The organism is Endozoicomonas arenosclerae, assembly GCF_001562015.1.
Taxonomy (GTDB): Bacteria; Pseudomonadota; Gammaproteobacteria; order Pseudomonadales; family Endozoicomonadaceae; genus Endozoicomonas_A; species Endozoicomonas_A arenosclerae.
On the sequence record NZ_LASA01000052.1, the window covers coordinates 1 to 57,671 of the forward strand.

The following is a 57,671-nucleotide window of genomic DNA, read 5'->3' on the forward strand; positions in this document are numbered from 1 at the left end:
GCACATAGACTTCGTGGACTCTTTCGAACGCAATAGAGGCCAGTAGCTGGTGGTAACAGCCCGTTGCTTCCATAGCCAGGGCTGTTGACTGGGGCAGAGAGAGAACCCACTCCGTGATCTCTGTGGGTGAATTAGCAATACGTTTGAAAGAACCATCCTGACTACAAATGTCTAACCATTGAGAAGACACATCAATACCAATGAAGTTAAGTATTGTTTCCATAACGGTCACCTAGATCTAATCTTCATACGGGGGGGGGGGTGACCACAAGCTGGCGTTAGCTTGCAAAAATTGTCTACCGTAAGGTAGGAGTGCTCCTAATCGTCGCTCATGCTTGTGGGTGGGGATTTCTCAGTCAGTCTGTCCGAAAGGCAGTAAGCAGTCGATGCCCCTCACCCCCGCCTCTAACTTTATACAAATAATTAGAGACAGGTTAAACATACAAGCCTGTCGAAGTGCATTACCAGCCCCCTTCGACAAGCTCAGGATGAACGGAGTATCTGTGAGCGTCTGCACTAGTGTGGCAAGTCCAGGCTTGCCTCCTTTTCCCAAGTTTTAGCTCCTTCCAGAAATCACTTTTCCAGTCCTTGTTTAAGAGCCTATAAAAAATTTCTGATTTTTTTCAAAAAAAATGGGAATAAAAGCAGAGCTCACTCCGTCTTCTAGGGTGAGTAATCTTTATGGTGTACCCATGTCCAATTCTGGAAAACAGTTTCAACAGCTAACGACACCCTGGCGTGATCGTTTGTTCTCTGTCGCTGTCCGTCAGGCAGATTCTCGACAGAAAGCTGAAGACTGGGTACAGGAAAGCATGCTCAAAGCCTGGAAACATTTTTCTGACCTCAAGGAGTCTGAGACCGTTTATGCCTGGCTGCTGAAAATTCTTCATAGCGTGATCGTTGATGATGTACGACGTGAGTCCAGAAGAGCCAAGCTCGCTCCAGTTGTTTGTGTTGAAGATGAAGAGCTACAAAAACACTCTTCTTCATCCGCTGGTCCCTTTGAAGAAGTCTTGCAGCAACAAAATCATGACCGGATAAGCAACGCTATCTCAGCCCTGCCTTGCGAATTTCGTGAAGTGCTCCTGTTCAGGGATGTGGAAGGCCTGAGCTATCAGGAAATCAGTGAAATTCTCGACATTCCAAAAGGTACGGTTATGAGCCGCCTTTCCCGGGCAAGAAGAATGTTATCCAGCGCCCTGATTAAATCGAGCGATCACAGCTCGACCCACGTTCGCACAGAATCCGCAGGAGGTTTTACATGAACACTTCCTACCACACCGATAGCTCCAAACTAGCTGACGACACCAAGTGGCAAGAACTGCACGCTTCACTGCAGGATATGTTGGCCGGTTACGTCGACAATGAACTGGAAGAAGACGAGGTTCTGATTCTGGAAGCGCATCTGGCAGGTTGCAAGCTCTGCCGGGATGACCTTGCCAGACAGTTTGCACTCAGCCAGCACTTGAGAGCCCTGCCTCTTGAAAGAATGTCTGCCAGTCTCCACGACAAACTGGACAAGATTACCGAGCAACCCCAGGTTGAATCAAAAGTCACCCAGCCTCAAAAGGCATCAGGTGGCTCTGCCACTCGCTGGCTGGAACGGCAATGGCTGAAATTAACCTTCTCCGCAGGTGGGTGGGCTACTGCAATGGCATTGGTCGTAGCCCTTTATATGCAACAGATGCCAAATCCTCCCCATAGTGACATTCCTATGGTGGCAGATGCACTGTCGCAGTATACGACAGCTCAACAAAACACACTGCCTGTTTCTCAAAAGCTTTCGGAAGTACCTGCCAGCTGGCCGGGTGGAACCCTTCTCTCAAGCTGGGAAACCACTATCGGCGGTGCACCGGCGCAGGTCTATGCCATGCGTAGCGGTAAAGACATTGTTTTTCAGTACCGCATTGACGAATCCGTGCTCTTCAGAAACCCGGAAGTTCGTGAGGCCATTGCCCGTCAGGGACGTTTCACCAGCGAAAAAGACGGTACCGAAATTCGTGCCCTGCCCATGAAAGCATCTGGCTTGCTGATGGTAGGCCCCTGCAGGGCCATGCCGGCTTCAAACGAATTAACCATTAACACCATTTGAATCAAATAACGATTAACCTCGAGTGAGACCTTAGGAATGAAGAAATTTAAAACACTGGCTGCATCCGTTGCTCTGGCAACCCTCTCAGCAGCTTCCATGGCTTCAGCTGCAGTAAACACCCCGGACACTCGTGAGGGCGTTTTTTACGATGCTTCCATCCAGCATCAGCCTGCTGACGGTGTCATCAGACTATACGGCCCTGGTGGTCCACACTCTGCACTGATTAAAGTGGCACAGGCTTATGAAAAGAAAACCGGCCAGAAGGTAGAAGTTATTTTCGGACCTGAAAAGAAGTGGAGCCGTGACGCCCAGGCTAAAGCGGACATTATCTTTGGCTCATCCGAGCAGTCCATTACCGCTTACCTGGAGAACTATCACTTTATCTCCGAGAAAGACGTTCAGCCCGTTTATATTCGTCGTGCTGTTATCGCCGTTAAAAAAGGCAACCCGAAGAACATTCAGGGCTTTAACGACCTGCTGAAAGAAGGCACCAAGGTCGTCGTTACCGAAGGCAAAGGGGTCTATAACACTTCCGGTACCGGTGTATGGGAAGACATTGCTGGCCGGGAAGGTTCTCTGGAAGACATCCAGAAGCTGAGACAAAACATCGTCGCCTTTGAAAAAGGCAGTGGTGCTGGCTTTAAGTCTTTTAATGAAAAAGCAGATGCCTGGATCACCTGGATTGACTGGCCAATGACCAACCCGGCAAAAGCTGATTACGTTGATCTGGATAAGAGCCGCACTATCTACCGTGATATGAATATCGCCGTCTCTCCAAAAGCTGACCCGGCTACTGCTGATTTCGTTAAGTACCTCAACAGCGATGAAGGTGAAAAGCTGGTTGCTACTCTGGGCTGGACTCGCTGATCCAACCCTGACCTTAAAGCTTGTGTGTTTTTGCTGGAGGCATAGGCCTTCAGCATTTTTTCACACTATCTCGATACTCTCAGGAACAATCAAAATAATGAAAAATCGACTGATAATGATGGTTATGACCACTGTGCTGGGTAGTGCATCAGCATGGGCTTCGCAGACATCCACTACCACAGCTATGGGTGACGTCTACACCGATTACAGTGGCAAAACCCTGTATACCTTTGCGAAAGACAGTGAAGGCAAATCTGTGTGTGAAGGCGACTGTGCCGTAAAGTGGCCACCTTTCCTGGCATCGGGTGATAGCAGTGATTATTTTGCTAACACTCCAGGATTCAGCAAGATCAAGCGAAATGATGGCTCCCAACAGTGGGCAAAAGATGGAATGCCTCTGTACCGCTGGTTCAAAGATGAGAACAAGGGCGATATTACAGGTGCCGGAGTGAAAGGCGCATGGCCTGTGGCACGAGTGGATGATGTAACACTCAAGCTCTATAACAATGGTCAAAGTCGCTTTCTGGTTGATGCTGACAACATGACGCTTTATACCTTCGACAAGGATCAGCAAAACCAGTCCAACTGCTACGGTGATTGCGCCGTTAAATGGCCTCCCGCCTATGTTGATGCGAACTTAACCAAAGATGGCATCAACAACATCAAGCTGTCTGGCGGCTTTGATATTATCAAGCGTAACGACGGCACCTATCAGTGGAGCTATCAGGGTCAGCCTCTTTACCACTGGTTCAAAGATCAGGCGCCTGGAGAGACCTCTGGAGACGGCGTTAAAAACGTCTGGCATCTTGTTTCCAAATGAAGACATAACGCCTGGAAAAGCTTTCTATTTGGCTGAGATTTCCTCAGCCAAATACTGAATAGCCACCGTCTACGATCAGGGTTTGCCCGGTAATGTAGCTGGCGTGCTGACTAGAAAGAAACAGTGCGGCATTGGCGATATCTTCAGGATTCCCCCAACGTTTCAGCGGCGTTCGCGCCATAATCGGATCATTCATTTGAGGAATATCTTTCATCACAGACGTCATACGGGTATCAATCATGCCTGCGGCAATCGCATTGGCACGAATACCATGCTGAGCCCAACTGATTCCCAGTGTTTTACTGAGTTGCACCAGCCCTGCCTTGGCAGCGCCATAGCCTGGCACCATTTCGTGACCAAAAAAAGAGGTCATGGAAGCAATACCAATAATGGAAGCTCCACCCGGTAATTCACTTTTGGTCAACAGAGGCTTACAGGCACTGGCCAGATCAAACGTCGATGTCAGGTTAATTCTCAGAGCCTGATCAAACACTTCCGGATTCCACTCATCCTGACCCCCTGGCAAACTGGCTCCGGCATTGTTGATCAGAATATCCAGTCCATCGAGTTCTGCTGCAAGAGACTGTATGGCTTCCCGATCTTCTACTTTAAGTGTTTTGTAGGTGAAAGCAGACAGGTCATTGTCATAATCCTGTGCTGTCTCCCTGGTACCCGTAATAGTGACTTGAGCACCCGCAGCAGCAAATGCTGAAGCAATGCCGTGTCCTATACCATTACTGCCCCCGGTAACCAGAACCCTGGCACCGCTGAAGTTATATTCTGCGCTTGCGTTGATCATGTTTTTTCCTTGTTATTCTTCAGATCATTATGATTGACAGTTCACCATCACTTTTATGGCTGATTCAGGGTCCCGAGCCGTATCCAGTGCCTCATCGAAATCCTGCAGGGCAAAGCGATGACTGATCATTGATTGTGGATGCACCTTGCCACTCTCCAGCATTTCAATAACCCTGGGAAATTCATCGGGATAGGCCATGGATGCGGTGATGGTCAGTTCACGAATCAGAACATTCACCAGATCAAGCTGCACAGGTTCTTTATGGACCCCTACAACAACCAGCCGCCCACCTCGTTTCGACAGGCTGACGGCCTGCTGGAATACAGCCCCTGCTCCCGTGGCTTCAAAATAAAGATCTGAATCCGGAACAGGCATTCCCATCAGTTTGGTAACGCCATGCCGTTCTTGTAGAAAGGCAGACAGATCACCACTATCAGCCTGAAATGGAACAGCGCCCAGACTTTCCGCCACTCCCAGGCGATATCTGGAGCGATCAACGACAACCACTTCTTTTAGGCCGTAATAACTCAGCACTTGAAGAATTCCGAGCCCAATAGGTCCTGCGCCAAAAATGACAGCACGATCTTGAGCCTTCGCCTGCCCTTGATGCACGGCATGCATGGCCACAGACAAAGGCTCTATCAAAGCCCCTGTTTCGAAGCTCATACCTTCTGGCAGTGGCATCACTGCCTGCTCATCTTCAGAAGCACCCCGAACCTTCAGCAAGGGTGCAAAACCACCTTCTGGGCCATAGTTGCCAATACCATTTCCATTGGCCTCAGGATTTACCGTTACCCGGTCGCCTACACGAACGTGGCGAACCTTATCACCGGCTTCCAGCACTGTACCTGCCAGTTCGTGGCCCAGAGGCATCGGCGAGTCTGCTCCCAAACCGCCTCTGGCAATGTATCCCAGGTCCGAACCGCAGATACCGCACTGCTCAACCTGAACAATGACATCATCAGGACCAGCAACAGGGCGGTCAATCCAATCCAGTTGAACCTTATTCTGGCCGTGAATCCTGACTTGAGGCATTTGTCTCATCACAGAACCTCTTCCTTCTCAGCCTGAGTCTTCAAAAGAAGCTTCTTCCGCTGGTTCAGTTGATCAACCTGATTCTCCAACCAGGAAGTCAGCCAGAAATTCTCGCTGTAGAGCTTCAGCTTTTGATGAATCTCTACAGCTGTAGACAGAGCTTCCTCGTTGTCGTCTTTTGAGAATGCGATATCCAGCAGATGAAGCGCTTCCTCATACCGCCCTTCCAGCACTTTTTGTTGAGCCCTATCCACCAGCACTTCAATGCCTCCAGCCAGTTCAACCAGATCACCATAAACAGACGACTGGGGAACATCATAAAGCTCTGTGGTGGATTGATGATGGAACCAGCCTGCGTAATGTTCCCAGATTGCTCTTACTCCCCAGGACACCTTGCCATAACCCTGTCCCACTTCTATCTCAGGAGGGATCGATATTTCCTTCATCAGGGTATGAACATCCTTACCTTCATTCATGCCCTTCACGGTTTCATCGTGGACATGGAAAATGGCATCTCGAAGACAGGTCAGTTCTTCCTGAATCACTTTTTTTCCGACAACAGGGGAATGATGGCCATAGACAATCATTTCAGGTTCCAGATCCAGAACCGTCTGAACAGCAGACGCCACGGTCAAAGCATCACGATAGCGATCGCCTCGAATCGTCACCAGATTGGGAAAGTGGCCAAAGGGGCAGCCAAAGAGATTGCCGGTAAAACAGATATCATGCTGTGGGAGCCAGACAATCAGGGAGTCATTGGTTTCCGCTCCGGGCACGGCGATCAGCTCAATATCGAGCCCTCCGAGCGTAAAGCAGTATTTGTCTTCAAACAGGATGTCAGGAGCAGGAGCATCCTGAGCTGGAAAATCACTGAGCCCCTGATCGGCGTAATACTGGAAAACATCAACAAACTTTCTGGTAAAGGCAAATGCTGAGCGATTCCCTCTGAAATCTGAAAGTCGCTGGTCGTATGCCTGATGCTCTGTGTTACCTGTCTGGGCGATGACCTTTAAATCGTCATGCGCTTCTCTGAAGTAGCCGACCCCTCCAACATGATCCACATGTCCCTGAGTGAGGATCAGATACTTTGCTGAGCCCGTTGAAAAACTTTCAAAATTCTTCTTGTGAATGGGCGCTTCGAAACCCATACCCGAATTAATCTGAATGTTTCCGGCTGGGGTTTCTATCAGGTAGCAGTTGGAAAAACCCTCAGACATGATGATGAAGTCATTGATGCGCTCCCCGCCTAATCGTGCAGGTTCCGGCGCCACAGGGCGGGATTTATAGATGGGTTCTCTCATTATTATTTTCCCCAATTGAGTCCGTTTTTTTAGTGATTTAGACAGTACGAAAACTATTTGGACTCCTGCTTTACCGGGAACTGCTCATAATAAAAGCTGAATCTCTGGCTTAACGTTTCCCGGGATACTCCGAAATCGCCTTCAAGATCGTAAATGACCTGACCTTCCTTGCCGCGAGGGTGCGCATCGATGTAATCCTGCAGTTGCTTCCTGGCTTCTGTCGTCATTTCCAGGCCGGCCTTTGCATAAATTTGCTCAACCATAGCCAGATCATCAGCCATAAATTCATGAAAAGGCACATCAATGCTTTGATCTTCCGGTAACTTGCCTCGATCTGCAGCGCAGGCTTTCAAAAGGTGTTCAATGCGATCAGGCCAGTAATCAATCAAACTCCCCGTATTGACTGACTTGCGACTCATTCTATGGCCATAGGCCAGCATCGTTACTGTCGATTGAATAACGGACACAGGATCACGATGAGTAACTGCAATCGTTGCATCAGGAAAGACTTTTAGAAGCACCGGTAACTGCTCAAGATGTTGAGGACACTTTAGAACCCAGCGCGTTGGTCTGTCTGTATCCCTCTGCTGCCAGGTCAGGATTTTCAAGACCGTTTTCATGTATTCATAATGAGGGGCCTGATCGGTTGAGTAATAATGATCTCTCCAACGAGGGGAGTGGCTCAGCCACTCATAGTTGTAAGAAGCAAAATCAGGCCCCATCAGCTCCAGCTCTTCATGAATATGATCTGGGTTCATGGGGTGCATGGCAGCAAGGTAGGGCGTCGTCTGCCTCATCATTTCCCAGGTATCACTGCAACGCTGATAACGAGGATCAGTGCCGTCAGGCAGCAACTCTTCACCTGGAACAGGCACTGGCTCGTAAGACTCCCACAGTGGCAGGGCTCTCAACCTTTCATCCGAGGCCATCAAATTCAACAGATGGGTTGTACCTGAGCGAGGTAAGCCTGCCACAATAATGGGCTTTTCAATTTTGATGTCATGAATTTCAGGATGCTTTTTCAGCAGGTCATGAATCAATAAACGACTCCTGGCGTGCTGAACCAGCTTATTACGCAAACTCATTCGGCCTATCTGTCTTAGACCCGAGTCACTGTTCCACTCATCAACCAGAAGATCCAGACGCTCAAGGAAGCCCTCTTCACCGAAATCATCCAGACCGGTTTTTTCTCGGGCTTCTGCCAGGATGGATTCACGACTCAGCTCCACTTGCAGGGCTTCATCAAACTCCAGAATACTTTTCTGGAGATCAGAATAAACCGGATCAGCCAGATCATTAATGCGAATCTCTTTGCTCATGTCACTCTCATTATTTTTTCATGATGCTTCATCATCTGGATGATGAAAAAGGTCACTTCGAGACTTAATATGCACGTATTAACTTAAAACTTAATACGGAGGTATTAAAAAATCAAGTCAAATGCTTTATCATCTTGTTTATCTGATAACTCAAACTTCACAGCATGAAAGCAGCCCGAAAAGACACGCTAACAACACGACAAAACCTGACAGATGCCGCAGAAAAACTGTTTGCTGAAAAAGGCATAGACAACGTGAGTCTGGTGGATATCAGTCGGGCTGCCGGGCAGAAGAATCGCTGCGCCCTGCAATATCATTTTGGTGACAAGATAGGTCTGATCAACGCCGTGTTGGATAAACACAGTAAAGAGATAGATCATGCCCGGGGAGAAATGCTGGATGAGTTGATTGAGAATGGAGAATGCTCACTCCGGGATGCTGTTTGCATTCTGGTCAAACCCCTGGCGAAAAGAGTCGAACTGAGCGAAGGCGGAAAGGCTTTCCTGAGTATTAACAGTCAGATGATGTCTTCTACCCAGTATGCAGACTTGCGAGTGCAACGGGTTCCTCTTCTGCCAGACACTCAGAGGCTGTCGTCCATCTTCAAAAAGAAAATAAAGGTCAACTCACCCGATGAGTTCCACGCCCGTATGCTGATTGTTGATTGTATGCTGTTCCACAGTTTGTCTGCTTACAGTTCGCGAGCTGTGAATCTGGAGTGGGAAGCTTTTATTGAAACACTGATAGACAGTATTACAGCGGTTGTAGAGAGGTAGGTTTAGCAGGAAAAACGTTTACTCTTGATGCCCATCACTTTGCCGAGTCCTTCCCGGCACAAAGCCAGTTCCAGCGAGCTGCGGATAACCTGAGAGTTATCCAGAGTCATCACGTCTTCAAGGATTTCCCTGGCACGTTCCAGGGTGATTTTTCTTAGCGCCCATTTCACTTTCAGCAAGTTAGTGGCACTCATGGAAAGCATGTCAAAACCCATGGCCAACAGAAGTACTGAAGCCACAGGGTCACCGGCCATTTCGCCACATATGCCCACCGTTCGGCCTTCTTTGTGACAATCTTCAACGATCTTTCTAAGTGCCTGCAATACAGCAGGATGGAAAGAATGATAAAGGTCAGCCACCCGGGGATTGTTTCGGTCTACAGCCAGCAGGTATTGGGTCAAGTCATTGGAGCCAATGGAAAGAAAGTCCACCCGCTGAGCCAGTTCTCGCACCTGATAAACAGCAGCAGGCACCTCAATCATCACACCAACAGGAGGCATCATGACCGGCAATCCTTCAGAAAGCACTTCTCCATGCGCCCTGTGGATAAGGTGCAATGCTTCTTCCACCTCAAAGACACTGGTTACCATCGGTAACATGATGCGAAGGTTATCCAGCCCCACACTGGCTTTGAGCATGGCCCTGATCTGAACCAGGAAAATCTCGGGATGATCCAGAGTTACCCTGATACCCCGCCAACCCAGGAAAGGGTTATCTTCTTCGATAGGGAAATAAGACAACGCCTTATCACCACCCACGTCGAGGGTACGCATAGTAACCGGTCGGGGAGAAAAGGCTTCCAGCTGCTGACGGTAGATTTTTTCCTGCTCTGCTTCACTGGGAAAACGCTCCCGAAGCATAAAGGGCACTTCTGTACGATAAAGGCCAACACCTTCTGCTCCCCGGTCAAGGGAACGAACCGCATCAGTCATCAGACCGGTATTTACCCAGAGGGGCAATCGGTGTTTGTCCAGCGTGATACAAGGTAGATCACTGATCGCCTCCAACCCTTCACTGAACTCCTTTTCCTCTTCGACGACCTCTCGATAATGCTCCAGCAATTCTTTGGACGGAGAGGCATATACCAACCCCAGGTTGCCGTCTACGATCAGCTGCTTGCCAGACACTTTGTGATAGGGAAGATCCACCGCCCCCATCACCGTAGGAATACCCAAAGCTCGAGCCAGAATAGCCGCGTGAGAGTTACTGGACCCCTGAATAGAGATCAGGCCTGTCAGCTTTTCACGAGGCACATCCGCCAACATGCTGGCAGTGAGTTCTTCGCTGATTAAAATGGTTTGATCAGGATAAGTAACACATTCCTGATCGTGCTGCTGAATACTGGCCAGAACTCGGCGTCCCAGATCTTTTACATCGACAGCACGCTCACGCATGTAAGCATCGTCCATCATTTCAAAATTACGAACGTGCTCGTCTATAACCTGCCTGAGTGCTCCCGGAGCCCAGTTACCCTGCTTGACCCGGTTCTTGATTTCCAGGCCCAGGGCATTGTCGTCCAGCATTCTCAGATAAACGTCGAACAATGCCTGCTCTTCTGCCGGAAGGTGACCTGAAAGCTTGTCGGCCGTCGTCTTCATCTCTGTACGGACCGCTTCCAGTGCCAGATCCAGAGACTCTAATTCTTTCTTTACATCATGACAGGGACGATCAGGAACGGCTCCCAGATCGGCTACCGGGGCCACCACCACTGCTTCACCAATGGAGACACCGGTGGCTCCGGGTGTTCCCTGGAAGCGGGCAGTTTTACGGGTATTGACGGTAACGTGCAGGGAACCTGTCGCTTCTGCATGAGCAATAACACCTGCCAGTTGTGCTGACATGGTGACCAGAAAGGCTTCTTCATGCTCGTCAAAACGACGCTGCTCTTTTTGCTGAACCACCAGAACACCAAGAATCATCCGGTGGTGGATAATAGGAACCCCCAGAAAAGCATGAAACTTTTCTTCGCCGGTTTCCTTGATGTAACGATATTTAGGGTGAGAGGAGGCTTCTTTCAGGTTAATGGGTTCTTCTCTCAAACCCACCTGACCGATAAGACCTTCTGACTGGGATAATCTGGCAACACCGACAGCCTTTTTGTTCAGGCCTTCTGTCGCCATCAAAGTGTAACGTGCCTGTTCAGCATCATAAAGATAGACCGAGCATACTTCTGTCTCCATCGCTTCCCGAACCCGCTGCACAATAATATTCAGCGCAGCCTGCAAATCCGAGGCGGCACTGACTTCCTGTACAATCGTACGCAGGGTGTTCAGCATGATGACTTAATCCAGTCTATCTATCTCCTGTGTCTGTTATCATAAAAATAACAGACGCCCAATCCTGTTGTTTACCATGAAATGGTTTTCATTATATGACAGCCAATTCATCGGTTTAGCGTAACAGCAATGAATACTTTTGCCCGAGACTACCCACCACTAACCACTGACTGTCAGCAATAAAAAATAGCCTCAGTTTATGCAAAAGTCATGAGTCTTTATTCGCTTGCAGGCGTCCTATTCGGGGAGCCAGTTCGCGCAAAGCACGACGGTAGACCTCCCTTTTGAATGAAACGACCTGTCCCAGTGGATACCAGTAACTGACCCAGCGCCAGCCATCAAACTCTGGTGATCCTGTATGATCCACGCTAACCCGGTCATCACTGCTCAACAGTTCAAGAAGAAACCATTTTTGTTTCTGTCCAATGCAAAGCGGATGCTGGTCTCTACGAACCAGTCTTCTGGGCAGGCGATAACGCAGCCAGCCACGAGTGCAAGCCAGAACCCTTACGTCTTCCGGCTGAAGCCCAATTTCTTCATACAGCTCGCGATACATGGCTTCTTCGGGAGTTTCATCATCATTAATGCCTCCCTGGGGAAACTGCCATGCTTCCTGTCTGATTCGCCTGGCCCACAGGACCTGTCCGTGATGATTAGCGAGGATTATGCCCACATTGGGCCTGAATCCATCTGTATCAATCACGTAAGCGGCTACCTAAAACTATTTCTTACTTTGCATTGTTTCATAAACCGCTGCAAAACAGCAACGAAGATCTGTGCAATCTGGATGCCACTTTTGATAAGCAGTCTATTGTTTCAACTGACTCTCCATCAAAACTATGACAAACGTCTCAAAACCAGTAAAAAAGAACCATTAAAGAGAAGAGTCGGGATCATTATTTAACAGAAGAGAGTCGTCTTAATAACTTCTCTCAATCGGATAGAAAAGAAGTTGTTTATCAGGATTAAAATGACAGAAGGTCATTGCTGCAGGCATTTTCATAGTACACTCACTCTTCATTTTTCAGCAGTATGGTCTGGCAGGAGGTTCTGTGACGCTGGCAATTTTTGATCTTGATAATACCCTGATCGCAGGTGACAGTGATTACCTGTGGGGGCAGTTCATGGCCAACGAAGGCATGGTGGACGCTGCCAAATTCAACGAAGGCAACGACTATTTCTACCGCCAGTATGAAGCAGGCACGATGGTTCTTAGTGAATATCTGGACTTCTGCCTTGAGCCCCTGACCCATTACACACTGGATGAGCTCAAGGTCTGGCATGACAAATTCATGGCCAACACCATACGTCCCATCATGCTGGAAAAAGCAGCGAGCCTGCTGAAAAAGCATCGTGACCAGGGCGATCACCTGATGATTATTACAGCCACCAGCCGATTCGTGACTGAGCCCATTGCCAGAGAGCTGGGTGTCGACACTCTGCTGGCCATTGACCTGGAGATTAACAATAACCGTTACACAGGCAAAGTTGTTGGCACGCCCACTTATCAGGAAGGCAAGGTGATCCGCCTTAAAGAATGGTTAAAGGAGAACCCGGAATTTTCTCTGGAAGGCAGTTACTTCTACAGCGATTCCAAGAATGACTTGCCTTTGCTGAATCAGGTGGATTATCCCTTTGCTGTAGATTCTGACCCTGAACTGACCGCCGAGGCTAAACAAAAAGGCTGGCCAGTGATCAGCTTGAGATAATGCTTCTAAAAAATGTTTCACCTCGCCCGTGAGGTGAAACAAGCCAAAGGCAAGATTAATTTCACTTTCTCCCCCCCTTTTTCTGTGCTTTATTTTATTATGCTTGAAGAGGCAGCTCACTCTACAAAGTGAATCGTCTCTTAATAAAAAAACAACTAGAAACCTTAAAAAGCATCCTGCTTCGCTCAGGCAAAGCACTATCCCACCGGATGCTTTTCAAAACATTAAAAGCGGAGAAAGTATGGACAGATCCCAGTTCTACGCTCTGATGGAAGGTGAAGGTAAGCTGGACTACGAAGTTTATCTGAACACCCCACAGATTTTGAAAGCCCAAAAAGCCATGGCTGATCTTTGTAATAAAGATGAACTCATGTTTCAGGTTGTTCACCAGGTTGAAGAACTCTGGATGAAACTCATCGGATACACCCTGCTGGACATTGATGACTACCTTCAGGAAACCAACACCCATCGAGTAGTTACCCTGTTCCAGCGTGTTCATCGGACACTGAACCTGATGATCAGTCAGCTTCACCTGCTGGAAACCATGTCTCCCAAGGAGTATCAGGAAATCCGTTTGCAGCTGGGTAATGGCAGTGGACAGGAATCTCCCGGGTTCAGAACATTACTGAAAATGCCCCCCTTCCTCTGGGAGAGTTTCCAAACTCACTACCTTGAGAAGAATGGGCTGACCGTAGAAAAAATCTACAACTCAGAATACAGCCACTGTGATGCCTATGTTGTGGCAGAAGCCCTCACAGAGTTTGATGAACTGTTCCAGTCTTTCCGTATCCACCATCTCAAACTGATCTATCGCACCATTGGCATAGGTTCCAAATCACTGAAAGGTCGCTCGGTAGAGCTACTGCAAAGAGGCATTCAACACCGGTTTTTCCCTGAGCTTTGGGATATTCGCGGGGAAATGACGGATTCCTGGGGAGGCGAATACGGTGTCAAAAGAGACAATCTAAGTAAAAAAGAAGCCGCTCATGACAAGTAAATTCAGAGAGCAGTTTCACATTCCTGATCAAAGTGCTTATCTGTTGAACCACTCAGTGGGCTGCCTGCCTAAAACCGCTAAAGAGCATTTCCAGAATCATTTTCTGGAGCCCTGGAATCAGCATGGCAGCGGTGCATGGGAACACTGGCTCAACAATCTGACTGAGTTCAACGCAGCTCTGGCTAACATACTGAATGGTGAAGTCCAACAATTCTGTCCTCAGGTCAACTTGTCCAGCGCATTAACCAAAGTCATCGGTTCTCTGCCTGCCGCGCCTTCTGGCAGTCATATCCTGCTGTCAGAGCGTGACTTTCCTTCCATGGGTTTTGTGATTCAGAACCTGTGTAAAAGTTTTGGCCTGACCGCTCGCTTTATTCCTGAAGATACTGACCTGACTGACTTGAACCAGTGGGATGAAGTGCTTACGGACAAGACCTGGCTGGCTTTTATCACTCATGTTCAGTCCAATGACAGCCTGCGGCTTCCCGTCGCTGAGATCACTGCTCTGACTCGGCAAAAACAGATCATCTCGGTGGTGGACATTGCCCAGTCAGCGGGCATTGTGCCTATTGATCTCAAAGCCTGGAATGCAGACTTTGTGATTGGGTCCAGTGTTAAATGGCTTTGTGGTGGGCCGGGCAGTGGTTATCTCTGGGCCAGCCCATCAGCGATTGAACAATGTGAGCCCATGGATGTCGGCTGGTTCTCCCATCAGGATCCCATGGAGTTTGATATTCATCACTTTGAATACGCAGAAGGGGTCAGGCGTTTTGCCGGTGGTACACCGTCCATTATGCCTTTCACTTTATCAGCACAGAGTATTCGAACTCTGGACAGAATCAGTTCCGCAGTTATTTTTGAGCATAATCAGAAGCTGATTAATCTTATTACTGATCAGATTAATAGAGAGATGATTCGTTCACCTTTGGAACAGGATCAACGAGGCGGGACTCTGGCCATCTCTTTCAAAGATGACCAGAAAGCCCTGGAGGCCATGCAACGTGCTGGTATTGCTTGTGATCGCAGGTCTGAAGGGCTGCGCTTTTCGCCTCACATTTACAACATGGAGGAAGAAGCAGACCAGCTGATTGAAGTGATCCATTCACTTTAACCACCCCTGGTGTGACTAAGCGCTAAACCCCATACCGTTCGCACTGAGCCTGTCGAAGTGCATTACCAGCATCCTTCGACAAGCTCAGGATGAACGGAGTATGTATGACCTCAACAGCTCCTAGTACCTTTAAACTCAAGCGGTGACTTTTTTGCCTGAGGGTTTGTTCTGGTTGCCGCTTGATGGATCGGGCTTCCTGACCATGGGCCAGAACAGCTCTTCTGTCCAATGATAAGAGCGACCTTTTGGTAGGCCAAAACGTTTCTGCCTGCGGTTAGGGATTTTGGCTGTCCCGAACAGGACATCAAAGATAAACAGGGTAATGGCATAATTGCCGTTCAAGTGTGAACCGGGTCCCCAGGCATGATGTGCGTGATGAGTATCAGGAAGCGTGATGACTTTCTCAAGCACACGCCAGAATGGCTCACTCCAGGGCATTTTTTCACGCAACCAGAGATCCCAGCGAAAGGCTGTGTGTGTGCTTGCATTGACAAAATAGGTCACCATAACAGCCAGCACATAAGGCATTCCCACACCCAGATAGATAGCAAAAGGACCCACCCAGAGCTGGGGCAGCATCATTGTCCAGAAGATATTGTATCGGTACAGAACCCCCATGTTCAGATTTTCAGCGGTATGATGGGTCCGGTGAATTTTCCAGAGCCACTCTTTTTCATGAGTGAGCCTGTGCAGCCAATAATGTGCAAACTCCTGGAATACAAAGATGACGGCAAATGCCGCCCAGAAGTTTACATGACTTAAACCTCCGGCATGATCTGGAAACCAACTGACGGCCAGGTAACCTGCAAACCCTGCGACGATAGGCCCAGCGAGTAAGCCGTGAGAAAGCAGTCCCGCAATGATAAAGCCGCCATCCCGCTTGAGTCTCTTCGCTCCTTTGAGCTTGCCCGACAGAATTTCCAAGGTAAAACCCAGTCCAAATATCAGAACCACTGCAATCAGCATTATTAGCTGTTCACTCATAACATCACCACTTCTTCTTTTTATATTGAGTCTGGTGTTACTGATGGGCTGTACTGCTGGCCTCAACAACTCGGATCAATCCGTTTGAGCTTGGCGAACTCCCTCTATAAAAGCCGGAAGCATCGCTTTTCGCAAAAGAACATATCCTTTATTTTCTTTGCGGATTTTAAAGTGGAATCTAAGTTAGCCAGACAATATAAATCAATCGACTTAAAGATGATTTACAAAGCCCTTATGAACTCTATAAACAGGGATAGATGAACTTTTACAAAACTCATGACCGCAGACCCGAAGGCCTGCGTTTTCGAGGAAAAAACGAATCAGATTGAAGTGATCAGACCCGGGTGACTCGGGCAATGATCGCCTTGATGTATTCTGTTTCTGGAATAGCAGGCAGAACAGGATGATCAGGCCCCTGGTGGCCCTGCTCAATGATTTGCAGATTACGATCAATATGGCGACTGCCCGCTCTCAGGGCATCAAACAGTGAATCCTTTTGCAGGTGCATAGAGCAGGAACAGGACACCAGAATGCCATCCTTTTCCAGCAACCTCATAGCCAGTTCATTAATACGACGATAAGCCTGCTCACCGGCTTTGGTATCTTTACGCTTTTTGATGAAGGCCGGTGGATCGACAATCACTACATCAAATCGCTCACCTTCATCTCTCAGGGCTTTCAAAGCAGTGAAAGCATCACCCTGAATCGATTCCACCCGATCAGCCAAGCCATTCAGTTCAGCATTGTCATGAACCAGATCAACCGCCTGTTCGGAAGCATCAACACAAACCACCTGGCTGGCGCCAAAAGCGGCACACTGAACACCCCAGCCACCGACATAACTGAAAACATCCAGCACTCTTTTACCATTTACATAATGACGTAGACGCTCGCGGTTCAGACGGTGGTCATAGAACCAGCCTGTTTTCTGGCCTTTCATAACCGGTGCCTTGAACTTTACGCCGTTCTCTTCCAGCTCTACCTGTTCAGGCACTTCGCCATAAGCCACTTCGACATATTCAGGCAGCTTTTCCAATTGACGCCCGGTGCCATCGTTTTTCAACAGGATGCCTGAAGGCTTCAAGACTTTGACCAGCGCTTCAACAATCTCATCCTTCACCACTTCCATACCGGCTGTGGACATTTGTGCCACAACAATATCACCAAAGCGATCTACCACCAGACCCGGTAATCCATCACTGTCGCCAAACACCAGACGGTAGAAAGGCTTGTCGAAAACTCTCTCTCTCAGGCTCAAAGCAACCTGAATACGGTGCACCAGCAGCGAACGATCCAGAACATATTTACTGTCACGACTAACCAGACGGGCACAGATCAGACTATTGGGGTTGATATAGCCCGTACCCAGAGGTTTGCCTTCAGCACTTTCAATTTTGATCAGCTCACCCACTTCAAAGTTTTTCAGGGGAGAAGTCTGGGTATCAACTTCGTTGCTGTAGATCCAGAGATGGCCAGCTTTTAATCGACGGTCAGCCCGGTTCTTCAGGCGGAGAGTTTTTAGCGTCATGGGGTTACAACCAGAGCGGCAAGAGGGATAAGCGCTCCATTATAATAACTAGCGCCATATTCTCCAAAGCGACTATTGATGAGAAATTTAAAAGCCATTAAGCTCAGCAGGGTCTTATAGGGAGTAGAAGGTTTCAATGAACTACCCCGCAGCAAGCTGCGGGGTATCCTCAGTGCAACTTGAGTGGTCAGTCCATAAACAGACTGATTTGGTTCGGACTTATTTCCTTCCGGTGTAGCTGCTTGCACTCCGCATTGCCTTGGTTTTTGACATAATTTGCAATTACATCTTCATTACCATGCTGGCCGACAGTATTCATAAAATATCCTGAACTCCAGAATGCTCCACCCCATAACTTTTGCTTAACTTCAGGGTTTTTCTTGAAAACTTCACGTGCCGTGATGCTCTTTACTTTCTGAGCGATCGACTTCGGACTCATGGTCGGTACCGACTGTATAAGAAAATGGACATGATCCTTATCAGCACCAATTTCTAAGAAGTAAATTTCATAACGCTCTGAGATAGCCAAGCATACCTCCTTCAACGTCTTGTCTACTTCATCGCTAAAGACCACTCTTCGATACTTTGCTGGACAGACCAAGTGATACATAAGAACAGTGACATTGTGGGATTTGTGGATGAACCTACTTTTAGCCATCCACAAAATGTAGTCACAAGTTCATGCTGCGGCTAATGCCGCAGAAACGCAGCAAGCTGCGGGGAATATGACCCGTAGAGATTCAAGCCAGCAAGCTGGATGATACTTTAAAGCTTGAACTCACAGCACAAGCCCAAGCCAGTAAAGAGATAGCCAGCCCTGCTGCCTAAAAAACAAGCTGACAATTAAGAGTCACTCCAGGCACTCAGTAGGAAGGGCTCATTATTTTGCAAACTGGCAAACACATAAAAGTAAACAAAATATAAAAAGTACCCATAGTATACTTTTTGGCGTACACTACCTCGTACTTCTAAGACCACTGACTTAAATTCTTTGTCCCCGACAAGGCTGACGTCAGAAAATAATAAAAAGAACAGGAGTATCTCTATGGCCATGCAGGGCAATGTCGTGCTGATCACCGGTGGTGGCAGCGGTATGGGAAGACTGGCAGCGCAGCGTTGGGCTGAGGCTGGCAAGCAAGTTGCCATATTTGATATCAACGAAGCAGGCCTTCAGGAAACCGCTGAAGGTTACGAGACCATCCACCCTTTCGTAGTCGACATCACTGACTATGAAGCGGTAAAGAAAACCGTAGAAGAAGCTGAGGCGAAGCTGGGCGCCATTGACCGACTATACAATTGCGCAGCGATCATGCCTCTGGGCAAACTGCTTGAGTTCAGCCCGGAACGCACCCGCCAGATGATGGATATAAACTACATAGGTCTGGTAAATATTACCCACTCGGTGCTACCCGGAATGATTGCCAGAGGAAAAGGTGACTTCATCAGCTTTGCTTCAATGGCTGGCTGGGTTCCCATGCTGCTCACCGGTGCTTATTCAGCCAGCAAGTTCGCTGTTGCCTGTTACTCCGAAACCCTCTATCACGAGAACATCAATTCCGGCGTTCGATTCGCCTGTGTCTGCCCACCAGCAGTTGCAACGCCCCTGCTTAAACAAGGTAAAGAAACCGCCTGGCCAAAAATGCTTCAGGAAGGTGATGACCCTATTGCCCCAGCAGAAGTCATTGATGCCATTGAAAAGAGCATTGATAAAAATGAATTCTGGGTATTCCCCAACAGTGCGGCCAGATGGGGTAACCGGGTTCGCAGAATGTTCCCTGGAGCACTCTGGAAGCATGTTCATAAAGTGGAAGGCTGGTAACAACAAGCTCTAAAATTTATTCAACTCTCTAAGACTACTCTGCTGTTTTTTATACGAGAGCTGACCTTCGATTTAAGATCAGCTCTTTAAACCCTCTAAACAACACTTCAATGGTGCGAGGGGCACATCTTTTTCATTGTGAATTTATGATTGAACTCTGTTCTCGGTATAGCACCATCGCTACCCGGTTCTAGAAGAAGGGGTTCAGACTTAGCTTCAGTATCTTCAAGATATGCAACGTTACGCATACCTGCAGGAATTCGGAATATCAGAGTGCTATCAGGAAATCGGCTGACAGCGGTCTCTGAATCAGACTTATACTTTTCCAGATCTTTCCCAAGAAGAATAAATACCAGCTGAGTTGGAGTCACCAGTGTCTCTAATCTGTGTACACAACCCGATTCTTCTTGCTCAGAACTGGCATCAGCAATGTACTTTCTACACTCATCATTAACCGCTTCTAGGATGTATTTGCAGGAAGTGTCATACTTCGCATCATAGGCATTTAGAGGCCAAACCACCTGAGTCTCCACGAGACTTTCCGCATAACTATTCATTGCGAATAGCATTACACATAACATTGTGCAAAAAACTGACTCTTTCATCTTCATTTATCACTACCTTATATAAGCCACTCTCCCAACTGAGACAGAAAAGCCCATACATAGTTCAATTAATAAAGGAAGAATCAATAGAGTTTAAGCTATGGCTTGCTATATAAAGTCAAAAAGCCAACTGTGAAATGCAAAAATACCGCTCAATATGGAATATTTATTCACATCTATTTAAAAATACTGCGGTATTTGTAAAGGCAACGGACTTTTGTTGTTGAAAGATAAAACCATGCAAGTTGTATCTTTATAAGGTTGATTAGCACTAACAGATTCAAAACCCTGCCTTCGGTAAAACTCGGGATCAATGTCTGAAAACAGATAGATGCCCTTTGCACCCGATTTGCCAAGATTATCGGATATTTCTTTCACCAGCCTTGATGCATAGCCCTTCCTGAGCTGATCGTCTCTGGTCGCAACCGAACCAACACCAAAACAACCTTCAGGTAAATTAAAGAGATTCTGATAAACAATCAGGGACGAAACTGCAATACCTTCACTTTCATAGACATACCAGACTCCCTGCTGGTACTTTTCACTCTCATGGCACTCTTTCAGATAGAGTTCTTTTGTATCTCCATCTCCCCAGGCTTCATAGCCCATCAGGAAGATTTCATCCCATTCAGATCGCCTGGCTTTACGAATCCCTGTACTCAAAAATGACCTCTACAGAAAATGTGTGCTCACCAGAGTGATCTGGTGAGCTTTTTATAATCAGACAAACACAAACTCTTCTTCAGTCAGAGTCATGGTGCTTTCAGCTCCAGCCATAATGGCCGCCTTGTGCACCTGAGCTCTTGGCAACAAACGCTCAAAGTAGAATTGTGCAGTGGCTACTTTTGACTTGTAGAGTGGGTCGGTTGAACCTTCAGCAATCTCTCTTTGGGCAACATTCGCCATCTGCATCCACAGATAACCCAGTATCACATAGCCGGAATACATCAGGTAATCGACAGAAGCCGCCCCCAGTTCATCCGGGTTAGACATGGTCTTCTCACCCACATGCATGGTGATTTCGCCCCACTCTTTGTTCAGAGCCTGCATGGGTTCAATGAACGACTGAAGACTTTCATTGTCACTGTTAGCCTTGCAGTACTTGTGAATCAGTTTTGTGACACTGGCCAGCAAGGCCCCCTGGCTACCCATAACCTTTCGACCTAAAAGATCCAATGCCTGGATACCAGTGGTCCCTTCATAAATCGTGGATATACGTCCATCTCTTACTATCTGTTCCATACCGTGTTCAGAGATATAACCATGACCACCAAATACCTGCATACCGAGATTGGTGACTTCCTGAGATACCTCAGTACAGAATGCTTTGGCAATCGGAGTCAGCATACCCAGCAGGTCTTCAGCCTGTTTTTTGTCCTCTTCGTTGCCAAACTTCTCATGGTCCACCAGCTGCGCCAACCAGTAAACGAATGCCCTGGAACCTTCCGTGAACGCTTTCTGGGTCATCAGCATTCGGCGCACATCGGGGTGAACAATAATCGGGTCAGCAGCACCATCGGGATTTTTAGGGCCGGTGAGAGAACGCATCTGCAAACGCTCACGGGCATAAGTCACAGCACCCTGAAGCGAGGCTTCTGACATGGAAAGTCCCTGAAGTGCTGTCCCCAGTCTGGCGGAGTTCATCAGCTTGAACATGATATCCAGACCACGGCCTTCTTCACCCAACAGAACAGCCCGGGCACCGTCATAGTTCATAACACAGGTTGCGGAGCCTTTCAGACCCATTTTTTTCTCGATAGAGCCACAGGTAATGTTATTAAACTCTCCCATGGAACCGTCTTCTTCCACCCAGTATTTAGGCGCAATAAACAGAGAAACACCCTTGGTGCCTTCTGGTGCCCCCTCTACACGGGCCAGAATCGCATGAACAATATTGTCGGTCAGATCCTGCTCGCCACCGGAAATAAAGATCTTGGTGCCTGACAGTGTATAGGTTCCGTCGCCATTGGGTTTGGCCTTGGTGCGCAATAAACCTACATCGGATCCACAATGAGCTTCGGTCAGACACATGGCTCCCGCCCACTCACCGGTCAGAATCTTTGGCATGAAGCGCTTCTTCTGCTCTTCTGTACCGCCATTCAACAAGCAGGTTACGGGAGCCAGTGCCAGGCCTGTATACATGTTGAACGCCCAGTTTGCAGAACCAGCCAGTTCAGAAACATAGGCTCCTACCGAATTTGGCAGTCCCTGGCCGCCGTCGCTCTCTGAAACACCCATTGCCTGCCAGCCACCTTCACCCCAGAGCTTGAAAGCTTCTTTAAAACCGCTGGGCGTAGTCACCTTGCCTTCATGAAACTGACAACCTTCCTCATCACCGACTTTCTGAAGTGGGTGCAGGGTGTTTTCTGCGAACCTTGCGCCTTCTTCAACGATGGCATTGAGCAAATCCGGCGAAACCTGCTCGCATCCCTCAAGACCGGCATAGTGCTGCTCAGAGTTCAACAGATCATTCAATACAAACTGGATATCACGTAATGGCGCTTTATATTCAGGCATGTCTCAGTCCTCAGATACTGTCTTCCGTGAACTGTCTTATTGGCACATAGAAACCTTGTTCTATGGCTGTCTGATCCATTCAGAGGCTTGCTTCGGTCAGGGAAAATTGAAGCCTGGAGACTTCATACTCTGTCAGCTTCTGGCACGATCAATTAAGACAATTGTTCGAATCTTTATGGGATGAACTCTAATGGAAAGGAATTTTATGGCAATACTCCATTTGCACTAGGGAGAATGTCTGGAGAGGGCTTTTTGATTTAAATTGAACGGCCAGCAAAGAACCGGCCTTTAACAAAGAGCGCATAGCGCGAATAATTTCTCATTCCCCAAGGTAATGAGAAATTATTACAGACGCTAATTTTGCTATTCGTGGCTTACTCTACGCCTGGCAAAGCATCCTGCTCCATGCCACCCGCGAGAAACTCAATCAGGAATTGAGACTGCTGACTCAGGTACTCCGGTGTCCAGGTTTCAGGATCCAGACGACACTGCTGATCCCAGCGAGCCACAGTATGGATCACAAGAGAGCCCATAAAGGTCAGTCGAGCATAGAGTTCTTTAACACTCAAATTCGGAAGAACCGTTCCAAAAGCTTCGGTCATCCGAACAAGGGAACTGCTTCTTGGAGTGTCCATGGCTACGATTTGCTGGTTACCACGCTGAAACAACTGGCTGATCAGACTGGTATAGGAGCTCTCCTCTCTGGAAGTCTTCAGGTGCTCCATGTAGGGAATCACCAGTACCTTGGCCAGATCCCGGGTGGCGGGAGGCTCTTCCCGATTGAGAATATCATCAAGCATCTCGTGACGCTTCTGGTTCAGCGGGATCATACGGTAATCGAGAATGGCGTTGATCAGCCCTGCCCTATCACCAAAATGGTACTGAACAGCAGAATTATTTTTCTGCCCTGCGGCTCGGGCTATTTCACGATCTGAAACAGCATCCAACCCTCTCTCGGCGATCAGCCTTTCCGCTGCTTTTACCAGCGCTTCCTTAGCGTCTGTCAGCTGTATAATTGCATTCATAATGGTGCCATAAAGATTAAGTGATTTAACTTAATTAAATTACTCACTTTAATATCATTTAAATTAAAACTGGTCAGTTCAGTTATATTGGCTGCCAGTTGTCAAAAGCCTGTCTATATTATCTCAATTATTTGTTTTGAAATGCCGCCATTTAGAACCCTTTGCAAGTAAAGAGGGTGGGATAATGGCAGTATTTCTGACTCAAAGCTGTTTGATACAACTGTGCACAGCCCCTTAAATCGAACGCCAGCTTAACATCTGTGGCCTTTGTGGGGCGAACTCCATTTGGAGCTGAAGTTTTAATTCTACTGCACCGGTTAAAAAATGGATTCCAAATTGATAAGCATAAAAAACGGGGTACACCCAGCACTTTTTAGCGTTTGTCGGTCACTCATTTTGTTGTTTGCCTTGCTTTCAGGCATTACCGAGGCAGCGATCCCGGGCAAAATTCATCAAATATGGATTGGTGAAAAGCTACCCGAATACCTGGATATCATCAGCCAGAGTTTCAAAAAGGTCAAAGGTTGGGAGTATAACCTGTGGCGTGCCACTCAAGACAATTTTTTCGATCCTAACGGGAAAATCACCCGATATACCTGGACTGAATCAGAACACATCGTCCAAGAATACTTTATAGATGAACTTTTTGACAACGAGTATTCGATCATAAAGAGCATTCTTGTACATAACAAGACATCCAAAGACAACCATCTGGCCAGCCTGGGAGATATACTCAGATATCGGATCGTTCATGAGTTTGGCGGCTTTTACTTCGACATGAAATTTGAGCTGCTCAACCCTGAAGAGCTGTCAGACCTTGCCAGACAACCTTTGTACAATATGATAACAGCCAATGAGTTTGCCTTTAGCAGCGCTCAAAAAGGTTATTTGAGCAATGGTTTTTTTGCAGCTGAAGCACTCCATCCTGCTCTAACCAATATGTTATTCACAGCTCATCTTCTGGAGGAAAAAATCCCAACGTCGAATGTTGATATATTTGGCCCCGGTTTTTTTCTTCGGGAGATAGAAAACTGGTACCGCATTGCAGACCCTGAGAAAAAACAAGGGTGGCTGATGCTCCCACACACAAAAATTTATCCTTACATTGACTGGGCTCCCAATGATGAAGACTTAGCTGCTGATACAACACCAATAAAACCCATCCGGAAGCTGAGAGAGGCTGGCTATGATTTCTGCTATGTCAAAGCCGATCCTCAATTCAAATTTCCACAAATCTATTTAAGAGAAATGAATTACCTTCGCGTCAATGGCGGCTCCGGGTTCTTTTATCAGTACCCATGCAAAAAATACCCTGATGCTATTGCCATGGATCACTTTGACTCCGGCAGCTCCTGGAACAGTCACGATCGTTACGCAGGCAAACATCGATAACTGACACCTTGCCAGAAAACCATTTCTCGAAAGGTGCTGATTAAAGTGTCAGGCTTCCCACTCTGCTTTTTTCCTGAATAACTTCCGGCCACGAGCATTTACGTTTACTCTGAGAAGTGAAACACTATCGCCTGACCGATCTCATTCTGTACAGTCATTTACCCAATGACTGCAGTTTCAGGCGCATACCCGGAAAACCCTTCCGGGCTGTGGCTAACAAATTAGAAATGTCTACGGCCATACAATGCCTATAGTCTAATAATGCCTATAGCTAATAAAACAATATAAGCAAAGAGACGTTCGATGAGTTACCTGACATTCAACTTCAATCTGGGTGAAACCAATGACATGCTGAGAGAGCAGGTCAAACAGTTTTGCGACCATGAAATCGCCCCTCGTGCCCAGGATATCGATAGCAGCAACCAGTTCCCCATGGATCTCTGGCAGAAGTTCGGAGAGATGGGCCTGTTAGGTATTACGGTAGAAGAAGAATACGGCGGTTCCGGCATGGGCTACCTCGCTCATGTTATCGCCATGGAAGAAATCAGCCGCGCTTCTGCCTCTGTAGCCCTCAGTTATGGTGCCCACTCCAACCTCTGCGTGAATCAGATCAGACGCAACGGCACGGAAGCGCAAAAGCAAAAATACCTACCCAAACTGATCAGTGGCGAGCACATTGGTGCCCTGGCCATGAGTGAACCCAATGCCGGTTCAGATGTGGTCAGCATGAAGTTGAAAGCTGAAAAGAAAGGCGACAGATATATTTTAAATGGCAACAAGATGTGGATCACGAATGGTCCCGACGCCAACACCTATGTCATCTATGCCAAAACAGAGCCAGAGAAAGGCTCCCGCGGAATCACAGCGTTTATCGTTGAACGGGACTTCAAAGGTTTCTCCCAAGCTCAGAAACTCGACAAGCTTGGGATGAGAGGTTCAAACACTTGTGAGCTGGTGTTTGAAGACTGCGAAGTGCCAGAAGAAAACGTACTGGGCACTTTGAATGAAGGTGTAGCTGTCCTGATGAGTGGCCTGGATTATGAGCGGGTAGTCCTGTCAGGTGGCCCCACTGGTATTATGCAATCCTGCATGGATATCGTGATTCCCTACATCCACGACCGCAAACAGTTTGGTCAGTCCATTGGCGAGTTCCAGCTGATTCAGGGCAAGGTGGCTGACATGTACAGCCAGATGAATGCCAGCAAAGCTTACCTTTATGCCGTCGCAGCGGCCTGTGATCGTGGCGAAAGTACCCGAAAAGATGCCGCTGGTGTCATCCTGTACTGTGCTGAAAGGGCTACACAGATGGCACTGGACGCTATCCAGATTCTGGGGGGTAATGGTTACATCAATGACTACCCGACAGGTCGATTGCTCAGAGACGCCAAACTCTATGAGATCGGCGCCGGAACATCTGAAATCCGTCGTATGCTCATTGGCAGGGAACTCTTTCAGGAGTCTCGCTGATAGAATCCAATTGCGCCATGCAGCATTGCTCATCTGAGTCTATGTGTAATGCTGCCTGCGCCTAGGAGCCTGACCGAGAATAGACAGCTCGGCCTAAAGTACAGAAAGATCGGCCAGATTTTCCGTTGAATTTGATTAAATAGGTCAACTATTCGCACAAATCCAACGAAAAATCTGGCTCAACCTACTGAACTTTATGCTCGAGCGCTATTCTCGGTCAGGCTCCTAGAGCAAATAAAAAAACAAGAATAATAACTCTGAAACAGCCATGCCCTGATCTGCTATCTATTCTCATTCAGTTCAAGGTCATGAGCCAAAAACGGTTTTATCACAGGCGATCGATATGCCCGTATTACCATCAAAAGTAGCACCCGACAGTCCCGAATTCCATAAGAACCGGCGACATATGCAGTCCCTTGTGGATCAACTCAACTCACGGTTTGAGACCATTGCCCAGGGTGGCAGTGAAAGATCCAGAGAAAACCATATTGCCAGAGGCAAATTGTTGGCCAGGGATCGAATAGCACAATTGCTCGACCCCGGTTCTCCCTTTCTTGAAGTAGGCCGCTTTGCTGCTGCCGATATTTACGACAATGACGCACCCTGCGCTGGTGTGGTAGCCGGTATTGGTTTTGTATCCGGTGTTGAATGCATGATCGTGGCCAACGATGCCACAGTCAAAGGCGGTAGCTACTTCCCGCTCACGGTTAAAAAACATCTGCGCGCACAGACTATTGCTGAACAGAATCACCTGCCCTGCATCTACCTGGTCGATTCTGGAGGAGCCAACCTTCCGTATCAGGATGAAGTGTTTCCGGACAGAGAACACTTTGGCCGTATCTTTTTTAATCAGGCCAATATGTCCGCCAAAGGCATTCCCCAGATTGCAGCCGTTATGGGCTCCTGTACTGCAGGTGGTGCCTATGTACCAGCGATGGCCGACGAAACCATTATTGTCAGAAACCAGGGTACGATCTTTCTGGCGGGACCGCCTCTGGTGAAAGCCGCTACCGGAGAAGAAGTCACTGCTGAAGAGTTGGGCGGAGCAAAGGTGCACTGCGAACAGTCAGGTGTTGCCGACCATATGGCTGAAAATGACCCCCATGCACTGGAGCTGGTCAGACGCTCTATAGCCCGACTGAACAAAAAGAAAATCAATCCCATTCCTGTCGAAGAATCTGTTCCTCCGGTTTACAACCCCGATGAACTTTATGGATTGATTCCTTCTGACCTGAAGCAAAACTATGACGTTCGTGAAGTCATCGCCCGGATTGTCGACGGTTCAGAATTTGATGAATTCAAAGCCAGCTATGGCAACACTCTGGTCTGCGGTTTTGCCAGAATTCACGGGCATCCTGTGGGCATACTGGCCAATAACGGTGTTTTGTTTTCCGAGTCTGCCCAGAAAGGCGCTCACTTTATTGAACTGTGCTGCCAGCGACGCATACCTCTGGTATTCCTGCAAAACATTACCGGCTTCATGGTGGGCTCAAAGTATGAAGCAGGGGGCATTGCCAAAGACGGGGCCAAAATGGTGAACGCCGTGGCCTGTGCAAACGTACCCAAACTGACTGTGATCATTGGCGGCAGTTTTGGTGCAGGCAACTACGGCATGTGTGGCCGCGCTTATGACCCAAGATTTCTGTGGACCTGGCCTAATGCCAGAATTTCGGTCATGGGAGGAGAACAGGCTGCAGAAGTACTGGCACAAGTGAAGAAAGACAGTCTCTCCAGAAAGGGTGAAACCCTGTCACCCGAACAAGAAGCGGCCATCAAGAATCCGGTCATAGAAACTTATGAACACAAGGGCAACCCTGTCTATGCCAGCGCCCGTCTCTGGGACGACGGCATTATTGACCCCGCCGATACCCGGGATGTTCTGGGCCAGAGTCTTTCTGCAACCCTGAACGCCCCCATTGAAGATACCCGCTTCGGCGTTTTCAGAATGTAAGGCAGGGAAGAACAATTATGAGCAACCATCTGATTATTGAAACGTCCAGCCAGGGCGTTGCCAGCATCACCATGAATCGCCCCGAAGTGGGCAATGCTTTTAATGCAGAGCTTATTGGGGAATTGATTGCAGCCCTGCAGCAACTGTCAGGAGAAGAGACTCGGTTACTGCAGCTGAGAGGCTCCGGCAAACATTTTTCTGCTGGCGGTGACCTGAACTGGATGAAGAATTCCATCCATCTCAGCGAGCAGGAAAACTACGACGATGCACGAACATTGTCAGAGCTGCTATACACTCTGAATCACTTTCCAGCCCCCACCATGGCAGTTGTTCAGGGAGCAGCCTTTGGCGGCGCAGTTGGCCTTATTTCTGCCTGCGACATAGCCATCGGTGCTGACAACACTCGCTTCAGTCTGAGTGAAGTTAAAATCGGTCTGATTCCCGCTGTGATCAGTGCTTATGTTGCGCAAGCCATTGGTACTCGTCAGGCACGTCGCTACTTTTTGACCGCCGAAGTTTTTTCCGGAGAAAAAGCTCTGGAGCTGGAATTGCTTCACGAGCTGGTTCCGGAATCAGAGCTGAACAATAAAGCTGAAGAACTGACCCAACAGCTGCTTGGGAATGCTCCCGGCGCCACTCGGCTGGCAAAGAATATGCTGCATAAAGTCCACAACAGGCCCATTGACGATGAGTTTGTGGAAATGGCTTGCAGGGAAATTGCCCGAGTCAGGGTCTCACCTGAAGGTCAGGAAGGTCTGGCTTCATTCCTTGAAAAGCGGAAACCTTCCTGGAGGCAGCCATGAGCGAACAAAAAGCCATGAATTCGAACAAGAGTCTTCAGGACGTTAAGCACTTCGACAAAATTCTCATTGCCAACCGTGGTGAGATTGCCTGCCGTGTCATTCGCACCGCTCGAAAACTCGGTATCAAGACCGTCGCCGTCTATTCAGACGCAGACTATCAGGCGTTGCATAAAACACTTGCTGATGAGGCTTTTTACATTGGTCCGTCACCGGCTCAGGAAAGCTATCTGCGTAAAGACAAACTGATTGAAGTGGCCTTGCAGGCTGGTGCGCAGGCTGTCCATCCAGGTTATGGTTTTTTGTCTGAAAATGCCGACTTTGCCCAGGCCTGTGAAGAAGCTGGTATTCAGTTTATTGGCCCTCGTCATGAAGCCATCAGAGCCATGGGCTCAAAGAGTGAAGCCAAGGCGCTGATGGAAAAAGCCGGTGTCCCAATATGTCCGGGTTACCACGGTTCTGATCAATCGGATGAAACCTTGATAGCCGAGGCACAGCGCATTGGTTACCCCTTAATGGTCAAGGCGGCCTTGGGTGGTGGCGGCAAAGGAATGAGAATTATTGAGCAACCGGAACAGCTGCAGGAAGGCCTTCAGGCTGCTCGCCGGGAGGCACAGAAAAGCTTTGGCGATGACCATCTACTGGTTGAATCTTATATTGCCCGGCCTCGTCACGTCGAAGTGCAGATATTCTTTGATCAAACAAACCAGGGGGTCTACCTCTTTGATCGTGACTGCTCCCTGCAACGCCGACATCAGAAAGTCATAGAGGAAGCCCCTGCTCCCAATCTGTCAGACTCCATGCGTAAAAGTATGGGTGAAGCCGCAGTAGCCGCAGGTAAGGCAATCCAATACCGTGGCGCAGGCACCGTTGAGTTTCTGGTGGACGGTGAGCGTTTCTATTTTATGGAAATGAATACACGACTCCAGGTTGAGCACCCTGTTACAGAAGCCATTACTCGACAGGATCTTGTTGAGTGGCAACTGGCAGTAGCTGCCGGAGCTTCCCTGCCACTGACACAGGAACAACTGCAATGTCATGGTCATGCCCTTGAAGCTCGAATTTATGCTGAAAGCCCTGATCACGACTTCCTGCCCTCTTCCGGAAAAATAATGGGGCTCCAGTGGCCTGCAGAATCAGAGAATGTCCGAGTCGATACGGGTGTTCAGCAAGGAGATCATATCTCCAGTCATTACGACCCTATGCTGGCCAAACTGGTTGTCTGGGCAGAAAACCGTGAATCGGCGATCGACCAAATGTCCCGGGCTTTATCGGATTATCAACAGGCGGGCTTGAGTGATAACCGAGACTTTCTGGTACACCTGATTAATGAACCCGCCTTTAGAAAAGCCGAGTTATCCACCCACTTTATTGATCAATATCCACCCCAAACCGAATTGGATCACGGCCAGCTCAGAATCGCACTGACAGCTGGAGCCTTGTATCAATTCAACCAGCTTCAATATAAAGGGTCATTGCCAACGGCCTCCTTCTCTTCACAGATAACACTGTTCGTGAACCACCAGCAGTATGTTATTTCTCTGAAGCAAGAGTCCGAAGGCTTTAAGGTCATTCTCCCTGATGGTCACTGTCATGCAGACATCCACTGGTATGAACTGGAGCAAGGCTGTTACTCAGGTCAACTGTCAATCGCCAATCAATCAATCCATTGTCGTGTTGTAGCTTTACCAGAAGCCAGAATGAAAGTGTTTTTTCCACACTTTAGTGTTGAGCTGAATCTCTCGGGTCAATGTCTGGGCGCCCATGATGGTTCAGAAGCCATGTCTGCCCCCATGAATGGCACAGTGAGCTCAGTGATGGTCAAAGAAGGTCAAACTGTCAAAGCTGGTACTGCGCTTCTGGTCATGGAAGCGATGAAAATGGAACACACCATTAATGCTCCCTGTGACGGAGTTATTGATTCTGTTTATTACCAGGTAGGTGACAGAGTTGATGCCGGGTCATCACTAATGGCGTTCAAGGAGGAAGCAGAAAATGCTGCCTGAATCGGTTCGCATTGTAGAGGTTGGAGCCCGTGATGGGCTCCAGAACCTGCCAACTCCCGCTTCTGTGGAAGTGAGAGCACAGCTGGTCAATATGCTGGCTCAGTCAGGACTGAGACATATTGAGACCGGTAGTTTTGTGTCACCAAAGTATGTCCCACAAATGGCGGGTTCCGATCAGGTTTTCCAGTCTGTTGAAAAAAAGAATGGTGTCGTTTACGCAGCTCTGACTCCAAACCTGAGAGGCATGGAAGATGCCCTGAGTTCAGGAGCGGATGAGGCAGCAGTGTTTGCCTCAGCCTCAGAAGGATTCAGCCAGAAAAACATTAACTGTTCCATCGCAGAGAGTCTGAAACGCTTTGAACCGGTTATGGCCCTGGCACAACAGCATAATATTCCTGTCAGAGGTTATGTGTCCTGCATCATCAGCTGTCCTTACGATGGCATCACTGCCCCTCTGCAAGTCGCTGAAGTGACTCGAGAGCTGTATCAGATGGGCTGCTATGAAGTATCTCTTGGCGACACCATCGGCACCGGCACGCCTGTGAAAGTCAAAAAAGTATTGGAAGCCTGCACTAAGGATGTTCCCATGGAGCACCTTGCGGCTCATTTTCATAATACTTACGGGCAAGCATTGGCCAACATCTATGCTTCTCTGGAAGAAGGGCTGTCGGTGGTTGATTCAGCAGTTGCCGGACTGGGTGGCTGCCCATACGCCCCCGGTGCGTCAGGCAATGTGGCAACAGAAGATGTGCTCTATCTGATGGAAGGCCTGAACATAAAAACCGGCGTTGCAATGGACAAGCTACTGGAAGCAGCTACATTCATTTGCGGGCAGCTGGGCATAGAATCCCGCTCAAATGCAGGGCTGGCTTTAGGAGCCTGACTCAGGTGCTCATTGGTCACATACTTCAAGAACAATAACTCAGGATCAGAATATGACGCAGCTCTGGGCACCTGATGAAAGCCGGGTGCAATCTTCAAACCTCACTGCATTTATTCAGAAGGTTAACGGTAACACGTCGCAACACCTTTCCGACTATCACGAACTCTATGACTGGAGCATTCGTGATCGATACGCTTTCTGGCAAACCCTGAGTGAGTTTGCCGATATTCGTTTTCATGACCAGCCTTCCGATGTCTGTATTGACGATAAAATGCCGGGGGCTCAATGGTTTCCTGACTCAACCCTCAACTATGCAGAACACCTTCTTCGCCATAACAGTGACAAAGCCGCACTTGTTTTTCGCAGAGAAGACGGCCTTCGTCAAAGTCTGACGTACCATCAGTTACATAACGCAGTGGCTGAAGCTCAAGCCGGTCTCATTGCTGCAGGTGTCGGTAAGGGCGATAGAGTTGCTGCATTTATGCCTAACTGTCAGGAAACAGTGGTTATGATGCTGGCGACCACAGCGTTAGGAGCCATCTGGTCTTCCTGTTCACCGGACTTTGGTATTCAAGGTGTACTGGATCGTTTTGGTCAGATTAATCCCAAGGTTCTGCTCTGTGTGGACGGTTATCTTTACGGCGGAAAACCGATTAACTGCCTGGAAAAAATCAAAGCCATTCAGAGCCAGATCCCTGCCATTGAACAGACTGTCATTGTTCCTTTTTTAAATGACAGCCCTGAACTTGATGGGTTAACCAATGCATATTGGTACAACGACTTTTGCAAAGAAAATGATTGTCCACAGTTCATCCCGGTAGCTTTCAATCATCCGCTGTTCATTATGTATTCGTCCGGCACCACCGGTGCTCCCAAATGCATTGTGCATGGTCATGGCGGTACTTTGCTACAGCACTTGAAAGAACTGTCGCTGCACTCGGACATTAAACCGGAAGATACAGTTTTCTATTTCTCTACCTGTGGCTGGATGATGTGGAATTGGCTGGTCTCATCCCTCGCTCTGGGCGCCACTGTAGTCCTCTATGATGGCTCTCCATTCCACCCTGAGCCCAAAAGCCTTATGGATATGGCAGAGGAAGAAGGCATCAGTATTTTTGGAACCAGTGCGAAATACATTGCCGCTTTGGAAAAAGCCGGTGTTAAACCGGTTGAATCTCACTCTCTTCCCAGACTGAAAGCCATACTTTCAACGGGTTCTCCTCTACTGCATGAAAGCTTTGATTACGTTTACAGAGACATCAAGCAGGACATCTGCTTGTCGTCTATTTCCGGCGGTACTGACATCGTCTCTTGCTTTGCCCTGGGCTGCCCTATTCTTCCGGTCTACAAAGGCGAACTGCAATGTCGAGGTCTGGGCATGGCAGTGGAATTTGTGAACACCGAAGGCAAAGCGTTGCAGGAAGAGAAAGGCGAGCTGGTTTGTCAGGCTAGTTTTCCCTCCATGCCCATTGGCTTCTGGAACGATCCTGAAGGCGAAAAGTATCAGAACGCTTATTTTAACCAGTTCCCTGGTATCTGGGCTCATGGTGACTTTGGTGAGTTGACGGCCCATCAGGGGGTTATCATCCATGGTCGTGCTGATGCTGTACTTAATCCCGGAGGTGTGAGGATAGGTACGGCTGAAATCTATCGACAGGTTGAAAAAGTAGAGTCTGTTCTGGAAAGCATTGCCATTGGACAGGAATGGGAGGGTGATGTTCGGGTGGTTCTTTTCGTTAAACTGCGAGAAGGCGAAACACTGAATGACAGCCTGATCAGCGAGATCAAACAAACCATTCGGGCCAATACCACGCCCCGCCATGTGCCTGCTGTTATCCTGCAAACACCTGATATTCCCAGAACCATCAGCGGCAAGATTGTCGAGCTGGCTGTTCGTGATGTGGTGCACGGCAAAGCAGTGGCCAATACCGATGCATTGGCCAACCCTGAAGCCCTGGATTATTTCCGCAACCGACCAGAGTTGAAGGGGTAGAAGTTCGAGCCGCCATGATGGCGGCTCTTCTGTTTAATGAACCTTTGAAACGACGGGGTCAACCGGAGCGCCCACTACAAACTGATAAAGGTTTTCATAGGATTCCCAGACATGGGAGCCAAACAGTGGGTCAGGAGTATCCTTCAGAGTTTCACTCACCAGCGCAAAATCTTCTTCCGTGAGAATATTTTTCATGGCTGGAATGAGCACCCTGTTTTCCTTACGGATATGCGACCGTTGCAACTCAACGTACTTCTGATAATCCGCTAATAACTGGTTTACAGGGATCACCTGATCGCGGGTCAGAGCGCTGAAACGCTCAATCAGGCTAGTGGTCAGCTGGTGAATTTCTTCGTGCTCAGCTTCAACTTCTTCTATGGCTGCGCGCTGCTTAGCGTCTGTCAGCCTGGGGCGTAATCTTGATAAGAGACGGGTTTCGAGGGGATGGTGGAAGCTGTCTGGATAATTATGCAGGTAATCCAGAGCATCCAGGATCAGCCAGACTTTAGGGGTGTGCTCACTGTCATCCCTGTAGCCAGACATTTCATGATCCAGGCAGTCGAGCAAACGTAACAAATGCTCATGATCCTGAACTATTCTTTCGATCAACAACGACATGGCACTCTTCCTCTTTTGTTCTTCTTATTATGAAATGCCGGCCCTTAAAGAAGGCTTAACAGCCTCTTAATAGCCTGCATTCCTGCCCATGGCTGTGTAGAGTCATGGAGATGTAAACGCTCTCACAACGAGAAAGCTAACACCATTCTATTTACAGAATGTTTCCATTCGGCTCTTCCATGCCTCACTTCAGCTTCAATTTTTTATGTCAGTTCACCCAGAGTGTATCTGAGTAGTTATCTAGATTAACTGCATACTGCCCAAGACCAAAAGTCCTTGAGTAAGATATGTTGATTCAGGTCAAGATTCTCAGTCATACTCTCAATACAGGACAACTCAGTTGCCGTCGAAACATGACAGCAGCGGGTAGCAATGTGAGATAACTCATCTCTTCATGCAGAGGCCGATTTCCCGTAACCTTAAAAAGGTACTGGTTTCACTCTGAATAATAAAAAATAATGTACTGTAAGGAGCCCTGACATGAGTGCTCAAATTAACCATTTTATTGCGGGCCTTCCCTCCGCCCCCAGTGAACGTCAATTACCTGTCTTCAATCCCGCAACCGGCCAGCAGGAATCCTCTGTCTCATTGGCCAGCGCCATGGAAGTTGAAGTGGCTATTGCCACTGCAAAACAAGCCTTCGAGAAATGGCGAAACGTTACCCCCCTTAAACGGGCAAGATTACTGTTTAAATTCAAAGAGCTGGTTGAAAAGCATCGCGATGAACTGGCAGAAATGCTCACCCGGGAACATGGCAAGGTTCTGGAAGATGCCCAGGGCGATATTACCCGAGGTCTCGAGGTTGTTGAGTTTGCCTGTGGTATCCCCCATCTGTTGAAAGGTGAATTCACAGAAAACGTCGGCACCGATGTTGATGCCTGGTCTGTGAGCCAACCTTTGGGAGTTGTGGCCGGAATTACACCATTCAATTTCCCGGCTATGGTACCCATGTGGATGTTCCCTCTGGCCATTGCCTGCGGTAATGCTTTTATTCTCAAGCCCTCTGAAAAAGCCCCTTCTGTTCCCATGCGCCTGGCTGAATTAATGAAAGAAGCGGGTCTTCCTGACGGTGTTTTGAACGTCGTCAATGGCGATAAAGAAGCGGTCGATACGATCCTCAGCTCACCGGATATTCAGGCCGTCAGCTTTGTAGGCTCTACGCCTGTCGCAGAATATATTTATCAAAAAGGTTGCCATCACGGCAAAAGGGTTCAGGCCCTTGGTGGTGCAAAAAATCATATGGTCGTCATGCCCGATGCTGACCTTGACCAGGTGGTAGATGCTCTTGTAGGTGCAGCATACGGTTCGGCAGGTGAACGCTGTATGGCTATTTCTGTGGCTGTAGCCGTAGGAGATATCGCTGACGAACTAATTGCACGACTGGCTCCCAGAGTTCAGGAACTTAAAGTGGGCAATGGTCTTGAGTCTGGCATTGAGTTGGGCCCACTGATCAGTCAGGAGCACAGAGAGAAAGTCTCTGGTTATGTGGATGCAGGTATTGCCCAAGGTGCAAAGCTGGTTGTTGATGGCCGGAACTATTCTGTCGAAGGTCATGAAGAAGGCTACTTTCTCGGCGGCTGTCTTTTCGACAATGTAACGACCGATATGTCCATCTATCAGGAAGAGATTTTTGGCCCTGTTTTATCGGTCGTACGCGTTCCGGATTACCAGACCGCCGTCACCATGATTAATGATCATGAATACGGCAATGGCACATCAATTTTTACCCGTGATGGTGACAGCGCCCGGCAGTTTGCTCACGACATCCAGATAGGTATGGTGGGCATTAATGTTCCTATCCCAGTCCCCATGTCCTTCCACAGCTTTGGTGGCTGGAAACGCTCTCTATTCGGCCCTCTGCATATGCATGGCATGGAAGGGGTTAAGTTTTACACACGACGCAAAGCGATTACTTCCCGATGGCCAACAGGTATTCGTGAAGGTGCTGAGTTTGTGATTCCCACTATGAAGTGATTTTAATTCTGTAGTGCCGAGGGTATTCTTCTGACGCAATGACAGGACCGGAAAAACAGAATGATTACCCTCGGCACATTTATTCCAGGAACTTTTATTCCAGGTAGATTGTGGAATCGACTCTCTGAAGTATCCGATTCTGCCCGATCCAGCGGTCACCTGAAGTCCAGTAAAACCGATATTGAAATCATCCAGGACGGTCTGCCCTATGAAGTCCGGATTCTGAGTGAATCACGAAAAAAGCCTAACAGAACCGTAGCTCCATCCAGCCAGCCCAATCCATTCCTGCCCTATGATCCGGCTATGCATGTTGCTGATCTGGATACAGGTCATGTCCTGCTGCTCAATAAATTTAATGTTGTCGACAACCATTATTTGATCGTTACTGCAGAGTACGAGGATCAGGAACAAGCATTTGAGTTGAAAGAGTTTCAAGCCGTTTCACAGCTTCTTCCTGAATTCCCTCAGCTGGTTTTCTATAACTCTGGACGCGATGCAGGAGCAAGCCAGCCACACCGACACCTCCAATCTTTGCCTGTAAACAACCTTCCCATAGATTGCGCTCTGACTGAGATACCTGAGAAGCCAGGCAAGCTGGAGACACTGCCTTATGAACACCGGATCGTAAAGCTAAGCAATGAAGGCTGCAAACAAGCTTCTGAATGGCTGGAACTCTATCAGAAAATGATTGAAGAACTGGAACTGAACAGAAATGATGGTCGACTGCAGCCTTATAATTTCCTGATGACCGATCAGTGGATGATGATCATTCCACGAACCGGTGGTCGTTATGAATCCATCTCGGTCAATGCTTTAGGGTATGCCGGGCTCCTGCTGGTGAAGAACAGGGAAAGATTCGACCTGCTACTTCACCATAAGCCCAGCAAACTATTACGCAGTCTCTCGACTTTGTCTTAGATACATGGCTATATGAGGAATACCATCTTCCTCATAAATATCACCTTCAGGCCTGAAACCATAGGCTCCATAGAATGCCTGAAGGTGTGCCTGGCCACTGAGATAAAGGTCATGATCAGGGAAAAGTTCCAGAGACTTTTCGACAGCCCTCTTCATCAGGTCTTTACCAAGACCGGCTCCCCGAAATGATTCTGTAGTAATAACACGACCAATTGCTACCGTATCCTCAGCAGAGGAAGGTGGGATAATTCGGAGATAGGCCGCAAGATCTTGTTTTTCTTTGCCCCAACCCATGAGATGCCATGAAGACTGATCCACACCATCGGCATCGTGATAAGGGCAGTTTTGTTCAACAATAAAAACATCCTGCCTGGCTTTCAGAATGCTGTACACGTCTTGTCCGGACAGTTCTTTAAACTCGGACCACTGCCAATCAATCAAAATTCTGATCCCTCTGAACTCACTTGAGAATGTATTCACTTAAGTGAGGCAAAGTATCCTGCTGCCGGAGAAATCTCACAAGCATAAAAACAAAAAAACTCTGGCTGCTTTACACAACCAGAGTTTTTTATAAAGACGCTCTGAACGATCAGATTTCAGACAGCATCTCTGCAGCAGGTCTGTAGGTCAGGTTTTGTACCTGGGCCACACTTTCACAGGTTACAACGCCTTTGCAGACATTCAGGCCTTCCAGCAGGTGCGGGTTATCCTGAAGTGCTCTGCGGGTACCTTTGTTGGCAATTTCTACCACATAAGGCAGAGTGGCATTGGTCAGTGCTACCGTAGAGGTTCTGGCTACAGCTCCTGGCATATTGGCTACACAGTAATGAACGACACCATCGACAATAAAGGTTGGATCATCATGGGTTGTGGGTCTGGAGGTCTCAACACAACCGCCCTGATCAATGGCAACATCAACAATCACAGAGCCACGCTTCATTCTGCTGATCAGATCTTTAGTAACCAGCTTGGGAGCGGCTGCACCAGGCAGTAAAACACCACCCACCAGCAGATCTGCTGTCAGTGCATGTTCTTCAATGGAATGATGGGTAGAGAATACGGTTTTGATCCGGTTGCCATAGCGGGCATCCAACTGTCTGAGGGTATCAACAGAACGATCCAGAACAACAACGTCTGCACCCATACCTACGGCCATGGCTGCTGCATTCTGACCAACGACACCACCACCAATAATGACCACTTTTGCCGGATCAACACCCGGAACACCACCCATGAGAACACCACGGCCTGACTGGGACTTTTCAAGACAGTGTGCACCGGCCTGAATAGACATACGACCAGCTACTTCTGACATCGGAGCCAGCAGAGGAAGACGTCCCCGGGCATCAGTTACGGTTTCATAAGCAATACAGGTGGCACCGGATTCAATCAGGTCCTGGGTTTGAGGAACATCTGGAGCGAGATGAAGATAGGTGAAGAGGGTATGGTCTGGACGAAGTCTTGCTCTTTCTACAGCCTGAGGCTCCTTAACTTTAACGATCAGCTCGGCCTGTTCGAAAACGGCTTCAGCGCTGTCAACAATAGAGGCCCCGGCATTCTTGTAACAATCGTTGGTAAAACCAATGCCAGCTCCGGCATTCATTTCAACAATAACTTCATGTCCCTGTTCCACGAGCTCCTGAACTGCAGCAGGTGTTAACCCGACTCGATATTCGTGATTTTTAATTTCTTTTGGCACACCTACCAGCATATCTTCCTCCAGTTTAAGCTTTGCCTAGCAGTTATATTCCAGTATATGGCCTTTGCCTCAGTTAAATATTCCTTATTGACTCTTTTTTCAGAAGGTTTTTCTAAAAACCATAACCTCACAAACAAAATCACCAAAAATCAGTTTTTAGTAGCATTTACACAAATAGAGACAGATTCAACACTCTGTAAAGCTCTGTCAGCGCTGGGAAAAAGAGTGCTTCAAGTCAAAAAAACGAAATGTGCCAGTGTTATTCTAGCCTCGAATTCCAAAGCCAGTCTTGCGGCTGAGCCGATGGAATGGACTACCGGGATGGTAGACATTGTTTATATGGAGCAATAGCTGGAGGCCGAAGTGCCTGACACAGTATTCATGCTTGAGTATCTCAACCGCATAGGTGTAGACATCAAGCAATTCGTTGACCAGAAAGCCCTGACAGCCGAGTACTTTCGAAGGATTTACAGAGTAGACGCCAGAGAAAAACTTTTGGACCAGGATGGCAAGCCCGTTGGTAAGGCCAGCAACCCAAGATGCCTGACTGAGAATAGACACCTCCATTAAGTCCAGATCTTCCTGCCCTGTTTATTCTCTAGAACTTGTAAATGTGCCCTATGGAAGCATAGCTTTTGTACCTTGCTTGCCTATAGAATGCCTTCATGGACATTATCATCTGGATGCTAATAGGCGCAGCATTTGCCTGGTATTGGGCAGATACAACAAAAGCAAGAGAAATCGCCATTCGCCATGGCAAGAGAGCCTGTAAGGATATGAATCTTCAGTTTCTTGATGGGACTGTTGTACGCTATTCATCCCGACCTCGCCGCGGCCCCGATGGCCAGATCCATTTGGCTCGAGACTTCAGCTTTGAGTTCACTCCGGATGGGATCAGACGCTACCCAGGCCACATTCGACTGTTGGGCAAATATCTCCAGATAATGGATCTTCAGTACACCCGCCCGGAAGAGGAGCAGAGCAGTAATCTGATACTGTCTACCGAATACTCTGAAGATCCGAAGCCTCAAAGCACCCACTCATCTAACGTCGTTGACCTCTCCCGATACAGAGGCACTCGCCACTGATACGAGCTCGATAGCAGGGAGGCTGGAATATAATCCATCGCCTTCAGAATGAAATACAGATTGACCCCTCAAGACTGACTCTGCCCTGTGATAGAATTTGCTGAATCCTTTTTTACTGAGGTTGAAGTCAATGGCATACGCCAAAGATCTGAAGAAAGGTCAAATTGTTCAGATTGAAAATCAGTACTACATCGTCCGCCAACAGGAAACTAAGAGTCCATCCGCGCGTGGCGCTTCAACGCTTTACAAGTTCCGTTTCAACTCTGTGCCCGGTGGCCAGAAACTGGAAATGACCTGCACCGGCGATGATCAATTCACCGACGTTGACCTACTCCGCCGCACTGTTTCATTCCTGTATCGTGAAGGTGATGAGTTTACCTTTATGGACAGCGAGGACTACAGCCAGTATCTGGTTAACTCCAGCACTATTGAAGAGCAGCTCCCTTATATGTCCGATGGGATGGAAAGCCTCATCGCACTTCTTGTCGATGGACAATTACTCGCCATTGAGCTGCCCTCTTCTATTGCCCTTGAAATTGTCGAGACTTCTCCGGCCATAAAAGGTGCCTCTGCTGCCGCCAGAACCAAAACTGCTCGCCTGAGTACCGGACTTGAAGTGCAAGTACCTGAGTATCTGGCTAATGGCGAGATCATCAAAATCAATACTGAAACTGGAAAGTTCATGTCCAGAGCCTGAAGCTGGATTAATCCTGGGCTTCAAAATTCCTACGGTTCAAACCATAGAACAGTGCACTGCCTGCCAGTGCACTGGTAAACACATTCAACAACAGCACTAATACATTGACGTAGTCATCCAATGACTGGGGATTCAAACCAGACATATTCAACCATTCATAATTCAGCAATAGAAGTGTCTCTAACATTTCATCTTTAGATAAAACAATATCCAGTGACCCTAAAGTTCCAAAGAGAATCAGAAAAAGGCTGACTGCAATATAATGCCATGGCTTAGTGGCCTGATTGAGCGCCCACAACAGATTTAAGATCACTATTCCATAGCCGATAAAGCCAAATACCGGAAATTTCTTATAAATTTCCAGACTCAGGGAGAGAGCCAGTAGCAGTACAAATAAAAGAAGGGAGAAAAGCCAGTGAATTACGAATCGTTGATCCCTTTTTATACCGTTCATCCTGGCCACCTTGAGTAATTATTTCACAATATAATAACGACAAAACATACATATATTATGTCGCTATATTGCCCGGTAAATTCAAGGCACATTGACCGGAGCATGCTTAACTTATTTAACAAGAGTCTTTCTCTTGCCAGCATGGTGTATAGACTGGCAGTATAACTGGATGAAGCGTTGTTAGCGCTACGCTAAGGAATAGCACCATGGATGGAAGCAATTCTTTAAATAGCTGTAATACGTGCTGCAAGTGGGGATCATGTTTAATGATGAGCCTGTTCCCGGTTATGGCACTGTCTGATTCAAAAGGTGATTACCACTCGGGAACACCTCATTACAGTACTACCTATTCTCATGATGTCTCAGTTATTGACCCTTTCAATACTCGCGTCATAAACCGCAATAAAAGTGTCAATAGAATGCCTGAGCTGTCTATTCGGGAAAAATCCAAAATCAATCAGAAAAAAGTCAGTGCTTTTGTTTATAAGGCGGTTACGGATCCTAAAAAGCTTGCAGAATCCGCAGCAGCCAGTGCCGCTCTTCTGGGTCTTGATTACCTTGGTGCCGCCAAACCTCTAAAAGAAAGCATGGAATTCATTAAGGAAAAAACACAATTTGAGTTTGGTGACTGTGGCAAGGTTCGGTTTAGCAGTAAAGTCAAAGCAGAAACCTGCATGTTCGAGAACTCAAAAATCGAGCTTAATTCCGATTACAAACTGGACTCATTCACCGTTAACTTCAAGTGGTCCCTATAAGAGAAGGGCAAAGGCGTAACCCCCTTCTCCTCCCCTGAATTTATCATCACCAGTGCCTTCAAGACATAATCCCGCTAGAATCCCTCACCAGATATTCTGGTCTGAGGTCTAACCTTGAATACACACAAACAATACGCACTTTTTTTACGGCAACTTGAAAAGCTCTCTGGCTGGAAACTGACGGCTATGAGTGCTGCGGTCTGTGAAAGAAGCTGGCCCAATTTTGCCCTGTTTGCAGAGCTTACCGATTTTGGTCAGCCGGATGATGTCCGCCATAGCCTGGATATGCTTTGGGACAATGTTGCCGGTTACCAGTCCGCCAAAAATTTTGAACGTCTGCTGGAAAAACTGGAGCCCAATATCCCGGATCTTGAAGAACTGGATATGTTCGGGGCTATTCCCGCCCATGACTGTATTGTCACTATGATCTGTGCAGTTAATTGCGCTATGGAGCCCGATGCAGGGGAAACGGCCAGTGCCATGACTCTGTCTCTGAGTACTATTGGCAAATTCATTAAGTACACGGAAGCCGAGGAGCTCAAAGGTACAGAGCTACAGCAGTATATTGAACAGCATGAATTATACGGTCAGCAGATCGAGTTTATGCAAGAAGTTCTGGAAATGATCAGCCGATGCAAACAGAGCCCTGATGCTATGAAACAGGTCAGGGCTCTGGCCAAGAATGACGGTATAAGCCATATTGGGATCGGCCTCGAATAGCCTATTACTTCACATTGTTAATGATATCTCTCAGTAACGAATAGATTTTATTCTGAGAGTTGGACATTGCATCGTAGTTTTGATTATAGGTCGACATAGCCCGCTGCAGCTGGACTGTCTGCAGCTGGTTACTGCCTGTCAGGTTTTCTTTTGCTGCGTTCAACGATGTCTTCAGAGAAGCCCACTCTTCTGGTGTCAGGTTACCGGTTCCACTGGCATCAGAGTAATTAATCTTCAAAAGATTACTCAGGATATTACGTTCCTCCTGGGTCAGCACCGGTGTTCCGCCGTTAACCTCATTCGCAAAGCTATTCTGAAAAGCCACTTTTCGAGCGGCATACCCACTGAGCGTCGCATTCGGGTCATTAGGATCCTGACTGGTCATCTGTGCGGTATTAACGCCATCATATTCCCAGGAGTGCAGCCCACCCGCTTCAAGCAATACGTAGCCATCATTATTAGCAGCATCCAAGGTTGTGCCATCAAGGTTAGGAGCCCCAATAACAGGGTTAGCTGTATTCAGATTTGTAACGGACAACCCCTGATTACCTCTGGTGATAGAAATACCAGTGATATCAGCCAGACCACCTGACAAATTGGAAGGATCGAAAGGAGTGCCCGAAGCTGACGTCTGAAATGTAATCTCAGTACCATCGTCCAGAACCATAGTCATATCATTCATCACCGGAATACCCACCTGATTGGCATCCGCAATGGACCCCTGGGCCACAGGTACTAATGTCTGATTCTGATAATTGAGCTGATTCCCTTCGGCATCCACCAGAGTAAAGGTTGTATTGCCTTCAGAGTCTGGCTGTATAGCAATTCCATAGCCATTATCCAGGACAATATTATTGCCGTTGGTTGTCCAGGAAGTAGCGGTATATTGACTGGTACCATACTGGGCGATATTGGATTTATTGATCAGGTTATTCACATTAACCAGCAGCTGGTTAGAGGTTTCTATCTCACCAACAATCCTGCGGACCTCAGAGTCCAGCATATTTCCTCGCTCAAGATAAACAGCTGAGATAAAGTCCTGCTGACTGAGCTGGGAAGAATCAACAACATTAATGTTGTTATTATTGTTAACTCCATTAACGGTAGCCATTAATAGCCGCCCCTATCATCCTTGTGAGTATTCAATAAAATGTGCTGCATGTCCTTTATGGCAATAAGCAGCGATTTTTAAGCGATCAAACAAATCCAGTCCGATGCCTTCTGCCGGTTGACCTTGATTTGCTCTTTGGAGCCAGCAGCCGGTTTGCCAACCTGATCTCCTTCCGCTTTAGTGAGGCCTCATGAGCCAGATCACCTTTCAGTTCATCATTGAACTTAATAAGCTCCTGACGGGCTTTATGCTTATAGTTGGCTGACCAGGAATCTCCGTTTATAAAATCCCGTAGCTTCTTTTTATCCATACCTACAGAATTCATAAAGTTTTCCTGCTTGGAAATATCTTTCCGTGCGGCTTTAACTACGACTTCGGATTCCTGTTGAACAAGCCAGGACGACTTCTTCATCTTGGTGACATCGATCAGTCTGATACGGGAGGCCATGTCCTTTCTCCTGTTGGCAAAAATCCAGCCTGTACTCCTCTATCAATGGCTGCTTCTTGCTTATGGCACTTTGGATACTCTCCAGCTTAACGTTACTTCCCGTTTACAACTGCCGGTTCTTCTTATTTCAGTGTAGACATAGAATTCATCGGAGATAGAATGTGCATGCTTATTCGCTGGAGTATCGATGATGGATATCGACAATTTTGAAAGCCTGATGATGAAAGTCCTCCTCACGGCTTTAGTGCTGTTTATGGGCTTTATCGTTTATGATCTGGCCAAGAAGTCGAAAGCGGGAAAGTTTGGCACAATGGTTCTTTTTGGTGCCTTATGTCTGGGTGTTCTGGGATTTGTTCTCAAAGGCGTGTTGATGAAAACGATTGGGGGTTAATGCTCTCAACCTCTTTTTGTTAAGAAGCCCCCAAGGCTGTGAGTAGATTCAATTTCTCACAGACAAAAAAAATCCGGGCCAATAACCCGGATTTAATAAGAACGAACATGACAATGAACAGATTGACAGGCAATCCGCTGGAGTACTGTCAACACTCCATGACAAGAGATAAGTTACGGAGCAGCTTATCTGGGGCTTATTTTGCCTCTATTCCCTGAAATCAGAATCCGTATAAGTACCTCAGTATTCCAGAAAAATTCAGACTCAAACACCACTTAACACGCACTTATCACTTAAAACGGCGTAATCCTGTCACAAGCTTACAGATTCTCACCCACTCAGAGATACCCCAACCATGATAACCAGAATGTACCCACAGTAAGCCAGATAGTCAGGTAGACAATACTCATGACAAATCCGGCTTTCCACCAGGTTTTCAAGGGAACATAGCCCGTTCCATAGAGTATGGGGGCAGGTCCATTACCGTAGTGAGTCACCACTGCACAAATATTGCTGAGATAGGCAAGAAGCAGAGCGGCTCCCAGAGGAGGAACACCTGTAGCCAGAAGTATCACTAAAAAGCTGGCATACATGGCACTGATTTGAGCCGTGGTCGCAGCAAAGAAATAGTGGGCAAAGTAATAAATGATACAAATTGCCACAAGACTTACCGCTGCGGGCATACCTTCAAACCAAAGTCCGACATATTGGCTTATATAGGAAACGACCCCATAAGCACTGAGGTAATGAGCCATAGTGACAAAGGCACCAAACCAGATCATGGTATCCCATGCCCCTTTATTACCCTTAACTTCATCCCAGTTCAGGACACCACTAAGCAGAAGAATGCAAACACCTACCATAGCCACCAGAGCAGGAGACAGCCCTAGATAACGGCCACTCACCCATAATGTCAGCAGGCCAACAAACGTGGCCCCCATAATCCATTCATCACGTTTTAATGCTCCGAGCGCTTTCAACTTTTCATCAGCCAGAGAAACAGCCTTTGGCGTTTCTCTGATCGTTGGCGGCGCCACACGAGAAAGGATCAGAGGCATCACGAGAAGGCAGAGTAAGCTTGGTAGCAATGCCCCCAGAGCCCAGCCACCCCAGGTAATATCAATGTCCTGATCAGCGGCCAGCTTAACCACCAGAGGATTACCGGCCATAGCAGTCAGAAACATACCGCTGGAAATAGCATTAGCATGAAAAACCACCAGCGTCAGAAAGGTTCCCATTCGCTTGGCAGTATCACCAGGATGGCTGTCGTAAACCTCAGCGATCGACTTCATAATGGGAGAAACAACAGCGCCCGCCCTGGCTGTAATACTGGGCATGGCAGGTGCCAGCAGTACGTCTGTCAGCGTCAGCCCATACCCTAACGTCACTGTCTTCTTGCCCAAAAGCCGCATGAAGCAGTAGGCCATTCGAAGCCCAAGACCAGTTTTAATAAAACCGTGGGAAATGAAGAAAGCCAGCATAATCAGCCAGGTGATGGGTTCGGCATAGCCTGCCAAAGCCTGCTTCATCGTTAGCGTCTGGGTTAGCCCCAATGCAGCAATCCCCATAAAGGTTACTGCAGACATAGGCATCGGCATGACCATTACTCCCAGCAAGGTGCTGAAGAAAATAATCATGATCTGCCAGCCTTTGGGATCCATGCCTTCAGGTATCTGGCAATTCCAAAGTACAAGGCCCAGCAGAAAGGGAGCCAGATAACGCATCAGGGTAATGGGCAGAGACAGGCTGGACTCCTGTACTGTAGAAGGTGATGTAGCAGACAAGGCATACCTCTATGATGTAATTTTTTTAGGGGTCGTCCTTCAACCAAAACAAATGTTCCTTTCAATGGTCTGACAAGAGCTTTGAGTGGCATCCTCATGACTTAACGGCCTGACTGATCAGAACCCACCGCTCAAAGACACAAGCCCTTCACTTTTCGAGAAAGTGAACTGTCTTTTTGCTCGAGATTGAACAATTAGAGTTTAGTTCAGGGGTTTTGTTCTGTTTTAATAAATTTATAATGCCTGCCCAACGCTATTGAGACTCAGCCTAATGTCAGGTCGACCACACCCCAAAGCCAGCAACCATCAGAACAGGTCAGCTCCAAAGCCTCCTCCCAGGTTGATACTGTTCAACAAACCCTATGGGGTTCTGACTCAATTCACAGATAACGAAGGGCGCAGTACTCTCAAAGACTATCTTTCCATTCCGGACATTTACCCCGCAGGTCGTCTGGACAGGGACAGTGAAGGCCTTCTACTGTTGACCAACAATGGTCAGATTCAGCATCAGGTCAGCTCTCCTCTGCACAAGATGGAGAAAACCTATTGGGTTCAGGTTGAAGGGATACCAGACGAGCCATCACTGGAAAAACTGAGACAAGGCATTGAACTCAATGATGGTCCAACACGTCCTGCCAAGGCTCGAATCATCGAAGCTCCTGCAATTTGGCCCAGAATTCCACCTATCAGAGAGAGAAAATCCATTCCTGACTGCTGGCTTGAGCTGACTATAAAAGAAGGGCGAAACAGGCAGGTGCGCCGAATGACTGCTGCGATTGGCTTTCCTACCTTAAGATTAATTCGTTACCAAATTGGCGAATGGACTCTGGATGGACTGGAGTCAGGAAGCTGGAGAGAAACTACTGTTCCAGAATCGTTAAAGGTACAATTATCTAGAAAACAGGCTTCTAAAAAGCCAGTCAGCCGAAATTACAAAGGACGAACTCGATCGTCACTTCGTAGACAGAAAAATTCTAACTGAATATTAAAAGAAAGAAACTGGAAGGAACCCTTGCTAGAACTTTTCAAGAAACACTATTTTCATCTGGCCCGTATTGGTTTGATACTGACTATGGCGGTCATTCTGTACTTGGCACTGATGCCATTGGATAAGGCCCCACTTCCTGAGATCAGTGACAAGATTCAGCATCTGGCCGCTTTTCTGGTTCTGGCGTTTCTGATGGATGCCAGCCTGCCCGAGAAACCCTTTAATATCTGGAAAACGGGGTATCTGTTAACTTATGGTCTCTTTATAGAAATTCTTCAGTTACAAACAGAACATCGCTTTTTCTCAGTAGAAGATCTTGTGGCCGACTTTGCAGGAATCTGCCTGTATTTCTTGACTATACCGATATGGAAGCGCTTACCACTTATGGGTTGGCGTTGGTCTTTAGCCAGTCAATCTCAGTGAAGCTCAACCAGACAGGTAACACTGAGTTCAAAGCGAGTGCCTTGATCAGGCCTGTTATTAAAGGAAACCGTTCCGCCCATAATATGCATCAGCTGGCGACAGATGGTAAGCCCTAACCCCTGACCTCCTGAATGCCCCTTTGCAGAGCCATTCACTTTCTGGAAAGGTTGGAAAACATCACGCCCGGCTGACTCTTCAATGCCAATCCCGGTATCATCGATACAGACTTGCAATCGAATCTTTCCTGATTGCTCGTGAGGCCGGGTAGTCGCAATCACAGTGACTCCCCCCTCTTCAGTGAACTTGACTGCATTCTCAAGCACCAGCGATAAGGCTTTAAACAGCTTCTGGGCATCACCGTAAAGCGTCTCTGGCATATTGTGAACACTGGTTTCAATGCTCAACCCCTTCTTCTCACAGGCTGGCTTAAACTGATCTTCCAGAATATTCAGCTGACGCCTCACATTAAAAGGGGATCGCTTCACTGTGACAGAGCCAGACTGAATCTCACTCAATGACAACAAGTTGCTGATAACCTCACTCATTTCATGAGCTGAATCTCTGGCTTCCAACAGAGCATCCTGCTGCCCATTCGGATCTATCAACTCCAAAGCGTTTTTGAGCTCGCTCATAGGCTTTTTCAGCTCGCGAGAAGCCGCACTGAGAAACTCATCCTTTAGCCGACCGGCTTCGAGCAGACGCTGATTACTTTTCTCCAGCTCCTGCTTGGCCTGCTGCTCCACCACTACCTTGTTTTCTCTAACGCCCCGAATACGACTGGCCAACGCCAAAGACAGTAGTGTCACCTCAAAAGACAGACCTATGGGGATAATATTTCGTGTCAGGGCATTGCTGGGCAGAAATCCCATAAGCATCAGACTATAAACCCCGGCGCTGGCGATAAATGTGGCAAATGCAAGAAAGAAAAAACGAGCTGAACGATCGCCTTTGGCCAGCCAGAAATACAATCCGGTCAACATCATAACTGGCAATGTCGGCAGGACCTGAATCATCACAAGCTTTGATGCCAGACCGTTATGGGTGATCAGAGTAAACGGAACAATCAATAATCCAGCCATTAGCATGGCTGTATAAAAACGGTTTATAACCGCTGACTTCTCTGCAAGCTTGAGGAATGATTGGGTAAACAGCACCCCACTCACACCCGTGATGCTCATGAAGAAAGGAGCGCCACTGTTAATCATGGGATAGTCAGGCCAGAGATGAGCCAGACCGGTACCATTAATAGAGAGCAAATAAAGTAAAAACCCTCCTATATAAAGAACATAATAAAAATAACTTTGTTCCCTGATTCGAATAAACAACATCAGGTTGTAAAACAACATCACCAGCAAAATGCCATAGATGGCACCATAAAGCGTATCAGCCCGATTGGACTGCTCAAGATAGGCAATGGGCGACCAGAGCTTCACCGGAATCTGCATGGAGCCTGTCGTTTCAACCCTCAAATAGAAATGAGTGACATCTCCGTTATACATTTCAATGGGGAAGATAAAGCTCGGGTGAGCCACAGCACGGATGTCAAAAGGGTATTTATCACCACTGTTGTATTCATGATAAACACCATCAAAGTCCATGAGATAAAGCGTTACAAGATCCAGTGCCGGGTAAGCCACTTCGATTAGCCACTCACCAGACTCTTCTCCTACATAGGAGATGTACTTTAAATCGAACCGCAACCAGATAACGGCCTGGGAAATACCTGAATTCAGTGCTGCCAGATCAACGGGCTTGAACTGCCGGGAGTATTCCGGCTTTTCCAGCTCCTCAACTCGTAAAACACCCTGGGTATCCTCCAGATACTCGGCGATCATGGCCAGATTCAACTTCTCGGTATTTTCAGTAATCACGGTAGGTTCAGCTGAGGGATGGGCTTGCACCTGAGAAAAGCTGATCAGCCCAGCTACCAGAAAAAGGATACCTGCCAGCCAGGCGTTTGACTTTATTAAATGCGATCCATGCATGAAACTATGTTCTTTTCCGGGATTACCAGTCTTTTTGACCAGAGAGGTCAGCTATCTGGAAAGAACTATTTTTCAGGCTCATCAGCAGAAACAACCCACTTTCCCTGCTCCACTTGGGTTGAGTATTGACCCTCAGCCAAAGCCTGATAAAGATCAGTTCCTTCTTTCAAGGGTATTATCGGCAAGGTCAGCAACTCTTCTGATAAAACTTTCTGGAATTGCTCCAGGACCAATGCCTGAATCATCGCCAGCTCCAGGTCGACACGAGCTTCCTTGAGTTTCAGGTCAGTAAAATAGAAAGTATGGTCGTCACTGTCGTAACGGAGTATTGCATCACCGGTCACCTGAATCGGAATGGGTTCAGAAACAGCATTCCCCAGAAAATCCGCATCAACCTTGCCATCAAATGAAAAAGAGAGAGGTTCATTATCGCCGTTAATGCGAAGTAACGGCTTATCGAGATAGACCTGAACATTAACCAGTGGCATTAATTGCATGACACGAATCTGGGGAGAAAGGTAAGACTGCTCAACCAAAGCATTTAACTGCTGTTGGTCAAAAGAATGAGTCTTGTTTTGGGAACAGCCAGCCAGGAAAAGCAATACCATCAGGCCAGAAAGACTAGTCAGTAACTTTCTCAAGCTGCTTTTGTGCTCTCTCAAGTGCTTTTCCCCGGTTTGAAGCCAGAGCATCGGCCCAGCGAGTTGTTTCCGGTAATCGATATTGGGTAAGGCAAGCCAGAACATAATCAACCGCCGTAGTCAGTGAAACCCTGTGTCCGATACTAACATAAAGTGGGCGTACGCCCTGTCTGCTGCGAAGTAGCCGACCAATCACTTCTTCGTGATCAACCAGGTCAACCTGGCTACCTTTCTCTTCAGAAAGCTCTGCATGCTTTCCACAAAGTCGACTTTTGGCAACACCAATGGTTGGCAGCCCTGTCAGTACACCCCCGCAGGCTACTCCCAGCCTGCGGGGGTGAGCTCTGCCCTGACCGTCGCAAAGCACCAGATCCGGAACTGAACTCAGCTTCCCCAGAGCTTCAATAATAGCTGGACATTCACGAAAGGAGAGCAAACCCGGAATGTAAGGCATTCGGGTGGGTTCACGGTGAATCACATAATCTTTTAAAGCCAGAGAAGGAAAGTCCAAGAGGGCAACCGCCGCTCGGGTAACTGCTCCCTGCTGCTCAAAGCCTACATCAACACCAGCAACCAGTCTGACTTCGGGCAAGTCATCCTGCTGAATAACTTTTTCAGCCAACTCCAGCTGAGAAGTACGGGCTTCAGCTGGAGTAAGATCCCAGTTATACATTGAGCTTGGTATCCAGAGGTATCTTAATAGTGACCTCAAGGCCCGGGTGGGCATTTCTGGCAGAAATAGAGCCACCGTGGTTGGCAATTGCCCCCATAGCTATGGCAGTACCCAGTCCAAAACCATCATTCTCTTTACCCCGGGTTTCATCAACACGGAAGAATGGCTCAAACATCGCATCCAGAGATTCTTCAGGAACACCAGGACCTTTGTCCCGTACCTTGATAATCACATTTCGCCGGAATTGCTCCAGGGTGACATCAACCTGAGTACCTTCGGGAGTGAAGCGAATAGCATTTCGAATAATGTTCTCCGCAGCACTGCTTAACCAATCCCGGACACCACAGATTTCAAGAGGCTGGCTTTTAATCAGATCAACACCCTTGTTCTGGGCATGAGCTTCAAAATTGCCGTCATCAACCAGCTGTTTAAGCAACTGTTCAAGATTCACCTGCTCACACGCTACTTCACTCAGGCCATGCTGAATTCGGGAGAAACGAATAATTTCACCGATCAGTTCATCGAGACGTTCAATTTCTCGCTCAATTCGGGAATGCTCAGCATCGGCTTCTGGCGTTTTTCTCCGAGCAAGCGCAAGAGAAATCTGCAGTCGAGTCAAAGGAGAGCGCAGTTCATGAGAGACGTTTCTCAGCAGGATTTCCTTGTTATTCACAAGGGTTTCCAGCTGCTCGGCCATGTGATCGAAGTCACGAGCAAAATCGCCCAACTCATCCCCCCGTTGTCGGACAGAAGCCTCAACCCGGGCAGAAAGCTCACCTTTCGCCAGACGTCTGGAAGTGCCTTGTAATCTCCGAATGGGTACCACAAGATATCGAGCCAGCATAATACAGAGCAGGAAGCTGACCCCCAGGGCAATAATCACCAGATGCCACTGCTGGGACAGTACCTTGGTCACTCGCCAGTGAACCAATCGGGGCATTTCCTTGGTCAGGAAAAGGTCATAGGGCACACGTCCAATCCAGACCTTTCTCGGACCAACTACCACCACACCACTTCTGAATGTAATAGTAGGCTCTGTCCGATCATGGGTTCGGTCATAGGCTGACATCAACTCATCGGGCACCGCTCTTCTACCCACTACTTCACCGGCAGGATCAAAAAGGTAAAAATAGCTGCCTGTGAATTGCGGAAAAGGGGTATGAGAAGCCCAACCGGAGGCCATACGCTCAACCTTTCTGGAAACTATTTCCAGCTCCCGAAAGAGTTCTCTGCGTTCAGACAAAAAATCCGAGGGATCTACTGTAATGGCCACTGTCACCACCATAGCCGCCATCATCGACAGCATGGTCAACCAGAACCACAGGAACAATTTCCAAAACAGGCTCTGGAATGGCCAGGCCAGCATTCTCCGGACTTGATTCATCATGGGCGTATATAGAAGTAACCTGCACCGCGAACCGTTTTGATTCTTGGGGAGCCGTCAGGACGCGTACCAATCTTCTTACGAACATTGCTCACGTGCATATCAATGGCACGGTCATAAAGTGTCAGACGACGGTTCAACGCTATCTGAGTCAGCTCGTCCCTTGAAATCAATTCCCCGGCCTTTTCAATCAGGGCCTTTAGCACCATAAACTCGGTAGCTGTGAGTTCAAGCAAAGTGTCCGCAATCTTGGCTTCCCGGTTAGCCAGGTTCAGGGTGATATCATCAATAGACAACACTTTATTACCGGCTTCAGCACCCGGTGTTCTGCCTCGTCTGAGAATCGCCTTGATTCTGGCCACCAGTTCTCGATGGTTGTATGGCTTGGGCAGATAATCGTCGGCGCCGATCTCAAGACCAATAATTCGATCTACATCATCACCACGAGCTGTCAGCATAAGAACAGGGATATCAGACGTCTGACGAATTTTTTTCAGAACGTCAAAACCGTTCAGTTTAGGCAAGGTGACATCCAGCAGAACCAGTTGATACTCACCCGACAACGCAGCATGCACACCTGATTCACCGTCATGTACGGCATTGACAGAGTACCCTTCAGTGGCCAGATACTCGATCAGCAGCTCACAGAGCTCAATATCATCGTCTATTAACAGAAGCTCTAGATTTTCATTACTCATTGGCAGCTCCGCAATAAAAAAAGACCCCGCGGGGGCAATGGCGGGGTTAAAGGTACAGCACAGGGTACAAAATTTACAGAGAGTCTGTCAGCAGACAAAACAGTCTTGGACTAATAAATCGTCATATCGCAAAAAACAGCACTCGTAACTCTGGAAGACTTTCGTTTTGTTTCACTCTTACTTTGGGTGAAAACCTTCAATGTTTGAACAATGGCTCCAGTTTATGGGAGCCCGTATAAACCTTGGGGTTAGAGTCAGTAAGCACTGTGTAAACAGTCCGCCAGAAGTTTTATTCGCAATTGAAGTAAACATCCTGTAAAACAATTGCAGCTTTTTAAAATTATGGTAGGAATCAGCCATGAGCTGAGTACAATACCTTCCACTTTTCCGGCATGAGTATGCCTTGCTCTGCACGCTACCGTTACGAACATATAAGAAACGATCACTTTGAATATAAACGCCCACTGAGACTGTTTATGTTCGCCTTCTTACGTAGTCATGTGTAGCAACCAGAACTGAATAACGAAAGGTCGATTCTGAAACACAATTAATTGTCAGAATTGATGCCTGAATAAGGTAAGCGCAGACAGCTATGGCAATTTACAGGCTAGAATTGCCTGTGTATTGCATTCCGGAGATCTCTCCGTATCAGCACGCTTATACCACAGGACTCTGACCTTGGGCCGGAAATCTGAACTTGAGACTACCCTCTCGGAGCCATCGATGAAATCGATCATCACCAACAAACAACGATCCCTGCTCCCCTTCGGTTTGCTTGTCGCATCCGTATTGGCGCTGGCTGGCTGCAACCAGAAGCAGGAACAAAGACAGATGCCACCTCCAGCCGTTTCTGTAGTGGACGTCACTCAGCAACCGGTCGGCGACTATAAAGAATATGTTGCCCGTACTGAGGCCGTAAATACGGTGGAACTCAGGGCTCGGGTAGAAGGTTTTCTTACCCAGAGAGACTTCATTGAGGGACAGACCGTTGAAAAGGATCAGTTACTCTTTGAAATTGATCGAAAGCCCTATATCGCTAACCTCAAGAAAGCAGAAGCCGATCTGTCGAGCGCCAAAGCAGAGCTGAACAAGTCAAAGAAAGACCTCCAACGCAGCAAGGATCTTTATAAGAAAGGTCATATCAGTCAGGCTGACCTGGATGCCCAGACCAGCAAGGAAGCCCAGGCAGAAGCTTCTGTTCAGGCAGCTGAAGCCCAGCTGGATACGGCAAAGCTGAACCTCAGTTATACCGAAATCAAGGCTCCTTACAAAGGCCAGATTGGTCGCGCCAAGTACAGTGTGGGCAACCTTGTAGGCCCCAGCAGTGAGCCGCTGGCAACCCTCACTTCTATTGACCCAATCTATGTTAACTTCCAGGTGGATGAAAAACAGATCATCAGTCATCTTCAGGAAAGCTCTGGCAACCGGGTTCCCGAAGAACAGCAGTTTGCAATGCAACTTCGCCTGCCCAATGGCAGTGACTATGACCACAAAGGCACCTTCAACTTTGCAGACACCCATGTTGACGAGACTACAGGTACTCTGACATTACGTGCTGAATTCCCTAACCCTATGGGAATCATCGTACCTGGTCTCTACGTTACCCTGATCATGGAAAGCAACGCTAAAAGCGAGCACCCGATCATTCCTCAGTCTGCAGTACAGGAAAACCAGTCTGGTCGCTATGTTCTGGTGGTGACAGCCGAGAATGAGGTAGAAACCCGTCAGGTTGAACTAGGTCGTCGTATTGGGCCAATGTGGGTAGTAAACTCAGGGCTTAAAGCCGGTGAAAAGATCATCGTAGAGGGGCTGCAGAAAGTGCGTCCTGGTGTGAAAGTTACCCCCAGCATCGTGACTATTGATCCGGAAACAGGCGGGATAATTTCCCAGCCAAAGTCTGGTCAGCAGCAGGGCAGCCAGGCTAACAAACAAGGGTAACTGCGATGATCAGTCAGTTTTTTATTAACAGGCCCAAGTTTGCCTTTGTCATATCGATTGTCATAACCCTGGTGGGTTTGATCTCCATGATGACTCTGCCTGTGGCTCAGTTTCCGGAAATCACACCGCCACAGGTTAACATCAGCGCTGTCTTCCCCGGTGCCGATGCAGAGACTATTGAAGAAGCAGTTATCCGGCCTATAGAAGAACAGGTTAACGGTGTAGAGGATATGCTCTACATCAACTCCTCTGCCGGTAACGATGGCAGTGCCAGCATTACCATTACCTTTAATTCCGGTGTTGACCAGGATATGGCTCTGGTCAACGTCCAGAATCGTGTAGCGGTGGCAGAACCGTCTTTACCGGAAGATGTCAGACGGACCGGTGTTACGGTCAGCAAGAAGTCATCCAGTATGCTCATGGGTATCAATCTGGTCTCCCATGAAGGTGAGTATGACGGTGTTTACCTGAACAACTACGCCAACAATTACCTGAAAGAGCCCATGGCTCGTATCGACGGTGTTGCTTCGGCAGATATTCTGGGCTCCATGGTCTACAGCATGCGTATCTGGCTTGACCCTGAGCGCATGGCATCTCTGGACATCACCACTTCAGACGTATCTAACGCTCTGAATGAACAGAATGTTATTGTTGCAGCCGGTAAACTGGGCCAGGCTCCTAACCAGGCCGACCAGCAGTTCACCTACACCATTAAAACCAAGGGACGTCTGAGCGACCCTGACGAGTTTGAAAACATTATCATCAAAGCTAATCCTGACGGCTCCTACGTTCGCATCAAGGATATTGCCCGTGTTGAGATGGGCTCCCAGAGCTACGATGGCGTTGCCAAATTCAACAATGATGACACCGCATTCCTGGTTATCTACCAGCAGCCAGACGCTAATGCGATGGAAGTGGCCAAAGGTGTAAAAGCCACCATGGAGGAACTTTCAGCTCGTATGCCAGAAGGCATTGAGTATGAAATCAAGTTTGATACCACTCAGTTCATCGACCAGTCCATTAAAGAAGTAGTGATTACCCTGCTTCAGGCTGTGGCCCTGGTTGTTCTGGTGGTATTCCTGTTCCTGCAGAACTGGCGCGCTACTTTGATCCCTGCGATTGCCATTCCGGTCTCCCTGATTGGTACCTTTGCGGTCATGCTGGCCCTTGGTTTTTCCATCAATACGATCACTCTGTTCGGCCTGGTACTGGCAATAGGGGTCGTGGTGGATGACGCCATTGTCGTCATCGAAAACGTGGAGCGATTGATTACCCAGGAAGGGATGAGTCCGGCTGAAGCCACCAGCAAGGCCATGAAGGAAGTATCCGGGCCTATTGTTGCTACAACACTGGTATTGCTCGCGGTATTCGTACCGGTAGGGTTTATGCCGGGCATTACCGGGGGACTTTACTCCCAGTTCGCGGTAACCATCTCTGTTGCCGTTTTGCTGTCATCCATCAACGCCCTGACATTGAGCCCGGCGCTGTGTGCCACTTTGCTGAAACAAGGCAAGATGGGACATATCAAATGGCTGGTACCTGTTGATAACTTCATCAAGCGACTGACCGGCGGATACAAAAGCTGGGTTACCCTGCTGCTGAGAAGAGGTATTCTGGGCGTCGGCCTGTTTGCCATCATGATGGCTTCTACCGGATTCCTGTTCACCAGCACCCCTTCCGGCTTTGTTCCTGATGAAGACCAGGGTTTCTTCGTAGTCGATGTTCAGCTGCCTGATGCGGCCTCCCTGAACAGAACCGAATCGACCATGAAGCACATTACTGACATCATCCGGACAGAACCTGATGTCGACAGTGTTATCAGTGTTTCCGGCTTCAGTATCATGGGCGGTTCGAACTCCAACAACGCCATGGCGATTGTAGTTCTGAACAACTGGAAAGACCGCCCCGACATTATGCAGCACCAGCAGGTTGTCCTGAGAAAGATTCAGGGCAAACTCTGGACTCTGCCTGAAGCACAGGTCATGGCCTTTGCCTTCCCCCCCATTCCGGGTCTGGGTTCTTCCGGTGGTTTCGACTTCCGACTTCAGGATACGCTGGGACGCAGCCCTCAGGAACTCGGCCAGGTGCTGAATGGCCTCATCTATCAGGCCAACCAGCGCCCCGAGATGACCCAGGTATTCAGTACCTATCGAGCTAACGTCCCTCAGTACTTCCTGGAAGTGGATCGCAACAAGGCAAAAGCCCAGGGCAT

Annotated in this window: 54 protein-coding genes and 1 pseudogene (1 of these 55 running past the window's edge); 29 read left to right on the top strand and 26 right to left on the bottom strand. The window is 48.0% G+C overall.

Annotated elements, in window-relative coordinates; genetic code table 11:
* Positions 1-223: pseudogene (locus tag WG89_RS04240) on the bottom strand (hypothetical protein); the annotation flags it as partial.
* A 469-nt stretch (positions 224-692) separates the two neighbouring features.
* Between WG89_RS04240 and WG89_RS04250 the strand changes: the two are divergent.
* From WG89_RS04250 to WG89_RS04265, 4 genes are all read left to right on the top strand, one after another.
* On the top strand, positions 693-1,265 hold the full coding sequence (locus WG89_RS04250; RefSeq protein ID WP_062261762.1) for an RNA polymerase sigma factor: 573 nt from the start codon (positions 693-695) through the stop codon (positions 1,263-1,265).
* A complete protein-coding gene (locus WG89_RS04255) occupies positions 1,262-2,092 on the top strand; it encodes an anti-sigma factor family protein (protein ID WP_062261765.1) in 831 nt (276 codons plus the stop codon). Before WG89_RS04250 ends, WG89_RS04255 begins: the two co-directional genes overlap by 4 nt.
* A 36-nt stretch (positions 2,093-2,128) precedes the next feature.
* Complete coding sequence (locus WG89_RS04260; protein ID WP_062261769.1) at positions 2,129-2,959, top strand: substrate-binding domain-containing protein; 831 nt, start codon at positions 2,129-2,131, stop codon at positions 2,957-2,959.
* Between the two features lie 97 nt (positions 2,960-3,056).
* Positions 3,057-3,779, top strand: coding sequence for a hypothetical protein (locus WG89_RS04265; protein WP_062261772.1), 723 nt, complete (start codon positions 3,057-3,059; stop codon positions 3,777-3,779).
* A gap of 43 nt (positions 3,780-3,822) precedes the next feature.
* Here the strand turns inward: WG89_RS04265 and WG89_RS04270 are convergent, their stop codons facing one another.
* From WG89_RS04270 to WG89_RS04285, 4 genes are read right to left on the bottom strand one after another with little or no spacing between them, the layout of a single operon-like run.
* A complete protein-coding gene (locus WG89_RS04270; protein ID WP_062261776.1) occupies positions 3,823-4,578 on the bottom strand; it encodes an SDR family NAD(P)-dependent oxidoreductase in 756 nt (251 codons plus the stop codon).
* A gap of 27 nt (positions 4,579-4,605) precedes the next feature.
* Entirely contained in the window at positions 4,606-5,622 is a 1,017-nt protein-coding gene (locus WG89_RS04275; protein WP_062261778.1) for a zinc-dependent alcohol dehydrogenase, read from the bottom strand.
* Complete coding sequence (locus WG89_RS04280; RefSeq protein ID WP_062261781.1) at positions 5,622-6,914, bottom strand: alkyl sulfatase dimerization domain-containing protein; 1,293 nt, start codon at positions 6,912-6,914, stop codon at positions 5,622-5,624. Before WG89_RS04280 ends, WG89_RS04275 begins: the two co-directional genes overlap by 1 nt.
* A gap of 53 nt (positions 6,915-6,967) precedes the next feature.
* Positions 6,968-8,233 (bottom strand): sulfotransferase family protein, encoded by a 1,266-nt coding sequence (locus WG89_RS04285; RefSeq protein WP_062261784.1) that lies wholly within the window; start codon positions 8,231-8,233, stop codon positions 6,968-6,970.
* Between the two features lie 164 nt (positions 8,234-8,397).
* Between WG89_RS04285 and WG89_RS04290 the strand changes: the two genes are divergently transcribed.
* Entirely contained in the window at positions 8,398-9,009 is a 612-nt protein-coding gene (locus WG89_RS04290; RefSeq protein ID WP_062261787.1) for a TetR/AcrR family transcriptional regulator, read from the top strand.
* 2 nt (positions 9,010-9,011) lie between these two features.
* Here the strand turns inward: WG89_RS04290 and ptsP are convergent, their stop codons facing one another.
* Positions 9,012-11,285 carry a phosphoenolpyruvate--protein phosphotransferase gene (ptsP, locus tag WG89_RS04295; protein WP_062261790.1) on the bottom strand — a complete coding sequence of 758 codons (2,274 nt, stop codon included), beginning with the start codon at positions 11,283-11,285 and terminating at the stop codon, positions 9,012-9,014.
* Positions 11,286-11,493: 208 nt separating this feature from the next.
* Complete coding sequence (gene rppH / locus WG89_RS04300) at positions 11,494-11,988, bottom strand: RNA pyrophosphohydrolase (protein WP_062261793.1); 495 nt, start codon at positions 11,986-11,988, stop codon at positions 11,494-11,496.
* Positions 11,989-12,337: 349 nt separating this feature from the next.
* Between rppH and WG89_RS04305 the strand changes: the two genes are divergently transcribed.
* The 3 genes from WG89_RS04305 (at position 12,338) to WG89_RS04315 (ending at position 15,102) form a co-directional block, all read left to right on the top strand.
* A complete protein-coding gene (locus WG89_RS04305; protein WP_062261797.1) occupies positions 12,338-12,994 on the top strand; it encodes a histidinol-phosphatase in 657 nt (218 codons plus the stop codon).
* A 241-nt stretch (positions 12,995-13,235) separates the two neighbouring features.
* A complete protein-coding gene (locus tag WG89_RS04310) occupies positions 13,236-13,991 on the top strand; it encodes a tryptophan 2,3-dioxygenase family protein (protein ID WP_062261800.1) in 756 nt (251 codons plus the stop codon).
* Entirely contained in the window at positions 13,981-15,102 is a 1,122-nt protein-coding gene (locus tag WG89_RS04315) for an aminotransferase class V-fold PLP-dependent enzyme (RefSeq protein WP_062261803.1), read from the top strand. Before WG89_RS04310 ends, WG89_RS04315 begins: the two co-directional genes overlap by 11 nt.
* A gap of 135 nt (positions 15,103-15,237) precedes the next feature.
* On the opposite strand, the gene WG89_RS04320 is transcribed toward WG89_RS04315, so the two are convergent.
* The 3 genes from WG89_RS04320 to tnpA all read right to left on the bottom strand — a co-directional run bounded on the left by WG89_RS04320 (position 15,238) and on the right by tnpA (position 18,272).
* Entirely contained in the window at positions 15,238-16,086 is an 849-nt protein-coding gene (locus WG89_RS04320) for a sterol desaturase family protein (RefSeq protein WP_079253651.1), read from the bottom strand.
* 334 nt (positions 16,087-16,420) lie between these two features.
* Positions 16,421-17,614 carry a class I SAM-dependent rRNA methyltransferase gene (locus WG89_RS04325; RefSeq protein WP_062261809.1) on the bottom strand — a complete coding sequence of 398 codons (1,194 nt, stop codon included), beginning with the start codon at positions 17,612-17,614 and terminating at the stop codon, positions 16,421-16,423.
* Positions 17,615-17,801: 187 nt separating this feature from the next.
* On the bottom strand, positions 17,802-18,272 hold the full coding sequence (tnpA, locus tag WG89_RS04330; RefSeq protein WP_062261812.1) for an IS200/IS605 family transposase: 471 nt from the start codon (positions 18,270-18,272) through the stop codon (positions 17,802-17,804).
* A gap of 387 nt (positions 18,273-18,659) precedes the next feature.
* Here tnpA and WG89_RS04340 point away from each other — a divergent pair, with 387 nt between their 5' ends.
* Positions 18,660-19,433, top strand: coding sequence for an SDR family NAD(P)-dependent oxidoreductase (locus WG89_RS04340; protein ID WP_062261820.1), 774 nt, complete (start codon positions 18,660-18,662; stop codon positions 19,431-19,433).
* Between the two features lie 107 nt (positions 19,434-19,540).
* Here the strand turns inward: WG89_RS04340 and WG89_RS04345 are convergent, their stop codons facing one another.
* From WG89_RS04345 to WG89_RS04365, 4 genes are all read right to left on the bottom strand, one after another.
* Positions 19,541-20,044 (bottom strand): hypothetical protein, encoded by a 504-nt coding sequence (locus WG89_RS04345; RefSeq protein WP_062261823.1) that lies wholly within the window; start codon positions 20,042-20,044, stop codon positions 19,541-19,543.
* 174 nt (positions 20,045-20,218) lie between these two features.
* Positions 20,219-20,701 (bottom strand): GNAT family N-acetyltransferase, encoded by a 483-nt coding sequence (locus WG89_RS04350; RefSeq protein ID WP_062261826.1) that lies wholly within the window; start codon positions 20,699-20,701, stop codon positions 20,219-20,221.
* 57 nt (positions 20,702-20,758) lie between these two features.
* Positions 20,759-22,555 (bottom strand): acyl-CoA dehydrogenase C-terminal domain-containing protein, encoded by a 1,797-nt coding sequence (locus WG89_RS04355; protein ID WP_062261828.1) that lies wholly within the window; start codon positions 22,553-22,555, stop codon positions 20,759-20,761.
* A gap of 374 nt (positions 22,556-22,929) precedes the next feature.
* A complete protein-coding gene (locus WG89_RS04365) occupies positions 22,930-23,580 on the bottom strand; it encodes a TetR/AcrR family transcriptional regulator (protein ID WP_062261835.1) in 651 nt (216 codons plus the stop codon).
* A 336-nt stretch (positions 23,581-23,916) separates the two neighbouring features.
* On the opposite strand from WG89_RS04365, the gene WG89_RS04370 reads away from it, so the two are divergent.
* From WG89_RS04370 to WG89_RS04400, 7 genes are all read left to right on the top strand, one after another.
* Positions 23,917-24,972 carry a glycosyltransferase family 32 protein gene (locus WG89_RS04370; protein ID WP_172806709.1) on the top strand — a complete coding sequence of 352 codons (1,056 nt, stop codon included), beginning with the start codon at positions 23,917-23,919 and terminating at the stop codon, positions 24,970-24,972.
* Positions 24,973-25,275: 303 nt separating this feature from the next.
* Entirely contained in the window at positions 25,276-26,439 is a 1,164-nt protein-coding gene (locus WG89_RS04375; protein ID WP_062261841.1) for an isovaleryl-CoA dehydrogenase, read from the top strand.
* A 343-nt stretch (positions 26,440-26,782) separates the two neighbouring features.
* Positions 26,783-28,390, top strand: a complete 1,608-nt coding sequence (locus WG89_RS04380) for a carboxyl transferase domain-containing protein (RefSeq protein WP_062261844.1) — start codon at positions 26,783-26,785, stop codon at positions 28,388-28,390.
* A 17-nt stretch (positions 28,391-28,407) separates the two neighbouring features.
* Positions 28,408-29,193: an enoyl-CoA hydratase-related protein gene (locus WG89_RS04385; protein ID WP_062261848.1), complete on the top strand. Its 786-nt coding sequence runs from the start codon at positions 28,408-28,410 to the stop codon at positions 29,191-29,193.
* Positions 29,190-31,196: an acetyl-CoA carboxylase biotin carboxylase subunit gene (locus tag WG89_RS04390; RefSeq protein WP_245662872.1), complete on the top strand. Its 2,007-nt coding sequence runs from the start codon at positions 29,190-29,192 to the stop codon at positions 31,194-31,196. The genes WG89_RS04385 and WG89_RS04390 overlap by 4 nt, the downstream gene beginning before the upstream one ends.
* Positions 31,186-32,079 carry a hydroxymethylglutaryl-CoA lyase gene (locus tag WG89_RS04395; RefSeq protein WP_062261851.1) on the top strand — a complete coding sequence of 298 codons (894 nt, stop codon included), beginning with the start codon at positions 31,186-31,188 and terminating at the stop codon, positions 32,077-32,079. The genes WG89_RS04390 and WG89_RS04395 overlap by 11 nt, the downstream gene beginning before the upstream one ends.
* A 52-nt stretch (positions 32,080-32,131) precedes the next feature.
* Positions 32,132-34,072: an acetoacetate--CoA ligase gene (locus WG89_RS04400; RefSeq protein WP_062261854.1), complete on the top strand. Its 1,941-nt coding sequence runs from the start codon at positions 32,132-32,134 to the stop codon at positions 34,070-34,072.
* Positions 34,073-34,105: 33 nt separating this feature from the next.
* On the opposite strand, the gene WG89_RS04405 is transcribed toward WG89_RS04400, so the two are convergent.
* The gene (locus WG89_RS04405; protein WP_062261857.1) at positions 34,106-34,690 is read right to left on the bottom strand and encodes a hemerythrin domain-containing protein; all 585 of its coding nucleotides are present in this window, start codon (positions 34,688-34,690) and stop codon (positions 34,106-34,108) included.
* A 480-nt stretch (positions 34,691-35,170) separates the two neighbouring features.
* On the opposite strand from WG89_RS04405, the gene WG89_RS04410 reads away from it, so the two are divergent.
* Positions 35,171-36,664, top strand: coding sequence for a CoA-acylating methylmalonate-semialdehyde dehydrogenase (locus tag WG89_RS04410; protein WP_062261860.1), 1,494 nt, complete (start codon positions 35,171-35,173; stop codon positions 36,662-36,664).
* Between the two features lie 60 nt (positions 36,665-36,724).
* Positions 36,725-37,582, top strand: coding sequence for a DUF4922 domain-containing protein (locus WG89_RS04415; RefSeq protein WP_062261863.1), 858 nt, complete (start codon positions 36,725-36,727; stop codon positions 37,580-37,582).
* Here the strand turns inward: WG89_RS04415 and WG89_RS04420 are convergent.
* Both WG89_RS04420 and ald read right to left on the bottom strand, forming a co-directional pair.
* The gene (locus WG89_RS04420; RefSeq protein WP_216638439.1) at positions 37,556-38,023 is read right to left on the bottom strand and encodes a GNAT family N-acetyltransferase; all 468 of its coding nucleotides are present in this window, start codon (positions 38,021-38,023) and stop codon (positions 37,556-37,558) included. The genes WG89_RS04415 and WG89_RS04420 overlap by 27 nt on opposite strands.
* 148 nt (positions 38,024-38,171) lie before the next feature.
* Positions 38,172-39,293, bottom strand: coding sequence for an alanine dehydrogenase (ald, locus tag WG89_RS04425; protein ID WP_062261870.1), 1,122 nt, complete (start codon positions 39,291-39,293; stop codon positions 38,172-38,174).
* A 45-nt stretch (positions 39,294-39,338) separates the two neighbouring features.
* Between ald and WG89_RS04430 the strand changes: the two genes are divergently transcribed.
* The 4 genes from WG89_RS04430 (at position 39,339) to efpL (ending at position 41,066) form a co-directional block, all read left to right on the top strand.
* Complete coding sequence (locus WG89_RS04430) at positions 39,339-39,632, top strand: hypothetical protein (protein ID WP_062261873.1); 294 nt, start codon at positions 39,339-39,341, stop codon at positions 39,630-39,632.
* A 12-nt stretch (positions 39,633-39,644) separates the two neighbouring features.
* On the top strand, positions 39,645-39,851 hold the full coding sequence (locus WG89_RS04435; RefSeq protein ID WP_153301425.1) for a hypothetical protein: 207 nt from the start codon (positions 39,645-39,647) through the stop codon (positions 39,849-39,851).
* Positions 39,852-39,946: 95 nt separating this feature from the next.
* On the top strand, positions 39,947-40,369 hold the full coding sequence (locus tag WG89_RS04440; protein ID WP_062261879.1) for a DUF3301 domain-containing protein: 423 nt from the start codon (positions 39,947-39,949) through the stop codon (positions 40,367-40,369).
* A gap of 130 nt (positions 40,370-40,499) precedes the next feature.
* Positions 40,500-41,066: an elongation factor P-like protein EfpL gene (efpL, locus tag WG89_RS04445; protein ID WP_062261882.1), complete on the top strand. Its 567-nt coding sequence runs from the start codon at positions 40,500-40,502 to the stop codon at positions 41,064-41,066.
* A 7-nt stretch (positions 41,067-41,073) separates the two neighbouring features.
* Here efpL and WG89_RS04450 read toward each other — a convergent pair whose 3' ends face one another.
* On the bottom strand, positions 41,074-41,520 hold the full coding sequence (locus WG89_RS04450) for a hypothetical protein (protein ID WP_062261885.1): 447 nt from the start codon (positions 41,518-41,520) through the stop codon (positions 41,074-41,076).
* A gap of 266 nt (positions 41,521-41,786) precedes the next feature.
* Here WG89_RS04450 and WG89_RS04455 point away from each other — a divergent pair, with 266 nt between their 5' ends.
* Positions 41,787-42,275, top strand: a complete 489-nt coding sequence (locus WG89_RS04455; protein ID WP_153301426.1) for a hypothetical protein — start codon at positions 41,787-41,789, stop codon at positions 42,273-42,275.
* 114 nt (positions 42,276-42,389) lie between these two features.
* Positions 42,390-42,995 (top strand): DUF416 family protein, encoded by a 606-nt coding sequence (locus WG89_RS04460; RefSeq protein WP_153301427.1) that lies wholly within the window; start codon positions 42,390-42,392, stop codon positions 42,993-42,995.
* Between the two features lie 4 nt (positions 42,996-42,999).
* Here the strand turns inward: WG89_RS04460 and WG89_RS04465 are convergent, their stop codons facing one another.
* Together WG89_RS04465 and WG89_RS04470 are read right to left on the bottom strand one after the other, a co-directional pair.
* On the bottom strand, positions 43,000-44,106 hold the full coding sequence (locus WG89_RS04465) for a hypothetical protein (protein WP_062261894.1): 1,107 nt from the start codon (positions 44,104-44,106) through the stop codon (positions 43,000-43,002).
* Between the two features lie 85 nt (positions 44,107-44,191).
* Positions 44,192-44,554 (bottom strand): hypothetical protein, encoded by a 363-nt coding sequence (locus WG89_RS04470; RefSeq protein ID WP_062261896.1) that lies wholly within the window; start codon positions 44,552-44,554, stop codon positions 44,192-44,194.
* A 187-nt stretch (positions 44,555-44,741) separates the two neighbouring features.
* Here WG89_RS04470 and WG89_RS04475 point away from each other — a divergent pair, with 187 nt between their 5' ends.
* Complete coding sequence (locus WG89_RS04475) at positions 44,742-44,945, top strand: DUF2788 domain-containing protein (protein ID WP_342669248.1); 204 nt, start codon at positions 44,742-44,744, stop codon at positions 44,943-44,945.
* A 338-nt stretch (positions 44,946-45,283) separates the two neighbouring features.
* On the opposite strand, the gene WG89_RS04480 is transcribed toward WG89_RS04475, so the two are convergent.
* A complete protein-coding gene (locus WG89_RS04480; RefSeq protein WP_245662873.1) occupies positions 45,284-46,729 on the bottom strand; it encodes a DASS family sodium-coupled anion symporter in 1,446 nt (481 codons plus the stop codon).
* 271 nt (positions 46,730-47,000) lie between these two features.
* On the opposite strand from WG89_RS04480, the gene WG89_RS04485 reads away from it, so the two are divergent.
* Together WG89_RS04485 and WG89_RS04490 are read left to right on the top strand one after the other, a co-directional pair.
* Positions 47,001-47,711, top strand: a complete 711-nt coding sequence (locus WG89_RS04485; protein ID WP_079253652.1) for a pseudouridine synthase — start codon at positions 47,001-47,003, stop codon at positions 47,709-47,711.
* A gap of 30 nt (positions 47,712-47,741) precedes the next feature.
* The gene (locus WG89_RS04490; RefSeq protein ID WP_062261902.1) at positions 47,742-48,140 is read left to right on the top strand and encodes a VanZ family protein; all 399 of its coding nucleotides are present in this window, start codon (positions 47,742-47,744) and stop codon (positions 48,138-48,140) included.
* On the opposite strand, the gene WG89_RS04495 is transcribed toward WG89_RS04490, so the two are convergent.
* The 5 genes from WG89_RS04495 to WG89_RS04515 form a co-directional block, all read right to left on the bottom strand.
* Positions 48,134-50,125 (bottom strand): sensor histidine kinase, encoded by a 1,992-nt coding sequence (locus WG89_RS04495; protein WP_062261905.1) that lies wholly within the window; start codon positions 50,123-50,125, stop codon positions 48,134-48,136. The two genes, WG89_RS04490 and WG89_RS04495, sit on opposite strands and share 7 nt — an antisense overlap.
* Before the next feature lie 65 nt (positions 50,126-50,190).
* Positions 50,191-50,766, bottom strand: a complete 576-nt coding sequence (locus WG89_RS04500) for a DUF1439 domain-containing protein (RefSeq protein ID WP_216638440.1) — start codon at positions 50,764-50,766, stop codon at positions 50,191-50,193.
* A complete protein-coding gene (nfi, locus tag WG89_RS04505) occupies positions 50,747-51,439 on the bottom strand; it encodes a deoxyribonuclease V (RefSeq protein ID WP_062261912.1) in 693 nt (230 codons plus the stop codon). The genes WG89_RS04500 and nfi overlap by 20 nt, the downstream gene beginning before the upstream one ends.
* On the bottom strand, positions 51,432-52,826 hold the full coding sequence (locus WG89_RS04510) for an ATP-binding protein (RefSeq protein WP_062261915.1): 1,395 nt from the start codon (positions 52,824-52,826) through the stop codon (positions 51,432-51,434). The genes nfi and WG89_RS04510 overlap by 8 nt, the downstream gene beginning before the upstream one ends.
* A complete protein-coding gene (locus tag WG89_RS04515) occupies positions 52,823-53,521 on the bottom strand; it encodes a response regulator (protein ID WP_062261918.1) in 699 nt (232 codons plus the stop codon). The genes WG89_RS04510 and WG89_RS04515 overlap by 4 nt, the downstream gene beginning before the upstream one ends.
* Before the next feature lie 723 nt (positions 53,522-54,244).
* On the opposite strand from WG89_RS04515, the gene WG89_RS04520 reads away from it, so the two are divergent.
* Together WG89_RS04520 and WG89_RS04525 are read left to right on the top strand one after the other, a co-directional pair.
* Positions 54,245-55,459: an efflux RND transporter periplasmic adaptor subunit gene (locus tag WG89_RS04520; protein ID WP_062261922.1), complete on the top strand. Its 1,215-nt coding sequence runs from the start codon at positions 54,245-54,247 to the stop codon at positions 55,457-55,459.
* A 5-nt stretch (positions 55,460-55,464) separates the two neighbouring features.
* On the top strand, positions 55,465-57,671 hold the 5' portion of the coding sequence (locus tag WG89_RS04525) for an efflux RND transporter permease subunit (RefSeq protein ID WP_062261926.1). 922 nt of this gene lie beyond the right edge of the window; the window shows 2,207 of its 3,129 coding nt (coding positions 1-2,207); its start codon is at positions 55,465-55,467; its stop codon lies beyond the right edge, outside the window.

Bases quoted from the DNA above. Each gene is read 5' to 3' on its own strand.
- WG89_RS04250 (WP_062261762.1), top strand. From the start codon at position 693: ATGTCCAATTCTGGAAAACAGTTTCAACAGCTAACGACACCCTGGCGT.
- WG89_RS04255 (WP_062261765.1), top strand. From the start codon at position 1,262: ATGAACACTTCCTACCACACCGATAGCTCCAAACTAGCTGACGACACC.
- WG89_RS04260 (WP_062261769.1), top strand. From the start codon at position 2,129: ATGAAGAAATTTAAAACACTGGCTGCATCCGTTGCTCTGGCAACCCTC.
- WG89_RS04265 (WP_062261772.1), top strand. From the start codon at position 3,057: ATGAAAAATCGACTGATAATGATGGTTATGACCACTGTGCTGGGTAGT.
- WG89_RS04270 (WP_062261776.1), bottom strand. From the start codon at position 4,578: ATGATCAACGCAAGCGCAGAATATAACTTCAGCGGTGCCAGGGTTCTG.
- WG89_RS04275 (WP_062261778.1), bottom strand. From the start codon at position 5,622: ATGAGACAAATGCCTCAAGTCAGGATTCACGGCCAGAATAAGGTTCAA.
- WG89_RS04280 (WP_062261781.1), bottom strand. From the start codon at position 6,914: ATGAGAGAACCCATCTATAAATCCCGCCCTGTGGCGCCGGAACCTGCA.
- WG89_RS04285 (WP_062261784.1), bottom strand. From the start codon at position 8,233: ATGAGCAAAGAGATTCGCATTAATGATCTGGCTGATCCGGTTTATTCT.
- WG89_RS04290 (WP_062261787.1), top strand. From the start codon at position 8,398: ATGAAAGCAGCCCGAAAAGACACGCTAACAACACGACAAAACCTGACA.
- ptsP (WP_062261790.1), bottom strand. From the start codon at position 11,285: ATGCTGAACACCCTGCGTACGATTGTACAGGAAGTCAGTGCCGCCTCG.
- WG89_RS04310 (WP_062261800.1), top strand. From the start codon at position 13,236: ATGGACAGATCCCAGTTCTACGCTCTGATGGAAGGTGAAGGTAAGCTG.
- WG89_RS04315 (WP_062261803.1), top strand. From the start codon at position 13,981: ATGACAAGTAAATTCAGAGAGCAGTTTCACATTCCTGATCAAAGTGCT.
- WG89_RS04320 (WP_079253651.1), bottom strand. From the start codon at position 16,086: ATGAGTGAACAGCTAATAATGCTGATTGCAGTGGTTCTGATATTTGGA.
- WG89_RS04325 (WP_062261809.1), bottom strand. From the start codon at position 17,614: ATGACGCTAAAAACTCTCCGCCTGAAGAACCGGGCTGACCGTCGATTA.
- tnpA (WP_062261812.1), bottom strand. From the start codon at position 18,272: ATGGCTAAAAGTAGGTTCATCCACAAATCCCACAATGTCACTGTTCTT.
- WG89_RS04340 (WP_062261820.1), top strand. From the start codon at position 18,660: ATGGCCATGCAGGGCAATGTCGTGCTGATCACCGGTGGTGGCAGCGGT.
- WG89_RS04345 (WP_062261823.1), bottom strand. From the start codon at position 20,044: ATGAAGATGAAAGAGTCAGTTTTTTGCACAATGTTATGTGTAATGCTA.
- WG89_RS04355 (WP_062261828.1), bottom strand. From the start codon at position 22,555: ATGCCTGAATATAAAGCGCCATTACGTGATATCCAGTTTGTATTGAAT.
- WG89_RS04365 (WP_062261835.1), bottom strand. From the start codon at position 23,580: ATGAATGCAATTATACAGCTGACAGACGCTAAGGAAGCGCTGGTAAAA.
- WG89_RS04375 (WP_062261841.1), top strand. From the start codon at position 25,276: ATGAGTTACCTGACATTCAACTTCAATCTGGGTGAAACCAATGACATG.
- WG89_RS04380 (WP_062261844.1), top strand. From the start codon at position 26,783: ATGCCCGTATTACCATCAAAAGTAGCACCCGACAGTCCCGAATTCCAT.
- WG89_RS04385 (WP_062261848.1), top strand. From the start codon at position 28,408: ATGAGCAACCATCTGATTATTGAAACGTCCAGCCAGGGCGTTGCCAGC.
- WG89_RS04390 (WP_245662872.1), top strand. From the start codon at position 29,190: ATGAGCGAACAAAAAGCCATGAATTCGAACAAGAGTCTTCAGGACGTT.
- WG89_RS04395 (WP_062261851.1), top strand. From the start codon at position 31,186: ATGCTGCCTGAATCGGTTCGCATTGTAGAGGTTGGAGCCCGTGATGGG.
- WG89_RS04400 (WP_062261854.1), top strand. From the start codon at position 32,132: ATGACGCAGCTCTGGGCACCTGATGAAAGCCGGGTGCAATCTTCAAAC.
- WG89_RS04405 (WP_062261857.1), bottom strand. From the start codon at position 34,690: ATGTCGTTGTTGATCGAAAGAATAGTTCAGGATCATGAGCATTTGTTA.
- WG89_RS04410 (WP_062261860.1), top strand. From the start codon at position 35,171: ATGAGTGCTCAAATTAACCATTTTATTGCGGGCCTTCCCTCCGCCCCC.
- WG89_RS04415 (WP_062261863.1), top strand. From the start codon at position 36,725: ATGATTACCCTCGGCACATTTATTCCAGGAACTTTTATTCCAGGTAGA.
- ald (WP_062261870.1), bottom strand. From the start codon at position 39,293: ATGCTGGTAGGTGTGCCAAAAGAAATTAAAAATCACGAATATCGAGTC.
- WG89_RS04430 (WP_062261873.1), top strand. From the start codon at position 39,339: ATGGCCTTTGCCTCAGTTAAATATTCCTTATTGACTCTTTTTTCAGAA.
- WG89_RS04440 (WP_062261879.1), top strand. From the start codon at position 39,947: ATGGACATTATCATCTGGATGCTAATAGGCGCAGCATTTGCCTGGTAT.
- efpL (WP_062261882.1), top strand. From the start codon at position 40,500: ATGGCATACGCCAAAGATCTGAAGAAAGGTCAAATTGTTCAGATTGAA.
- WG89_RS04450 (WP_062261885.1), bottom strand. From the start codon at position 41,520: ATGAACGGTATAAAAAGGGATCAACGATTCGTAATTCACTGGCTTTTC.
- WG89_RS04455 (WP_153301426.1), top strand. From the start codon at position 41,787: ATGATGAGCCTGTTCCCGGTTATGGCACTGTCTGATTCAAAAGGTGAT.
- WG89_RS04465 (WP_062261894.1), bottom strand. From the start codon at position 44,106: ATGGCTACCGTTAATGGAGTTAACAATAATAACAACATTAATGTTGTT.
- WG89_RS04470 (WP_062261896.1), bottom strand. From the start codon at position 44,554: ATGGCCTCCCGTATCAGACTGATCGATGTCACCAAGATGAAGAAGTCG.
- WG89_RS04475 (WP_342669248.1), top strand. From the start codon at position 44,742: ATGATGGATATCGACAATTTTGAAAGCCTGATGATGAAAGTCCTCCTC.
- WG89_RS04485 (WP_079253652.1), top strand. From the start codon at position 47,001: ATGTCAGGTCGACCACACCCCAAAGCCAGCAACCATCAGAACAGGTCA.
- WG89_RS04495 (WP_062261905.1), bottom strand. From the start codon at position 50,125: ATGCATGGATCGCATTTAATAAAGTCAAACGCCTGGCTGGCAGGTATC.
- nfi (WP_062261912.1), bottom strand. From the start codon at position 51,439: ATGTATAACTGGGATCTTACTCCAGCTGAAGCCCGTACTTCTCAGCTG.
- WG89_RS04510 (WP_062261915.1), bottom strand. From the start codon at position 52,826: ATGATGAATCAAGTCCGGAGAATGCTGGCCTGGCCATTCCAGAGCCTG.
- WG89_RS04515 (WP_062261918.1), bottom strand. From the start codon at position 53,521: ATGAGTAATGAAAATCTAGAGCTTCTGTTAATAGACGATGATATTGAG.
- WG89_RS04520 (WP_062261922.1), top strand. From the start codon at position 54,245: ATGAAATCGATCATCACCAACAAACAACGATCCCTGCTCCCCTTCGGT.